Source organism: Propioniferax innocua (assembly GCF_006716235.1).
Lineage (GTDB): Bacteria > Actinomycetota > Actinomycetes > Propionibacteriales > Propionibacteriaceae > Propioniferax > Propioniferax innocua.
Genome location: NZ_VFOR01000004.1, coordinates 57672 through 115342, shown reverse-complemented (window position 1 = coordinate 115342; position 57671 = coordinate 57672). Strand labels below are relative to the sequence as shown.

The window sequence follows — 57671 nt, the reverse complement described above, 5'->3', positions numbered from 1 at the left end:
CGACCGCCGCGGCGTCGATGCTCGTCGCCAACCCTAGGAGCAGGAGCCGCCGGAAACCGATGCTGCGCGGAGCGGCCTCGGCGTCGTCACCGCCACTCACCGAATCCCAGATCATCTTGCCGCCGATGAGGGCGAGCAGGGCGAAGGCGATCCAATGATCCACAGGAGCGAGCAACGACGTGAAGCGCGCGGTGAACGCCCACCCCAACAGCGGCATCAGCATCTGGAAACCCGCGAACACGAGCGCGATGATGGCGGCGTGCCGGTAGTCGAGCCTGCACATCGTGACACCACGGGTCAGGGCTGCGGCGAAGGCGTCGGCGGACACACCGATCCCGATGAGGGAGATCGAGAAGGTGGTCATGGAGGCCTTTCGCGCAGCGGATGGCGTCGACAAGTGGCCGACGCGAAACAACTGTCGGGGTCGCGAACCCGGTGTGTCCACGGTTAACTGGAAGTTAGATAAGGCTCACTTCAGGCTGGGGCTGGACACAGCGATCACCAGTGGTGAAGCTGAACCTTGGACAACGACGCTGGGTGCTGCCCGGAGAAGGAAGACGACGTGACCGCTCGCGAGACCTCTCGTGTCGCCGAGGACTACGTGACCCTGATCTGGAAAGCCGGCGAATGGCCCGATGATGGCCGGAAGGCCACCACCAGCGACCTCGCGGCATCCCTCGGGGTCACCCTCTCCACGGTGTCGGCGAACCTCAAGAAACTCGCCCGCGAGGAACTCATCCACTACGAGCCCTACGGGACCATCTCACTCAGCGAGGAAGGCGAGCGCATGGCCGTCGACGTGGTCCGGCGGCACCGCCTCATCGAGACCTTCCTCGTCGAACACCTGGGTTACCGCTGGGACGAGGTCCATGATGAGGCCGACCGGCTCGAACATGCCGCCTCGGACCTCCTCATCGAACGCATCGACGCCGCCCTCGGACACCCGGAGGTGGATCCCCACGGGGATCCCATCCCACAGGCCGGTGCGATGGGCAGGGCGGACGGGCCGGTGACCGCGCGGATCCTGACGCGCTGCGAGACAGGGCAGACGGTGCAGGTGGTCCGCGTCTCCGACACCAACCCCGATGTGCTGCGCTTCCTGGCCGATCGTGGGATCCGAGTCGGGTCGACACTGCAAATCGTGACACCCATGACCGCGACGGGGTTGATGACCGTGCAGTCCGAGGATCAGGCGATCGAGATGAGCCTGCCCATCGCGGGCGCGGTGCACGTGGATCAGGTCTCGGGCTGACCTGCGGGCTCGGGGGTTCGTTCATCACGGACGACGTCGACGATGAATCCCGCCACGGCGGCCATCAGCGTCGGCACGACCCAACCCAGTTCCTGGGCATGCCCGGGGGACCACGTGATCATCGGGTCGATGACGGCCGAGCCCCACCCGAGTGAGGTGAGTGTCATCAGAGCCGACCAGACCAGGGACACCGCCAGGGCGAAGACGAAGGTCAGGTTCAGGCGTCGGCGCAGCATCGGTTCGATCAGCGTCAACGCGATGAGCGTGATGGCCGTGGGGTAGAGGAAACCGATGACCGGCGCGGCGATGGCGATGACGAGATCAAGCCCCAGCGTCGACACCAGGAAGGAGATGACGCTGAACCCGATCGCCCAACGGCGGTAGGAGACGGCAGGAACGAGGCGTGCGAAGAACGCCGATGTCGCACCGAGCAGACCCACCGAGGTGGTGAGGCACGCGAAGAGCACGATGAGCGCGAAAACCACGATCCCCGCGAAGCCCATTGTGTGGTGGGCTGCGGCCGAGAGAAGCGATGCGCCATCGGAGTGGCTCTGCGCGTCGGGGAGGCGTCGCCCGATCGCTGCCAGACCCACATAGACCGCGGCGAGCATCAATCCGGCGATGGAGCCTGCCGCCATCACGCCGCGCACCAGCGGCCGACCGGCAGGAACCCCAGCGTGCTTCAGCGAGGCGATGACGATGATGCCGAGAGCGAGCGCAGCGAGGGAGTCCATGGTCAAGTAGCCCTGGAGGAAGCCGCTGATGAAGGGGCCCTCGGCGTATTCGGGGGTCGGCGGCGTCGGCTGGGGGCGCATGAGCAGCACGCTGAGCACGACCAGGAGCACCATCAACGCCACCAAGGCGGGGGTCAGATAGCGGCCGATCTTGTCGACGATGCCGTGCGGATCGAACGCGAGCAGGTAGGTGACGCCGAAGAACACGGCGGAGAAGAGGGCCTTCGCCAGCCACGAGTCCCAACCTGTGAGCGGCGGGACACTTGCCGAGAAACTGACGGCGGCCGTGCGGGGGAGCGCATAGAACGCTCCGATGGAGAGATAGACGAGGACCGGGAACAGCACGCCGAAGATGCGGCCGCCTCGTGCGGTGAGGTCACGGATGTCATGCCCGGTGATGGCGACGGCCATCACCGCCACGACCGGCAGCGCCACTGCCGAGGCGAGGAAGCCCATGATCGCTGGCGGGAAACTCTCACCGGACAGCGCTCCCAACATGGGCGGGAAGACCAGGTTCCCGGCACCGAAGAACATGGCGAACAGCGACGCGGAGGTCACAGCCAGAAGGGCTGGCGTGTTGCGTTTTTGCTGGGGGTGGTCCATCGCTCGCTCCTTTTTCGCTGAGGGGCGAGCCTAGCGTCAATCGCCGCCTCCGCCATCGCCGCCGCCGTCACCACCACCGTCGCCATCACCGCCGGCGTCGTCCATGCCTGAGGTGAGATCGCTGGCGAGGTCGCCGATGCCATCGGCGAGGTCTCCGATCGAATCGCCGAGATCGGCCAATGCGCTGAAGTCGGCTCCGCTGAAATCGGCGAACCAGGCGAGGTCGCCGGACCAGGTCGTCGCGACCGAGGCAGGGGCATCCTCCGCGGCTTCGCGGAAGGCATGCACCCACTGATGGGTCACTCCGTATGCCACGGCCCAGGGGAGGTGGCGGCTGAACATCCCGGCGCCGGCCTCGAAGCGGAACCGATCGCCGTCGGCCGTGGCGAGGAACTCACGGAACCCGGCCGACTGGTAGCGCAATGCGGCTCCGAGGGCACTTCGCTTTCGATAGCCGGCGCCGAACATGGCGCCGAACGTCAGTGAGCCCTCCTCATGCCCGGGATACCAGGCGTCGTTCGCGGGATCGCCGGCGAGCGTCTCGCGCATCTCCTTCATGGCTAGCTTGAGGGCCGGCCTGAGTTGATGGAGCGTCGCCGGCCTGCTGAACCAGGCGAACGCGCGCAGGAGCCGATGTTGGAGGGCGCTGACCTCCTGCGGATGCGGTTGGCGAAGGACAGTGACCAGCCAGTCCCGCGTCAGGCGGCGTCGAAGGCCGTGAATTCTTACCTCAGGGGTCAGTCGGATGATGCCGCGCACGGTGAGGTCGAGCACGGCGGCGGCGATGTCGGAGGCCTGGACCTTCCCGTCGACCAGCATCCCCACCTGCTCCGGACGCACACCCTGTGGCGGCTCGAAACGCACGGCGAGCGGTGCTTTCACATCGGCGCTGGTCGCCTTGCGTATGGGGGCGTTGGGATCGCCCGGGATGACGCCCGGTGGCAGGTGGGCGAAGACGGAGTCGTGGCGGCTGATGGGCGTCGATCCCGTCCGGTGGGAGCGCCATTGGAAGACGTACAGAAGAAGGAGCGCGCCCACGCAGACCACCGTCACCATGTTCCACATGGTGTGGATGCTAACGCCGTGAGGCGCAGGGCACATGGCGACGATGGGCGCCGGGTTCCGGTGCTCGGCCGGGCGGTGTGGCGCCCGCCCGAGACCGGAGCCGGAGCGTCACTCGAAGTGGCGCCGAGGGTTGGTCACGAGGAACGTCTCGATGTGGCTCTGGTCGAGTCCACCGTCGAGGAGTGCGGGGATGACGTCCTCGCTGATGTGCCGGTAGTGCCAGTTCGGTGCGGCGTGCGCCTTCTCCGCATCGCTGAAGTAGTCGATGAAGCAGTTGGCGTCGTGGGTCAGGGTGATGCTGTCCGCGTAGCCGCGGCGGACCAGTTCGAGGATCGTTTCGACACGCTGAGCCGTGGGCAGGAAGATGTCGAGTCCGAAACGGTCCATGCCCAACATCGAGCCCTGATCGGCGACGCGGCACAGATAGTCGAGGTCGGTCGTGTCGCCGCAGTGCCCGATGATGACCTTGTCGAGGTCGACACCTTCCTCCTTGAGCACTCGCTGGGCCGTCAATCCTGATTCATTGTGCGGGCTGGTGTGCACGGTGATCGGTGCGCCGGTCTCCACATGGGCCTGGCCCACGGCCCGCATGGCCCGTTCGACACCCGGGGTGAGCCCCGGCTGCTCGATCGCGCACTTGAGGAAGGCTGCTCGGACCCCGGTGTCGGCGATTCCCTCGGTGATGTCGGAGATGAACATCTCGGTGAGCGGCTCGGGGATGTCGACGAGGCGCCCGGGGCCCCGATACTCGAACTGCATGGGAAGGTCGTTGAACGTGTACAGGCCGGTGGCCACGAGGATGTTGATGTTGGCCTGTTCGGCGATGCGCTTGATCCGGGGGATGTAGCGTCCGAGCCCCAGCACGGTGGGGTCCATGATCGAGGTGATCCCGAGCTGACTGAGCTCGTTGAGTTTCTCCACGGCGTCGGAGATGCGTGCTTCTTCGTCCCAATCCGGTTGATAGTTCTGGTTGTACTCGGTGTTCATGATGACCACGTGCTCGTGCACGAGCGTGGGGCCGAAATCATCGAGGTCAATGGGTCCGGTGACGGTCTGGATGGAAGGCATCGTTGCTCTCTGCCAGAGTTGAAGTGGCATTCATGTTTGATGATGGGCCACTCCTCCCCGAAGGTCAATGCTCGGAGATGCGCAGGGGGCTCGAGAGTGCGGGCGTGATGGAGTGGTGCGGTTTCTTCCCACTCGATTCGTGGCGGTGGTCAGTTGTGGATGCGGTCTGCGTCGAGGTTGTCTCCGCAGCCGCACTATTCGGTCCCGGTGGCGGGTTCGTCCCAGACGTCGGGAACAGTGATCCGATCAGGCGTGGTCATGGGAACTCCTTCGTGGTGTCGGTGAGCGGTATTGCTCACATCCATAAGCGTGGTGCCTCCACCGCGGTTTGTGCCTCTTCTTTCTTGGGGTGCGCACAGGGGGAGTGACCATTTCCTCCCACTGGATTCCGCAGGGCCACGTGGGCATGGGCTCAACGGGCGAGCCCGAGAATCGGCTGGTAGGAAACGGTCATCTTCGCCGGAAGGCTTTGCAGTCACGTTGTGCGCCAGCAGTTGGCGGCTCAGGCCAAAAACTCAATGAGTTCAGCCACCGTCGACTTCGAGGTCCGGGCTGCGCCGATGATCGTGGCGGAGGCGAAGCCGGTCCAGTCGCCGTAGCCGAGCAGGTGCAACCCGGGGTGATCGACCGATCGAGTGCCCTCGGTGGCGGGGTGGCCATCGGTCCATGTGAGATCGAGGCCATCCAGATGAGACAGGGCCGGTCGGAATCCGGTGCACCAGATCACCGCATCGCAGGTCCATTCCGAACCGTCGGCCCATCGGACTCCTCGTGCCGTGAAGCCCTCGAACATGGGTCGGCGCTTGAGCACGCCACGTGAGCGGGCATCCTTCACCGCTGGAACCATCACGATGTCGCCAAGCCCTTCAACCCCCTCATGCTCCAGACCCTCACGTCGAGCGGCTTCACGGGCGGTCGCCACATCGAAAAGAACGCGTCCATCGACGTCATCGGGCATGAATCGGGGTGGCCGTTGGGTCACCCAGAGCGTTTCGGCAACCTGCGACACGTCGGCCAGCACCTGCGGCCCGGAGTTGCCGCCCCCGACCACGACCACTCGTTTCCCGGCGAATGGCTCGGGGCTCTTGTAGTCGACGGTGTGCAGCTGGTCGCCACAGAACAGTTGCTGGTCGGGGTACTCCGGCAGGACCGGGTTCTCCCACGTGCCGGTGGCGCTGATGACCGCCCGAGCCGAGAGGTCGCCGTGGTCTGTTTCCAGAAGGAAGCGTTTTTCGGCACGTCGCACGTTCACCACACGCACGCCACGCTGCACCTGCAGGTCGTACCGATCCTCGTAGCGGGTGAAGTACTCGACGACGTGGTTGGCGGTCGGGAAGTCCTCGCCCGGTTGTGGCGGCATGCGCCATCCGGGCAAGGGGCTGTGGGCGGCGGGGGAGAACATCCGCATCGAATCCCAGAAATGCTGCCAGGCCCCACCCGGATGGGTGTTGGCATCGAGGATGACACTTTTCACCCCTCGGCGCCGTAGGTGGAAACCGGCTGCCAGCCCGGCCTGTCCACCGCCGATCACCGCTACATCGGTCGAGATCATGATCCTCCTGAGGTCGGAACGGGCAGTCGTTGTGGTGCGGTTTTCCGTTGAGGGAGCGTGTGGCGATGGCCGGGTCGTTCGTCGACCAGCGCGCCACTTGACCGAAGTGTCCACAACCGACCACTGGATTCTGACAGGGCCATCGCCGGTGCCTGGCGGAATCCCCGCGGATGGGTGCCGTTGCCTGTCGTGGTGGGCTTTTGCAGGGGCGACATCGCGTGTAGCTGTGATGCGACATCACCCCGGGTGGAAACGGCTGGCCGGTTGTGGACATCACCGACCATGTGCTTGCATCAGTCGGCCAGCCATCGCACGACTTCTGCCGCCGGGCCCGTCGGTGCCTGGCGGTATCCGGTCCCGGCCCAGAGATGCAGCCGGTCCGTGTCGCCGACGGCCCCGGCGGCCCTGCGGAGTTCCCGGGTCAGATGATGTACCGCCGGGTAGGCGGTGGGTGCCTCACGGTGGCGTTCGACGAACCCGTTGACGAGGGCTCGAGCCGGGCGACCGGTGAACGCTCGTGTCAAGGCTGTTCGATCGAATCGTGGATCGGCGAGTGCGGTGCGATGAGTCGCCGACGTACCGGCCTCGTCAGTCCGCAGCAGAAGGGTTCCGATCACCACTGCCCTAGCGCCGACAGCGAGCAATTCGTCAACGGCCGCCGGCCCATCGACACCTCCGGCGGCAACCACCGGCAGATCCACCTGGCGACGGACCCGGGCCACCGCTTCGCTGGTGGGGATGTCTTCAGGGTCACGGTGCGGGTTCAGTGTCGCGCTGTGTCCGCCGGCCGAAGCGCCCTGCACGATCAAACCATCGACCCCCGCTTCTTGGGCCACCCGTGCCTCCTCGGCCGTGGTGATCGTGGCCAGAACACGGCTTCCCACAGACTGCAGGGAGGCCACCACCTCAGGGCCCGGCAGTGCGAACGTGAAGGAGACCACCGCGACCGGGTCTGCGTGCAACAGCCTGAGTTTGGCTTCCCAGTGATCGTCATCGATCACGGGCTCGGGGTCCAGTGATACCCCGTGGGCTTCTGCCTCGGGGCCCAGTTCCTGGGCGTAAGCGGCGAAGGCATCGGTCTCCACCTCCATGACGCCGGGGGCGAACAGATTCACCCCGAATGGACGCCCTCGGGCGCGCAACCCGGCCATCTCATCGGCGAGCGCCGTGGGTTCCTTGTATCCGCCGGCCAGAAAAGCGAAACCCCCCGCCTCGCTCACGGCTGATGCCAGCTCCACCGTGCTCGGTCCACCGGCCATGGGTGCGGCGACGATGGGCGCCTGTGTGTCGAACATGCTGAGCCTCCCTCCGGGATGCCCACGCTATGTGCTCACCACCGGTGTCGGAAGACCCCCAGACGTGACGAGCAAGACGTGACGAGCAAGACGTGACGAGCAAGACGTGACGAGCAAGACGTGACGAGCAGGACGTGACGAGCAGGACATGACGAGAGGGTCCGGTGCATGCACCGGACCCTCTCGTGAAACGTTCAGCAGACGCCGTCAGCAGATCAGAGATCGGCCTCGGTCGCCGGCGGGTTGGACGGGTTGTCGTACTGCACGCCGGCGGGGTCGGAATCCATGATGCACATGATCAGGGGAATGATGCCGAGGCCGAAGGGAACCAGAAGCGCGAGCCAACCACTCTTGTTGGTGTCGTGGAGTCGGCGGATCATCGAGGAGTAGGTGGGAACCGTCATGGCGAGGCCGTAGAGACCCAGGAGGACGTAACCGATGACGGCGATGGCGGCCCCGCCACCGCCACCGGAGCCGGTGTAGGGGTCGTACGAGGCTCCGGCGACCACAGCGCCGATCAACACGGGGATCATCAGCACGAATACGACGATCATGTTGAACAGGTAGGGGTACCAGAACTCACCGCGGTTGGCGCGGCCATCGAACTTGGCGTAGTTCTTGAAGAACAACTTCACTGCGGGCATGAAGCTCACGGGAGGACGCGGTGCCCCGACGGGGGCGCCGTAACCGGCCTGACCGTATGCAGCCTGTCCGTAATCCTGCTGGCCGTAGCCACTCTGTGCCTGACCGTAGCCCTGCTGCTGGTAGGCGCCCTGACCGTAGCCCTGCTGCTGGTAGGCGCCCTGGTCGTAACCACCCTGACCGTAACCACCCTGACCGCTCTGGCCGTAGCCGCTTTGGCCGCCGTACTGGTTACTGTCGTAATTGTTGTAGCTCACGCGTACTCCCCTTGATTGTGAAGCGGCTCTGTGTGCCGTCGGCCACGCTCCAAAGCGGTGGTCCGGCGGAAATTTAGCAGCATCAGGCGCATTGTCCGAATGATGAGTGCATTGGAAATGAATCTGTAACCTGTTGTTTTCTTCGGGCGTACCATCGTTGCCATGTTCTGGTCGCAGCGTGAGTACGTGGACTATGCGCTGCAGCGTCGCAATACACTGCGGGCGCTGCGGCGCCCTGTGCGTACCCTTTCGTCACATGACGTGTGTGACGCGGAGCCGCTGCTGATTCGCGCGGCTCTGCATCACGGTCAGGACCATGACGAACCGTGCCCGGTGTGTGCATCGGGACAGATGCGTCTGCTGTACTACGTGTTCGGTGAGCAGCTCGGTCAATATTCCGGCCGGATCAAGCAGCCCCCCGAACTTGAGGAGATGCAGACCGAGTACGGGGAGTTCAAGGTGTGCATCGTCGAGGTCTGTACCGAGTGTGGTTGGAACCATATGATCGCCTCTTATCTTCTGGGTGACGGCAAGCGTCGCCGCCCTCCACGTCGTCAGAGAACCGTTGAGGACATCTATGGCTAAGGCCTCCAAACCGTCTGCATCCAAGAAGTCGCCGAAGACGGCCCGTTCGAAGGGTGGGTCGCGCAAGAAGGTGAGTCCGTTCCGGAAGTGGTCGGTGCGGATCCTTCAGGGCACCACGATCGTGGTGCTGTTGGCGATGATCTTGGGCGTCGCTGGTCTCGCGGTCGGGTACAGCCGCACCGAGATCCCCGACCCCAATGAGGAGTTCCAGGCCAACACGTCGTTCGTGAATTGGCGGGATGGGCAGAAACTCGGCTCGTTCGCGTCGCAGAACCGGCAGACGATCCCGTATGAGGAGATGCCCGATTCGCTGAAGAACGCTGCGGTGGCCGCCGAGAACCGGACGTTCTGGACCGATGGTGGTATTTCACCGTCCGGTATGTTGCGGGCGTTGTGGGTGATCGCCCGTGGTGGCGAGGTGCAGGGCGGATCGACGATCACGCAGCAGTACATCAAGGTCCTGTATCTCTCGCAGGAGCGCACCGTGAAACGCAAGCTCAAGGAGCTGTTCATCGCGGTCAAACTGGGGCGTGAGGTGCCGAAGGAGGAGATCCTCGGCGGCTACCTGAACACGATCTACTTCGGACGCGGGGCGTACGGCGCGCAGGCGGCGGCGAGGTCTTTCTTCGACGTGGATGCGAAGGATCTCACCGTCCCGCAGGCGGCTTTTCTCGCTGCCGCCATCAACAACCCCACGTCCTACGACCCGAATGATCCCGCCAACATCGACCGCATCACCGAGCGCTACCACTATGTGCTCGACGGTATGGTCGAGATGGGGACGCTGACGCCGCAGCAGCGTGTCGAGTACAACAAACTGCCGGAGTTCCCGGAGATCCCGATCAATGAGCGCTATGCCGGCACCAAGGGTCATCTGATGGTGATGGTGGAGGCGGAGCTGAAGGCGGCCGGTCTCACCGAGGAGCAGATCAACGGTGGTGGGTTGACGATCACCACCACGTTCGATCCACGAATCCAGGAGCATGCCGAGCGCACCGCTCAGGGCTATCAGAATGAGATCGCCACTGCTGCCGGCCAAGATCCCAGCCAGCTGCATCCGACGATCGCGTCAGTGGACAACGCCTCTGGCGAGGTGCTCGGTATCTACGGTGGGCCCGACTACATCAGCGATCAGCGCAACTGGGCGACGACGCCGCGGCAGTCGGCGTCGACGTTCAAGGCCTTCGCTCTGGCTGCTGGCCTGCGTGATGGTTTCGGGCTCTACGACACCTTTCAGGGCAACACATTCATCCCTGAAGGTGAAACCGTCGAGGCGCGTAACGAGTTCCACCATGAGTACGGCATGGTCGACATGATCCAGGCGATGTCGGAGTCGATCAACACCGCCTTCGTGGACATGACCACGCAGATGGACGACGGACCCGCCAAGATTTTGAAAGCGGCGGAGGACGCCGGGGCGCCCCCGGCCGCCGGATGGAATGCGGACACCTCGCGAGCCGCCTTGGGTATCGCCGAGGTGAGCCCGTTGCACATGGCCGCGGCCTACGGCACCTTCGCCAATGGTGGACGCCACGTGGCGCCCCATGTGGTCCAGAAGGTCACCGACGCCGACGGCAAGGTGCTGTACGAGGCCGACACCCAGGGAGAACAGGCTTTCCCTCAGGACCTCAGTGCGGATGTCACCTATTCACTGCGGCAGGTCGCCGAGGCGGGTACCGGTTCACGCGTGACCGAGCTGGGCCGCCCGGTGGCGGGCAAGACGGGCACAGCAGGGCTCGACGAGAGCATCATCTCGGCGTGGTTCGTCGGCTACACCAAGCAGATCTCGACCGCAGTGATGTTCGTCGAGGGGCCCGAGGGCACCGGAGACCTGGCCCCCTACAAACGGCCCGGTGACGGCACGTTCTTCGGCGGCACCTATCCGGCGATGATGTGGCTCGACTTCATGACACAGGCCACCGAGGGGCAGCCCGTCGAGGATTTCGACGAGCCGGCCTTCATCAACGGCAACCGCACGGCTGGACGTCAGCCCACTGGTGGCACCGGTGAGGCCCCCTCGAATCCGGGGGATGGCCCACAGCAGCCGCAGCCCTCCACCGAGGCGCCGCCGTCGGAGCAGCCGAGTGAGGCCCCGACCGAACCGTCCCAGGCGCCCGAGCCCACGCAGGCTCCTCCTGCGAAATCCCAGCAGCCGACCTCGGGGCAGACCCGATCGAACGGCGACGGTTCCGGTGGCTCGGGTGGTTCCGGTGGGAACGGTGGCTCGGGTGGCTCCGGTGGGAACGGCGGTTCTGGCAGTTCCGGTGGTTCGGGTGGTTCCGGCGGTAGCGGCGGTTCGGTGTCGGGCAAGAGCTGGTCGAGCGGTTCGGGCGGAAGCGGCCGTTCCGGCGGCTCGGAATCATCCGGAGGTTGATTCGGGTCCACATGTCCCCGGAGACGATCATTCCCCTAGGCTGACGCGGGGCCGCGTCCGTGGCCCGTTCTGCGGAACCGCCGTAGGGAGAGTGGAGGAGCGCACGTGCGGACCATCGACCCGTTCGTTCGAGTCATCGGTCGTGCCGTCGGTGCGGTTCCGGGGAGGCATGAGCGTCGCCCGGAGTCCTTGGCGAACGTCGCAGGCGTCGCGGTGTTGGCGGCCACCATCATGTGGCTGTACACGATGTGGCGTCAGCTCCCGTGCATGCTCACCCCGGGTGCCGAGGCTCCTGACGCGTTCGGCGCGCGTTGCTACACCGACGTCACCGTGCTCTACGGGGGCCGTGGCCTTCTGGATGGCAACACCCCCTATCTGGACGCCGGTGACTATCCGGCGTTCGAGTACCCCGTCCTGACCGGCTGGTTCGTCGAACTGTTGCGGATCATCACCGTGGCGGTGGGCGCCCCGGTCGGGCCGGGCCTGGATGGCAATGACTACGCAACGGCCACCAACACCTTCGCCGCAGTCAGTTTCACCGTCACCTTCGCGTTGTTGCTGGCGATCGTCGTCGCCCATGTGGTGTTGACGCCGAACCGCCCGTGGGACGGTCTGATGATCGCCGTCGCTCCCGCAGTGGTCCTGACCGGTGCGATCAACTGGGACTTCCTGCCCGTCGCCCTCACGAGCCTCGGCATCCTCGCCTGGGCCCGACGTTCCCCCCTGCTGGCCGGCGCGTTGTTGGGGTTGGGTATGGCGGCCAAGCTCTATCCGCTGTTCATCCTCGGCCCGTTGCTGATCCTGTGCCTGCGCTCGCGTCGGATCGAGGACTTCTTGCGAACACTCGCGACGTTCGTGGCCGCCTGGCTCGTGTGCAACCTGCCTGCGATGTTGCTGGCGCCCGATGCGTGGCGAAACTTCTGGGAGTTCAACTCCGAACGCGAAGGCGACTTCGGTTCCCTCTGGTACGTCTTCAAGCTCGCCGGTTTCCCGGTGCACGACCTCAACACGGTGTGGACGCTGCTGTTCGTGATCGGTTGTGCGATCGTCGCCGGTCTCGCGTTCTTCGCGCCGACGCGTCCCCGCTTCGCCCAACTCGCCTTTCTGGTGGTTTCGGCCTTCCTGCTGGTCAACAAGGTCTACTCGCCGCAGTACGTGCTCTGGCTCCTGCCGCTGTTGGTGCTGGCCCGCCCCAAGTGGCGTGAATGGGCGCTCTACATGGTGGCCGAGGCGCTGTACGTCTACGCGATCTGGGCCCACCTCGGTGGCAAGATCTCACCCCCCGGCGATGGCGCCGATCGCCTCTACTGGCTCGCGACGCTGCTGCGGCTGGCGGTGCAGCTCGCGCTCTCCGTGCTGGTCGCGCGCGACATCCTGCGACCCGCCCACGACCCCATCCGGGCCGGACGCACGAATCTGGACGAGTGGACCGACGACCCACACGGCGGAACCCTCGACGGCGCCCAGGACGCCGCGTGGGCCACCGCCGTCCGGCGGCGCGTCAATGACGCCATCAGTGGTGCCGAACCGCTCATCGCCGGCGTCCATGAAGTGCGATGGTTGATCGGGACGTTCGTGGTGACGCGCGGAATGATCGTGCTCGCACTGGTCCTGGCGGTCGCCGGGGCCGAATCGGACCGCGGATTCATGGCCGAGATGGTCACCTCCTTGTCCCACTGGGACGTCGAACATTTCGTCGGCATCGCCCAGAACGGGTATCTGGCCGACTCCAAGACCATGGCCTTCTTCCCCGGACTGTCCATGGTGTTGAAGGTCTTCATGGTCGTCGGTGTCCCGCCGGTGGTGACGGGTATCGCCGTGGCGACGGTGTCGGCCGTGCTGGCCGCGTGGGCGCTGTATCGCATGGGCGGTGTGTGGGCCGCGGGGTTGTGGCTCATCGTTCCGACCGCGGTGTTCACCACCGTTCCCTACACCGAAGCGCCGTTCTGCGCGTTCGCGTTCTGGGCTTGGCAACGGGCCCGTGCCGGCAGATGGTGGCAGGCCGGTCTTCTAGCTGCAGGTGCCAGTGCCTTCCGCGTCTCGGGTTTGTTCCTCATCGCGGGTCTCGGCATCCTCGCGCTCACCCACGAGGTGGCCGGACGCAGCATCGCCGAGCGTCTCGCGTGCATGGTGCGACGCGCCGTGTGGCTGTTGTTGCCGGCGGCTGTGATCGCGGCCTACCTCATTTATCTCCACGGCCTGACCGGCTCGTGGACCGCATGGTTCGAGGCACAGCAGGAGGGCTGGGTGCGAGGCTGGCACTGGCCCTGGCAGTCGGTGATGAACACACTGCCTCCTGCGGAGTTCGGCGGCATGTACCACGACCAGCCCGGCTGGGGCTGGATGTTCCGTTTCGAGCTCGTCTCCACCGCCGTCGGTCTGGTCCTCACCGGATTTCTTGCGGCGCGCAGGCGTTGGGCCGAGGCCACGTTCGTCGGGTTGCAGGTCATCGCATTCATGACGTCGTACTGGTTGTTCTCGGTGAACCGCGCGACCCTGCTGTGGTTTCCGCTCTGGCTCGTGGCCGCCGAGTTCGTGCGTCACCGTCCGAGGAGTGACGCGGCTCTGGCCGGGCATCGGGTCGCCATCGGGACATGGATCGTTCTCAGCCTGATCCTCATGTCGTGGTGGGCCGACATGTTCTTCCGGGGGCAGTGGGCGAGCTGATCCTCATCGTGGGTTTCTCCTCGTCGCTGCAGTGTTGGTGTGAACCGCGAGTGTGTGAACAAATGGGCGGCAGGATCCGCTGCGATGACGTCACGATCGATTAGGCCAGCCTCGTGGTGACGGGTACGGTTTCTCAGTATTCGGGAACGGTTATCTCGTGGGGGTGTAGTGGTGCGTGAACCGGCGCGAGGCCTCGGCTTCAGCGACAGTGATTCACTCGGCACGCCCCGACGCGCGGCTGCGGAAACACCGGTCGACGCGATGGAGGGCGAGGCACCCGGGCGTCGAGCGCAGGGCTGGAGCGACGCCACCGAGAGCGCGCCCGGGCGTCGAGCAGCCGCCGGGCCAGCGCCCGAACATGCTCATGACGAGCCTGCTGACGAGTCGACGCAGACGGCTCCCGGCCGCCGCTTCGCCGATGACCCCGCCGACTCGTTCGACGACGCCCCCGCAGCCGGTGCGACGGGGCTCGCCGAGTCCGATGTCGAGGGCCCGGGGCGCGAGGCTCTGGAGGACACCGCGATCAACCCCATCGTCGTCGACGAAGCGATTCACAGCGCTGGAGATGAGGGTGCTGAAGGCGACGAGCCGGAGGGCGGCGATTCAGAAGATGCGCCCGAGCAGGACGATGGTCCAGAAGATGCGTCCGACCCGGACGACGAGGATGAACTCGCCCCGCGTCGTCGTGCCGAGGGGCCACCTCCGCCCTATGTGCCCGCACGGCGCAACCTGCGTCTGGTGGTGGGGCTGATTGCGCTGGTCGCGGCGGTGACGCTGCCGCTCGTGATCGCCGGACAGAGCTCGAACGACCACATCAGCGCCAATGCCGCTGCACCGCCCGTGCCGCAGCACGCGGCCGAGGTCGCGGATCTTCCTGCTCCCGAGCCGGTGCCCGCACAGCAGCTGGATCCCGTGCCGGGGCCCGTTCCCGGTATCGCCCAGCCCTGCCCGATGGAATTCGAGTGGCGCGAGGACGCCGCACTCGCCGACAACGTCGGCCGCATGCAGCAGCACTGGGGTATCAGCCTGGTCGGACCCGAATGGACCGATGCCGCCCACACCGACGCCGTCCGGCTCTTCGCCACGACCCTCGATGCCGTCGACTGCACCTCCTATCTCGACAAGGTGAAGAACGGCAACGGTGGTTCGTTGACCGTCTCCTCGTCCCCGCCGCGCACCAGCTGGGCCTGGGGTGACTACGGCCTGACGCGTCCGCACACGGTGACGCTCGACATGGCCAAGTTCCAGGCCGGCTACGCCGAGGGGCAGCGCGGACGCCTCGTGCGGCTGATCATCCACGAGTTCGCGCACGTGATGAACACCGACCGCTTCGAAAATCCGCCTTATTGGCAGCGCGCCAACGACCTGTTCAACCGGCTGGGCCCCATCAGTGAGTACGGGTCGACGCCCGACGAGACGTTCGCCGACGCCGTGGGTTATTACGTGGCCCGCTGCGCAGCCGACAATCCATACGATGACCCGGCCAAGCAGGCCTACTACGACTTCGTGCGGGATGACGTGTTCGGCGGCACCGAATTCGGCACCGGCGTCGGTGAGAAACAGGTGTGCAGCGGCGAAGAGGGCTGATCAGGCGGGCCGCACGAGGGCCGTCAACAAGGCCTTGAGGTCTCCGGCCACCTCGGAGGGATCAGGTTCGTCGGTCAGCAGTTGAGCCTGGAGTGTGGCGCTCTCCTGGGCCGCCTCCATCAGGGCCAGGGCCTGCTCGATGGGCACCGGCAGGCTGAGCCCGCGTTGCGTCAGAGCCGGCGCGAAGATGCGCCCCACTTCGGTGTGGATCTCCTGACGCAGGGCCAGATAGATGGGGCGAAACTCGGCGGAGCGTGCCGCGTGCAGCCGCAGTTCGGCCGAGACGATGGGCCATCTGGGATCGCTTCGCTGCAGGGCCATGAATCGCTCGACGGCGGTGTCGACGATATTGGGCAGCGTTCCTTCCACCGAGAGGGGAAGGTCTGCGGCGGTGTGACGCGTTGCGGCGATGATGTCGTCGCACTTCTCGCGCATGATCGCGGCGCAGAGTTGATCTTTGGAATCGAAATTGGAGTAGAACGCTCCGCGGGTGAAGTTCGCTTCCTCGCAGATCTGCTCGACGCTCGCTCCAAGTACGCCGCGCTCGGCGATCACGGTGAGGCCGGCGTCGACGAGCCGGTTACGGGTCTCCAGACGCCGTGGGCTGACCTGCGTGCTGTGTGTCGGCATGCTCACCGGGCTCCTGTCGCCGCGAACGGGACTTGGCGTTCCGTATCTGTTTGGGCGCCCTCAGCCTATCGGATACAGTCATGTATTGGATACAGGATTGTATCGAGTGGATTCGCGCATCCGGACGGGTCGATACCCGGATGAGCAGGAGAGTTGGTGCGAGGCCTCGCCGCGCCGGCGAAGGAGGGGCAGACGTGTCGACGATGCTGTACGCGCTCGGGCGCTGGTGTTTCCGGATGCGCCGACGAGTCGTCCTGGTGTGGTTCGGCATCCTGGTGCTGCTCGGCGGCCTCGCAGGTCTGCTCCACACCGGTTTCAACGAGGAGTTCGAGATCCCCGGAACCCCCTCGCAGGTGGCGCTCGACCAGCTCTACATGACATTCCCGGAGGTCGCCGGAACCCGGGCGACGATGGTCATCGTGCCGCCGGAGGGCACCACGGTCGATTCCCCCGGATTCCGTGCCCTCGTCGAGAACGAACTCGACCGGCTCGACGACCTCGAGGTCGTCGACACCGTCGCGTCGCCCTATGACGACCTCATCGACGGACTCATCAACGATGACCGCTCCGCAGCCCTGGTGAACCTGACCCTCACCGTCGATCCGGTCGAGGTGACCGACGAAGAACTCCAGCCACTGCTGGATATCGCTGACAAGATCGAAGCCGACCTGCCCGCCGGGAGTCAGGTGGCGATGGGTGGAGATGCATTCGCTGTCGAGATCCCGGGGCTGTCGATCACCGAGGTGTTCGGCGTCATCGTGGCGCTCATCGTGCTGTTGGTGACGCTCGGCTCGGCCATCGCCGCCGGTATGCCGATCGTGACGGCGTTGTGGGGCGTCGGCGCGTCCTCGCTGTTGATGCTGGCGGCGACCGGCGTCATGACGATCTCCTCGACCACACCGATCCTGTCGGTGATGCTCGGCCTGGCCGTCGGTATCGACTACGCGTTGTTCATCCTCACCAGGCACCGCGAACAACTCGGCGAGGGGCTCGACGCGGAGGAATCGGCGGCACGCTCACTTGCGACGGCGGGCTCGGCCATCGTGTTCGCCGGCATCACCTGCATCATCGCGCTCGTGGGTCTGGCCGTGGCCCGCATCCCGTTCCTGACGGTGATGGGTGTGTTCGCGGCGATCGGTGTGGGCCTCGCCGTGCTGATCGCCATGACCATCCTGCCCGCATTCATGGGGTTCGCCGGTGAACGTCTGCGACCCCGGGCCAGGAAGACTCGGGCCCAGAAGAGTCGGGGACGCCGGGCCGAGGACGAGCCGTCGGAGATGCCGCAGCGGGCCGAACCGAAGCGAGCGGGCCGTGGCTTTCTCGGCACGTGGGTGCATTGGGCCATCACCTGGCCCTGGCTCACCGTGATCGTGATCGTCGTGGCCCTCGGTGCCCTCAGCGTGCCCGGCAAGGATCTGCAGCTGTCACTGCCCAACCCCGGGCAGAACTCGATCGGTTCCCCTGAACGGGAGACCTACGACCTGACCGCCGAGAAATTCGGTCCCGGCTACAACGGGCCACTCATCGTCACCGCCGAGATCATCCAGTCCACCGATCCGCTCGGGCTCATGGATGACCTCAAGCGTGAGGTGGAATCGGTGCCCGGCGTCAAACTCGTCGCGCTCGCGACCCCCAACCCGAACGCCGACACCGGCTTCATCCAAGTGATCCCCGAGACCGCACCCGATGATCCGGCCACCACCGAACTCGTCGAACACATCCGTGAACTGCAACCCCGATGGGAGGAGCAGTACGGCGTCCCCACGGCCGTCACCGGCATGACCGCGGTGCAGATCGACATCTCCACCAGGCTCGCCCAGGCCCTGCTGCCGTTCGGCATCTTCGTCGTCGGACTCTCCCTGGTACTGCTGACGATGGTGTTCCGATCGATCGCGATCCCGATCAAAACGGCACTTGGATATCTGCTCTCGGTCGGCTCGGCCTTCGGCGCCACCGTCATCGTGTTCCACCACGGCATCGGCATGCAGGTGATCAATCTGGAACAGCCGCAGGCGGTCGTCAGTTTCTACCCGATCCTGCTCATGGGGATCCTCTTCGGGCTCGCCATGGATTACGAGGTGTTCCTCGTGGCCCGTATGCGCGAGGAGTACATGCACGGCGCCGACGCGGAATCGGCCATTCGGCTGGGGTTCGTGGGGTCGGGCAAGGTCGTCATCGCCACCGCGTCGATCATGGTGGCGGTCTTCGCGTTCTTCGTGCCCGAGGGCATGGGCGCGATCAAGGCCATCGCCTTCGGCCTGGCCATCGGCGTCACCGTGGATGCGTTCATCGTGCGCATGACGCTCGTGCCTGCGGTCATGAAACTCCTCGGCGACAAGGCCTGGTGGATCCCCAAGTGGCTCGATGAGCGTCTGCCGACCTTCGACGTCGAGGGCGACGCCATGACCCGGATGGTGAATCTGCAGGACTGGGGGAGTGGCCGGGCGGTGCGCGTCGAGGGATTCGCGCCACACACCCCGGCGTCGGGCAACCTGTGTGCACCGATCGACCTCGACGTGCCTCACGGGGACGTGCTGGTCGTGCAATCGGACCGGCGTCGACGCCTGCCCCTGCTCTATGCCCTCGCCGGACGCCTACGCGGCACCGTCGGAACCGCCAAGGTGCTCGGGAGGCTGCTGCCCGAGCAATCCGCGCAGGTGCGCCGTCAGGTCGCGTTGATCGACGGATCGACCGCAGAAGACCTGCGGGCCGACCTCGAGCGCGCGCTGAGGCGTCACACACCGATGATCGTGATCGATGCCGCCGACGCCCTCCCCACGGCCGATGACCGCGATGCCCTCGCCGACCTGTTGGCCGGGCGGCTCGGGGACGACGAGCAGCCGACGGTCGTGCTCGGCGTCGCCGATCTCGACGTCGTCGAACCCCTCATCACCACCACGTACCACACCATCGAGCTGCTCTCGGACCATCACCGGGCAGCCGAACTCGTCACCGCTGGAGGCCAGTGATGTTCAACCTGGAGCGCGCGAACTCGGGCAAGCCGGTGCGGCTGTTGTCGCTCATCGGAATCCTGTTGGTGCCGATCATCGTCGCCGCCGGATTCCTCGGAGCCCTGTGGAAGTCCGAATCACGCATGTCCCATGTGCAGGCCGCGGTGGTGAACCACGACCAGATGGTCGAGATCGACGGCCAGCCGGTGCCGCTGGGACGCCAGCTCGCCGCCGGGCTCACCGAGCGTCGCGACGACAACTTCACGTGGGTGCTCGCCGACGACAAGGACGCCGAACAGGGGCTCGCCACGGGACGTTACGCAGCCGTCATCACCATCCCCGAGGACTTCTCGGCCCGTGCCACATCCTTCGGTGGTCCCGCCGAGGACGCGCGTCAGGCCGTGATCGACATCGAGACCTCCACCACGGCGGGCGTCGCCGATGGCACGATCGCACGAATCATCGCCGAGACCGCTCGAGGGACGCTGAACACCGAACTCACCAAGCAGTATCTCGATGGCATCTATCTCGGCTTCAACGAGATGGGAGAACAGTTCCAGACCGTTGCCGACGCTGCCGGTGACCTCTCCGATGGCACCCGGAAACTCAGCGACGGAATCGGAGAGACGAGCGAGGGCACCGACGAGCTCGCCACCGGAACCGAACAGTACGCCGCAGGTGTTGGGGAGGCCGCGACCGGTGCGCACGAACTCGCCGACGGCATGGACCAGCTCGCCACCGGTGGGAGCCGACTCAAGGCCGGGGGCGCTGAACTGGCCAACGGAGGCTCTCAGCTTGCGTCGGGGGCATCGGAGCTCTCATCGGGTGCCGGACAGCTCGCCGATGGGACCGGACAGCTGGCTTCGCAGACCAAGGACCTCCCGGCACAGACGAACCAGCTGGCCGAGGGCATCTCCGATGCCGCCGACGGTGCGGACGCCCTGGCCGGGGGACTCGGTGAGGCCGAGCAGCAGATGCCTCGGCTCACCGATGGCACCCGGCAGCTCGCCGATGGAGCCGGGGAACTCTCCACTGGCCTCGACGAATATGTGGGAGGCGTCAATCAACTGGTGGACGGCCTCGAGCCGGCCACGTCCGCTCTCAGCAACCTCAGTGAAGAAGACGTCCAGACTCTCCAGGCCGCACTGTTGATGATGGGTGAAGCCAGGGAAGGAGCGCAGGAGGCGGCATCACAGATCGCCGAATTCACCCGGTCCGAGTGCCCCACGCTGACCGACGTGGAGGTGACCCCCGAGCAGCAGGAAGCCTTTTGCGCACAGTGGCACGCGGCCCAACAGCAACTCGAACAACCGGTGGGGGACACCGGTCTGACATCGGTGGAATGGGCCCAGCAGATCGCTGACAGTCCAGAGCTCGCCGACGCGGCCGACACCGCCGAGGCCCTCGCCCCGCAGCTCCCCGAACTGGTTGAGCAGTCCGGGCGGCTCGGCGAACTCAAGACCGGCGGTGACCGGCTCGCCAGCGGCGCTCGGGATCTGGCCGCGGGCACCGATGAACTCGACAACAACGTGGGGACGCTGGCCGATGGCGTGACCCAGGCAGCCGACGGAAGCCGTTCCCTCGCCGACGGGTTGGGCACAGCTGCCGACGGCACGCGCCAACTCGCCGACGGCATGGTCCCGCTGGCGAACGGCATCCAGGATTTGGACTCGGGCGCAGGGCAACTCGCCGACGGGACTGCCCAGCTCTCCGGTGGCGTCACGCAGTACACCGATGGGGTGGCCCAATACACCGACGGCGTCGGCCAATACACCGACGGGGTCTCGGCCGCCGCAGAGGGCACCGGCGAATTCGCCACCGGCATGGATCAGCTCGCGGCCGGGGCCAACGGTCTGGCCGATGGCACACGTCAACTCGCCGATGGCGTCGTTGAGCTCGATCGTGGCGGCGAGCGATTGGCCAACGGGTCTGAACAGCTCGCGACCGGTCTCGACGAGGGCGCCGAGAAGGTGCCCTCGTACAGCAAGAAGGACCGCGAGATGTTGTCCGAGGCGGCGGCGCAGCCGGTGGCCGGCGAAGAGGCGGCGGGCTTCATCCCACTGGCGACCGCGACCGCCCTGCTGATGGTGCTCGCCCTGTGGCTCGGCGCCCTGGCGACCTACCTGGTCGTTCAGGCCGTCGCACGTCGGACGCTGACCTCCACCCGGCCCACGTGGCAACTGGTGGGGCATGCGCTGGCTCCGGGAGTCACCATCGGGGTGGTGCAGGCTGTGGCATTGACGATCATCGGGCAGATCGTGCTCGACCTCTCGGCCGCGAAGGTCATCCAGGTGTTCGTGCTCCTGGTGTTGGGGGCCGGAGTCTTCGGTTCGATCAACCACGCGCTCGCGGCATGGTTCGGCGGTGCCGGACGAGTGGTCTCGGTGGCGTTGGTGACGCTCACCGCGGCCAGCGGGATCATGTCCGCGATACCTCGATTCTTCGAGACCCTGGCCGGATTCTCGCCGTTGACGCCCATCCTGACGGCATTGAAGGTGGTGCTGACCGACGGAGCGGGACTCACCGGTGCAGTGGGGATGTCCATCGGCTGGCTCATGGTCGGCACCGCGGCATCGGTGGCGGCGGTGATGCGCGCGCGTCAGGCCACCCCCGATCAGCTGCGGCGACTTGTGATGGCAGCCACGTAGACCTTGCCGGGCGCTGCGGGATCGTCGTCAGACCCGCTGCGCCACCTGGATGCCCGCTTCGTCGTGGATCACACGCCATTCGGCGTCGGGGTGGATCTGGGGTGCGTAGTCGGCGAGCCTGATCTCCATGTTCCAGCCGCCGCGGTTCTGGTCGATGATGATGAAATCCGGGACGGGGTTCTCCTCGCTGCCCACGTAGTACAGCTCGTTGCCGGCCACGAGATGGTTCATCAGGCCCACATCGGATTCCACGACATTCCCTCGTCCGACCAGCTCCACGGCGGTGCGCGCCGAGGCGGTGCGTTCGGGGTCCGAATCCCAGAACGGGGGACCGATCAGGTTGGACATGGGGAGGTTCGGGGCCAGCGTCACCGCCACGGCCAGCACGACGGCGGGGGCGACATCGCCGCAGCGTCGCCAGAATGTCGAAGCAGAGCCGCGCAGACGGGCGGCACTGTCGATGACTGCCCCGAACATGATCGGCATCAACACGAGGCTGTAATGCCACGTGGCGCCCCAGTACCCCTCGTTCGTGGAGACGAAGCGCCACGCGAGCGTCGGAATCACCGCCAAGCCGATGGGTGAACGGAGCACCAGGAACGCCGATGCCACCAGTACCAGCCAGATGGTGCCCATTTTCGCGTCATTGGTGAGGATCTCGGCGATCACGGCGAACGGATCGGCGGCGAGGGCGGCGAGGTCGATCTTGTCGGAGTGGTCGTAGCCGTTCTCGTGGTTCAGGGCCGGGAGAAGCACCTTCATGATCAGCAGGAACCAGAGGCCACCCCAGGCGGAGACGGCGACCCCCAGGACCCAGCGTCCGGATAGCCAGGCGATGACCACGCCGAGAGTCACGACGGTGAGCGGGAGATCCTCCTTCACGAACACGAGCAGTCCGGTGGTGATCGAGGCGGCGATCCATCGCTCGGTGCTGAGGAACCACACGGCGATCGCCAGGACGAGCGCGCTCATCGCCACCTCGTGGAATTGCACCGCATGTGCCTCCTGCACACCCCAACTGAAGGTGTAGGCCAGCCCCACCAGCCAGCCGGCGGCACGGCCCAACCGGTGATCGGCGGCAGAGGCGATGAAGAACCCGGAAGCCGACAACAGCAACGCCTGAAGGATCAGCAGCGTGAACGCCGATGGGGCGAGCGCATAGAACGGAGCCAGCAGGATCAGGAGGGGATGGAAGTGATCGCCGAGGATGTTGTAGCCGACACCCTTGACCGTCACGATCGGAGCATCGAAGCCCGCGTACTGCTGGAGCGTCTGAGTGAAGATCGTCAGGTCGTAGGACGGTGACTGGAACTGCCGCCACTGACCCCACGAGAACAGGACGTACACGAAGGTTCCGAGGAAGAAGACCGTCCAGGCGGAGACCGGCCGCATCTCACGGGGAATGCGACGGATGTGGTCGATCATGCGTTGCATCACACGGGGCTGCTGGGTCACAGGGGCGAACCTATCGCCTTAAAGTGAAGGTGTGACTGGACTTCGACTGAGCATTCAACGCGACCGCTGGCAGCAACACCTCCGCGACATGATGGAACTACCGGGACTGGTGCCGGTGGTGAAGGGCAACGGCTACGGCTTCGGCGTACATCGGTTGGCCGGTGGCGCCGGTCGACTCGGGGCTGATGTGATCGCCGTGGGCAGCGTGGCCGAGGCCAAGGTGGCGCTGCGTGAGTTCGACGGTGATGTCGTGGTGATGATGCCGTTCTTCAACGCCGATGCCGCAGCGGTCGAGATCATGGAGGATTCCCGGGTCATCGTGACCGTCGCACACCTGCCGGAGCTGGCGCGGTTGGCTGAAGGGCCCGCGCATCCGCGGGTACTCGTGGAGGTGCGCACCTCGATGCAGCGTCATGGCATCACCCTCGACGACCTGCCGAAGGTGGCCGGGTTCCTTGACCGTGTCGATTTCGCCGGATGGACCATTCACCTGCCGATGCCTGCCGGCGACTCCAACCTCGAAGAGGCCACCCACATCGGAACGGCGGCACGGATGGCAGCCAAGGCACCCCTGTGGTTCTCGCACGTGAGCGTGGATGACCACAACCGACTACGGGAAATCTTCGGGCCGGATGTGCGGCTCCGTCGCGGCACCGACCTGTGGCTCGGTGATCCGGGCGCATTGACCGTCACTGCAACGGTTCTGGACGTGCACAAGGTGGTTCGGGGGCAGCGCGTGGGGTACCACCGCAAATCAGTGCCCGCGAACGGCTGGGTGGTTGTGGTCAGCGGCGGCACGGCCAACGGCATCGGGCTCGAGGCGCCCTCGACCAATCGCTCGATGCGTGACCGCGCCAAGACCATGGCGCTGGGAATGCTCGATGCGGCGGGCCGAGCCCTTTCGCCGTTCGAGGTCGCCGGGGAGAAACGCGCCTTCGTCGAACCTCCCCACATGCAGTCGTCGTTGGTGTTCCTGCCGGCGAACGCGATTCCGCCTGCGATCGGTGATGAAGTGCCCGTGACGGTACGGAACACCATCGCGACATTCGACGAGATCGTTTACATCTGAGCCGTTCCGTTGTACGGGCTGGGGCACTTGTCCGAGCCCGCCACTTCCGTAGGGTTGGGGCACCCAGACAAAGGAGTGCCCCATGACCAGCCCGGAGATCGGCAAGAGCGTCCAGACCGGTGACATCACGACGAACTACCACGATCTCGGTGAGGGCGAGCCGCTGCTGCTCATCCATGGTTCGGGGCCGGGGGTCAGTTCGTATGCGAACTGGCGGCTCCAGATGCCGGTGCTCTCGGAGCAGTTCCGGGTGCTGGCACTCGACATGGCCGGTTTCGGCTACACCGAGGTGCCCGAGGACATCGAGTACTCGCGCCAGGTGTGGCTGAAGCAGATCGTGGATTTCCTCGACGCGATCAAGGTGCAGAAGGTCAGCGTCGTCGGTAACTCCTTCGGTGGGTCCATGGCTCTGGGGCTGGCCGTGCATCACCCCGAGCGGGTGCACAAGGTCATTCTCATGGGCAGCGTGGGTGTTCGGTTCGAGATCACCGAGGGCCTCGACCGGGTGTGGGGCTACGAGCCCTCGGAGGAGCTCATGGGCGATCTCATGCGCACCACCTTCGCCTACGACGGTTCGCGGGTGACCGATGACATGGTGCGCGGTCGTTACGAGGCGAGCCGCCGCGCGGGTGTGGCCGAGGCGTTCTCCAGCATGTTCCCGGCGCCGCGTCAACGCTGGGTTGATGCCATGGCCTACAGCGATGACGAGCTCGGCCGGATCGCCAATGACACGCTCCTGGTCCATGGCCGGGACGACAAGGTGATCCCGCTCGAGACCTCACTCAAGATGATGCAGGTGATTCCGAACAGTCAGCTGCACGTGTTCGGCAAGTGTGGCCACTGGACGCAGATCGAACACGCCGATGCGTTCTGCCGCCTGGTGACTGACTTCCTGCAGCACTGAGTCCGCAGGACCCAGCCGCTGCGGCTCGGAGCTGGCGACCATCTAGTCTGGCCGCGTGATGTGGCTCGAATTCGAATCATTGGTCAATGCGCGTGATGTCGGTGGGATTCAGACACCGTCCGGGGCTGTGCAGCCGAAGCGGCTCATCCGGTCCGACAACCTCCAGGAACTGACCGAAGCCGACCTTCGCCAGTTGGAGAACCTCGGAGTCACGGACGTGGTCGACCTCCGGTCGCACTACGAGGTGCACCATGAGGGGCCCGGGCCGTTGCAGCGCAACGAGAAGATCCGGTTCCACAACCACTCGTTCCTGCCCGAGCAGCATGACGATGACGCGCCGGAGGCACACAACGAGACGATTATCAGTGATGACGCCGAGCGTCGGGGCACCAGCGATGACGCTGAGCGTCCGGGTCAGCGACTGCCATGGATGGACAAGAAGGACGCCATCAAACTGCAGAACCCGTTCGCCTCGCACTACCTCGGCTACATCATGGACCGGCCCGCATCGGTGGTCGCGGCTCTGCGCGGCATCGCCCATGCCGACGGCGCAGCCCTCGTTCACTGTGCGGCGGGCAAGGACCGCACCGGCACGACCGTGGCACTCGCCTTGAGCCTTGTGGATGCCGACCGCGACCAGATCGTCGCCGACTACGCCGCCAGTTCCGAACGCATGCAGAAGATCGTCGACCGGTTGCTGGCGCGCGAGACCTACCGTGCAGGGCTCGAAGGACGCTCCCTCGACTCGCACATGACCCGTCCGGAATCGATGTTCGCCGTGCTGGAATACATCGACACCGAGTGGGGCGGCGTCCCCCGGCTCATGGAACAGCTGGGCTGGAACGCCAAGGACCAAGCAGCCCTGCAGACCAAGTTGCTGGGCTGAGGGCTGCTGGGGCCTTCGTGCCTCGCCGTCGTGTCGGGCCGCTTCTTCGGCAAGGCCTGGCCCGCCGACGATTCAGCCCGTGACCGCCTCGGCGATGGGGGTCGCGCCGTCGTTGAACTCGATGGTTCTGCCGATGGTGGTGTCGTCGGCGATCACTGCCGCGATGACCTGGGCCACGTTCGCGCGTGAGACTTGGGACCGTTCGGTGTCCACCTCGATCTTGCCCGAGGGATCCTCCAGGGTGAGTCCGCTCGGGCCCAGAATCGTCCAGTTCAGATCGGTGCCGCGCAGGTGGGCATCGGCTGCCGCCTTCGCCTCGGCGTAGTGCCAGAAACTGTTCTCCGGATCGATCCCGTGATCGGGGCGGGCGCCGTGGTACGAGACCATCACGTATCGCTTGGCGCCTGCTTCGGCTGCTGCGTCCATCGAACGCACCGCGGCCTCGTGGTCCACGGCTTTCGTCCGAGCGGGGTTGCCGCCGCCTGCACCGGCGGACCAGATCACCACGTCCTGTCCGTTGAGAAGGTCTGTGAGGCGCTCGGTGCTGAGCTGCTCGACATCGGCCACCTTCGGACTGGCGCCGGTGGCGGCCACGTCTGTCTCGTGCTCCGGGTTGCGAATGACCGATGTCACGGCGTGCCCAGCCTGCACGAGGAGCGGTGCAGTGAGCAGGGCGATCTTTCCGTGTCCGCCGATGATCGTGATGTTCGCCATGGGATCTCCTTGGGGGACTCGTGCGAGAACATGCTCGTTCAGAGCATCGTGCGGAGAGGAGAACACGTCGTACCGCTGAGATGTTCCCGAGCGGGGGCGCCTCCAGCGCAGTCGAGACACTTCCCGATCAACCAGGGGGATCCCAGTACGATCTGCCTGGTCTGTTCCTTTGATGGTGTGGGCCGATCCATCCTGACGTGATTCGGAGTTGCCCAGGCAGGCCGAGCCGGTCAGGGACATGGGCATGTACCCATGGGCCGGGGCTTCGTGTGATCGTCCGTACATCGGGTCAAGACGTGGGCGCTTCATCCAAGGCGCGGCGTATCAGCCCGATGACCCAGGCGGGCCGTTCGGTGATCATCCGCCATGTCAGCCGGATCACCCGCCAACCGTTGAGAACCAGCAGGTTCTGTCGCTCTCGGTCTGTCTCGAAGATCTCTCGATCGCTGTGGAATCGGTAGCCATCGACCTCCACGATGAGGCGGCACGCTCGGAAGGCCACATCGGGGTGCAGCGTGCGCCCGTCTTCGCGGATGGGGAAGTTCGCCGACCATCCGGTGATCCCGGCGGCGTCCAGAAGATCGTGCAGCTCACGTTCGGCTTCGGACCAGGCATTGGCTCGACTTCGCTCGAGGAGCAATCGCCGTGCCCGGTTTCCCACGCGACCGGGGGTCAGCGCGAGGGCTCTGTTCAGGAGCTTGAGCTGGGTGCCGGTGCGGTCCTTGCGCAGCAGGTCATCCACCAGTGCGCCGCCCAGTTCGGGAATGAGATCGATGGCAGTCATCGTTCGGGTGAGGAAGCGCAGGCCGCGGTGCTCATGCCACACCTCGTCATTGAGGGTTCCGTGTCGGAGCCGAATTCCGGGTGCGCGGAGGCTCCTCCCACGGTGGATCGCAGTGACTTCGCGAGGGACCACATCCGACCAGCCGTTGAGCCAGGCCGCCGCGCGGCCGGTGAAGATCGCATCCGGATAGGCGCTGGCCACCGCTCGGATCAGGGTCTCGGTGTGCCTTTCGGCTCCGGCCGCCACGTAGACACCGCGCAGGACCCGTACGAGCAGACCGCGTTGGGCCCACCGGGCCAAGCGACGGAGGAGGGGGCGGTGGTCACGGGCAACGATGATGCCGTTCTCGGCAGCCAGCAGCGTTTCGAGGTTCATGACCTTCGTTATGGAAGGGCGGCCCGGGAACCGAACCGGGTCCCGGGTGCCCTGTGGATGGAGCTTCTTGTCCACAACCGACCAGGCGTTCGCGGCGGCTTGGCGGAGAGCCCGATGTGCTGGGCTTTGCTTAGCTCACGTTCAATCTGCTGGTGGGTTGTGGCTTCGAGGGCCGTGAGCCGTGTCCGAAGCACTCCGCTCCAGACAATTTCTGGCGGCAATGAAGGAGTTAATTTGTCGGACATGTGAGATTCACCAACTGTTGACCCAAAAAGAGGCGTGTCAATATGACTTTGCCCATATCGTCACTTCTGCCATCACCGGATCATGAGTGAAAGGGACGATGGTGTCGGCCGAAGAAGTTCTTCAGAAGAGCCCGAGCCCAGATCGACGAACCCATCACCGCAAGCCATCGACCGTCCAGGACGCCCCAGTCCCCGGAGCAGCACCGTTACGCCCCCGGAGGCAGCCGAAGTGGATCGTGGGCGGCGCTCTCTCCATGCTGCTGGGGGCGTTGGGAGCTGCATGGTTGTGGCATCAGGCGACCGGGACCCATCAGGTCGTCTATGTGGCCCAACCACTCGAAGTGGGCCAGGAGATCACCGCAGGAGATCTGACCACGGTGTCGGTCGGCAGGATTCCGCATGTGCAGACGGTTTCGGGTGATGAGTTGAACGCACTCATCGGGCAGGAGGCCACGGTCGCTCTCCCGGAGGGAACGCTCTTACCGGCCGGAGTCATCGGTGATGTCCCTCTCGACGAAGGGGAGTCCCAGCTAGGACTGCGCCTCGCATCGGGCCGGATCCCGACCACCGGTCTCCACCCCGGTTCACCGGTGCTGGCGGTCACCCTTCCGGATCCGGCTTTGGTGCAGCCGCAGGAAGAGAGCCTCACCACCGAGGCGGTCATCGTCGCAGACGACGAATGGGCCGACCTGACCGTCACCGAGGCGCGGGTTATCACTGCGCCGGTGCGTGATGAGGACGGTATCTCCTGGATCGTTGATGTGGCAGTGCCCGATGGTGCAGCCGCCGATCTGGCCCGTTTGGCCGCCACCGATCGTGTGGCTCTGGTCCTGGATGGTGAGTGACGTGGCCGTCATCGTCATCGCCAGTGCTGGTTGCGCTCCCGGTGCGACGACGACGGCCCTTGCGCTGGCTCTGCACTGGCCTCGAGAAACGGTTCTCGTCGATGCGGACCCCAACCCCACCCAGGCTGTGCTTGCTGGGTATCTCGGCGGAGCGGTGACCGACCCGGGAGGACTGACGGCGATCGCTGCTCGGCATCGAGCTCGAGCAGAACTCGACGTGCTTTCGGCTGCGCTCCGATTGCCAACGAACGAGGGTCCAGATCAACTGCGCTGGTTCCTTCCCGGGGTGTCACATCCGGGGGCGGCTGCGGTTTTTCCGCCGGTCTGGACTTCTCTGGCGCCAGCCTTGAACGCTCTTCACCAACGGCAGATCGACGCGGTCATCGACGTCGGTCGTCTTGGCGGTGGCGTGCCCCCTGCGCTTTTGGCGGTTGCTCAAGTTGTGCTCGTGGTCACACGCACGAGCCTGCGTGATCTGGCAGCCATGCGTGTGCATCTCCCGTCCCTGCAGCAGCACCACGAACAGCTCGACGCCACTGCCCACGTGGCGGTGGTCGTCATCGGAGAGGGCCAGCCCTACACCGGTCATGAGATCGAACGTGTCTTCGGCCTGCCGGTCTGGGGCCGGTTGGCGGACGACCCCGACACCGCCGCCGTCTACAGCGACGGCGAGCCCCCGGCCAAGCGTCATCATCGGTCCCCTCTGGTGACTTCGGTGGCGCACATGGTCGAGCATCTGCGGGGACGTATTCGCCCAGTCACCGTGGGGGTGTCGCGATGAGCCTCGAATCCATCGATGTCACGCTGTTCAACCAACCCCTTGCCCCGTTGACCGAAACCGTTCCCCAGAACATCGCCGGGGTGGACTCGGTGCTCCCGGCCGATGCCGAATGGGATCCGCAGCGGCGACGGGTGGAGCGCATCGATTGGGATCTCGTCGTCGAACTCCGTGGGCGTGCATCGAGTGAGATCGCTGACCGGTGTTCCGAGCACGAGCGAATCACCGGGAAGCGACTCGACGCTGACGATCGTCGCATGCTGGGCCGTTCAGTCATCCAGACGCTCGTCACCGACCATGCCGATGCGGCCCACCGTGACGGGCACGAGGCGTGGCCTCTCGAACGTGAGCAGGCTTATGCGGTGGCGGTCTGGAACGCGATCTTCGGGTACGGGCGCCTGCAACCGGTGTTCGAGATCCCCGACGCCGAGAACATCGAGATCATCGGATGTGAGCCGGTTCGTGTGCAGCATCCCGACGGGACGAGGTCGACGCTGCCACCCATCGCGGATTCGGATGCAGAACTCATCGACGCGGTGCGGTTTCTCGGGCAGAGCGCTGAACCTTCACGTCCATTCGATGATGCTCACCCCACCATGACTCTGGCGCTCGGAGCTCGGTTCCGTTTGCATGCGATCGGTTTTGGGCTCAGCCACCGTCCCTCGGTGGTGATTCGTCAGCACACGATGACCGACGTCACTTTGCATGAACTGGCCGAGGGCGGGCTCATGCCTCACGAGTTGGCTGACTTCCTCGGGGCAGCTGTGCTGGATCGACGGTCCATCGTGATTTCTGGTGACCAGGGCGCAGGAAAAACGACCCTGTTGAGGGCTCTCATTGCGGCCATCCCGATGCATGAGCGGTTCGCGACGATCGAGACCGACTACGAGCTTCTGACCCATCTTCTTCCGGGACGGGACAACATCTTGGCCCTGCAGGCCCGGTTGGGTGCGGGCGAAGTGCACAACGGGCAACGGATCGGCGAGGTGACCGTTGCCGATCTCATCCCCGAAGCGCTGCGTCAGAACCTGACGCGCTTGATCGTCGGTGAGGTGCGTGGGGTGGAGGCTCGTGCGATGGTCGAGGCGATGCAGGCCGGCGCGGGCGCACTTTCCTCGGTGCATGCCCATTCGGCTGCTGCGACGCTCGATCGGCTCGTCGCCCGGATGGCCCGGGGTGGCGAGATCACGGTCGATGAGGCCTACGGGCAGATCGCTTCGAACCTCGATCTTGTCGTTCACGTCGGGCTCCACGACGACACGTGGCGTCGGGGTAAACGTCATCGCCGGGTCAACGAAGTGCGCCATGTGACCGGTGGTCTGGAAAACGGCCGCCCGATCACACACGTGGTCTACCGCGCCGAGCATGGGCCAGAGGGCCCGGCAGGTTTCACCCCTCCGGTGGATCTCGTGCATCGCTTCGCCCGCTACGAGGGGTGGATCAGATGATGGCGGCAGTGGTGGCGGCGATGCTCATCGGGGGCCTGTGGGCTCTGCGATATGGCATGGAGCCACCGGGAGAGCCACGGGTCCAGCGGCGTCGACGCCGCTTGGGGAGTGCTCGTTGGCCGCTTGTGATCGGGGCGAGTGGTGGTCTGTTGGTCTTTGCCGTGACGGGGTGGCCGATCACGTTGGTGGCGGGGCCGGCGATCGCAGTGACATTGCCGTGGCTGTTGGCGGCGCCGGGGAGTCGGCAGGTGGACTTGTTGGCTGCGTTGGATCGTTGGGTGCATCAGATCACCGCGACGGTCGGGACGGGGCGTTCCATCAGCGACGCCCTGAGGCGCTCACGTCGTGGAGCCCCTTCGATGTTGGCCGAGCCCATCGGGAATCTGGTGGCGAGGCTGGATGATCGATGGACCACCACAGCGGCTCTACGGGCCATGGCTGACGAGATCGACAGCCCGGACGGTGATGCTGTGATCGCTGCATTGATCGTGGCTTCGGAACGCGGTGGCACCGGTGCGAGCACTGTGTTGTCGACACTTGCCGAATCCAATCAGCGGCGGTTGCGGGCGCTGCGTGAGATCGAGACCGAACGGGAGAAGCCAAGGGTGGTGGTGCGGCAGGTCACTGGAATCACCGGGCTGGTTCTGGCGGCGGCCTTCGTGGTGGGGCACGGTTACTTCGAGCCGTACGGGACGCCGTTGGGCCAAGTGGTGCTGGCTTTCCTCGTGGCCGCCTATCTGGGGTCTTTGGTGCTGCTGCGCGCGATCGCGACGCCTCCTGCCCAGGCGCGGATCCTGAGGAGGATGACGTGACACCGCTGATGTGGCTGATCATTCTCGGGACCGGGGCCTGTGTGGTGGGCGGATCGGTGGCTCTTGTGGCTGGACTGCAACGTACTGCGCCAGCACTCGGCGATGCCATGGCGTTCTTGGCGGGGGAAGAGCCGGGGGCCTCGGAGGACTTCGGCAGTACCGGTACCAGGACCGAACGGATCGGTGCGTGGCTTGCTCGGCACAGTCCCGTTCCGTTGCTTCCGGGGCAGCGTCGCGCGTTGGCGTTGCAGCGTCGGAGTGTTGCGGAGTTCCACGCGGATAAGTTCGTGTGGATGCTGTTGGGTGTGGTCCTGCCGACGCTGGTGGCCACCTGTGTGGCGATCATCGCCGGCCCGGGGCCGCGTCCGACGGTCGCGTTGGTGGCGCTGTGCGGTCTGGGGGCGTGGTTCATTCCGGATCTGTTGTTGCACCGGAGTCGACGTCATGACCAGGTGGATGCCACCGATGCGCTGTTCACCTTCCTCGATCTGGTGATCCTCGAGCGGTTGGCGAACCGGTCGGTGCCGCAGGCCCTCGAGTCGGCGGCGGGACAGAGTGACCAGCCACTGTTCGTGCACATCCGGCAGGCCTTGGCCCGAGCGGAGTTGCAGCAGCAACCACCGCATCGGGACCTCACTGAGCTCGCCGATGAGCTTGATCTGCCTGCGCTGGCTGACGTGGCCGAGACCTTGCGGCTCGATGAGACCGGTGCGGCCCTGACCGGCGCGCTACGTGCGCGCGTCCTCGACCTGCGTGATGCGCATCTGGCGGAACAGCGCGTCCACGCCCATTCGATTTCCGAACGCATGACATTGGCGATGACCGCGCCGGTGCTTGTGTTCGCCGCCATCCTGCTCGCCGCGCCGCTGTTGCGCCTGACCCAGTTCTGACCGTTTCGATCCTTCATCGGTGATTGTTCTCGAAAGGCCATCTGTATGCGCATCGTCAATGTCGCTCTTGCCCTCCTCTCCTGGTTCGTCGCACCTCCACAGCGGCCTCGTCGTGATGAACGAGGGCTGTCGCAGTCCACGGAGAACGCGATCCTTCTCGCAGGTGCCGTGGCGGTAGCCACGGTGGTTATCACCATGGTGACCGCCTATGTGCGTCGCAATCTGCCGCAGTGAATGTGCGCTGCGGGATGATCGCGGGATGACCACCTCGGTCCAGTGGGCGGTGTTGTTGCCCCTGCTGGTCGGGGTTCTCGTGGCTGCGTGCGATGTGGCGACCTTCCTCCATGCGCGGGGTGTGGTTCAGCAGGCGGCATCGGCGGCCGCGTGGGCCGAGGGCCGCGTGGACCGGCGGCCCGGGGCGGCTCATCGTGAGGTTCATGGTCTGATGCGACCCACCGCGATCGAGTGGTTCGACGTGTCTGCCGAGCAGGACGCGACGCATGTGGCGGTCACGGTCGAGGCGCGTGTGCGGCTGATCAGTGGTGGACGCTCGGTCGCGGTCTCCGCGTCGGCGCCGAGGGAGCGGGCCCTGTGAGGGACGAACGTGGGGTGCCTGTGAGGGACGAACGTGGTTCGGCGGCGTTGGAGACGGTGATCCTGGTGCCGGGGTTCATGTTGTTCATCGCGCTCATGGTGGCCGGTGCCCGGTTGCATCTGGCGCGGGGTGAGGTGGTGGACGCAGCGGCCGGGGGTGCTCGGGCGGCGAGTCTCGAGGTCTCTGCGGCAGCGGCTTCGCGGGCGGCTCGTGAACACGTGGTGCGGGAACTCCACGGCACGTGTTCTCCGGTGGTGGCAACGGACACCGTCCAGTTCGCACGTCCGGTCGGCACTGCGGCGCGGGTGTCGGTGCAGGTGCGTTGTGAGGTCGGGTTCACCGATGTGGTGCTGCCGGGGTTGCCGGGGCGCATCGTCGTGACCGGCGAAGCCGATCAGATCCTCGATTCATATCGCAGGAGGCGATGATGCGCGTGCTTCGCGGTATGGCGTCACTTGCGGTGCTCGTTCTGGGCCTCGTCGGTGGGCCGATCGTGTTGATGACGACCGCCCAGATGGTGGCGCCACGACGGTTGCTGCAGCCCGAGGTCTGGCTGCGTCCCGATGACGGAACGGTGTTGTTGACCGTGCTCTGGGTCGCCGGTTGGTTGATGTGGGCGATGTTCGCGGCTTTGGTGGTGACCGAGGCGTTGGGCATCGGCACGTCGCGACGCGGGTGGCTGCGGGGTCCGCGGATGCTCGTGGCGTCACTGCTGATGTCGGTGCTGGCGTTGGCGCCGCACCAGCAGGCGCAGGCGGCCCCACCACCCCAACACGGGATCTCCGATGCGGTGCCGCGGCGCGAGGCACCGCCGGAGCGTGAGGTCTTCGTGATGCACACCGTGGAGCGTGGGGAGAGCCTGTGGACGATCGCCGAACAGCATTACGGCGATGGTGGCCAGTGGCGACGTATAGCCGAAGCCAATCCACTGCTCGCGGATCCCGACGGTCTCGAGATCGGTCAGGAGCTCCGCATCCCCGGAATACACCGGCTCGATGAGGCGCCGGTCGCCGTGGCGTCCACACCGGGCCCGACGCCTCCCACTCCCGATCCGGATCTGCCGCAGGCAGATGCCGCCGAGGTCCCCGGCACGCCGGAGGATCTGACGAGTCGGAACCCCATCACCGTCGCACCGTCCGATGTGGGTCTGGACGTGATCGACCCGGTCGAGCTTGAAGCGGCCCGCAACGCGTCGGACCCGGACGCCACCGGTGTCGGAGACGGGCCGGTCCAGCAGGCTGCGCTCCTGTTGGCCGGTGCCCATGTCGGACTGTTGGCGAGCACGGGGCTGGCCGCGCTGTGGCGGCGTCGGCGTGAGGTGCAGTTGGCCACTCGCCCATTGGGCCGACGTATCACCCACCCGCCCGAGGAGGCCGATGACCTGGTGGCGGTGAGGGACCCGGAGTCGGTGGCCGCGTTGGATCTGGTGTTGCGCGCTGTTGGGGCGTGGTGTGGCGTTGAGGTCCCGGGCCTGCGTCACGTGGTGGCCACTGCCGAGGCGATCCGGTTGACCTTCGCCGGCGGCGCCCCGCCCCCGCCGGACTGGGCCACGCGTGACGGTGCGGCGTGGGTGATCGCCTCCGAGACGGCCGTCCCCGATGCGGCGGCGCACAATCCATGGCCTGCGTTGGTGAGCGTCGGACGCGGTCTCGGTGGGGAATTGTTCATCGATCTCGAAGCCGATACCCAGGTCCTCTCCGGTGCGGAGCCCGTCGTGGCGGAGTTCCTCGACGGGTGGATCCTTGACACGATCACCAGCCCCTGGGCCGATGATCTCGATGTCCTCGTCGTGGGGGAGCACCGTGGCGTCGACGCCGCCGAGGTGGCGCATGTGCGGTGCATCTCCGCCGATGAGTTACGAGCCGCCAGCGCGGACGCCGACACAGAACCGGGGCGGGCGGACGCGATGGCGCCCGCCGAACGTCGACGCCGCCGCGCGGCCGGTGAGGACGCCGATCGGGCGAAGGTGTTGATCTGCCCGGACCCGGCCGACCACGCGCGACTCGCACCCATGGCGCAACGGATGGGGATGTCGGTGGTGGGATCCTCCACCGGTCCGGTCCGGTTGAGGGTGGAACCGCCCCCGGACTTCTCCCTGCTGCCCGACGGTACGGCGTTCGTGGCGCGGACCGTCCCCGCAGAGGTGGGCACCGTGCTCGCCGATGCGTTCGATGCGGTGAACGCCACCGCCACCGACCCCGCCCCGTGGTGGTTTCCGACCCCCGACGCCGACCACACGACGCTGCCTCGGGCACCCCAGCGTCCAGAACCCGAACTTCCCTCGAATGTCGTCCGTATCCATCCCGACCGCACGATGCCCCGTCCGCACCCGCCGACCGTCCTGGAGTCAGTAGATGTGAACACCGATGAGCGAATCCCGAGTCACCCCGTCGTGCAGCTGTTGGGTCCGGTGGACCTTCTGGGGGCCCGTGGGGAAGTGCCGCAGCGCGCCAGGAGGTCGTGCGTCGAGATGGCCGCATGGCTCGTGGAGCATTCTGGGGCGACGGCGCGGCAGATGAGCAGGGATCTGTTCGTGGTCGAGTCGACCCGACGCTCCAACCTCTCCCGGCTCCGGAAATGGTTGGGACGCGACGATGAGGGCAAGGCCTATCTGCCGGAGGCCCACACCGGACGGGTGACGTTGAGCACAGAGGTGATGTCGGATTGGCATCAGGTGCAGCTGTACACGTTCACCGGCGTCAACCGCAGTTCGACACCGAGCCTGATCTCCGCCCTCGAACTGGTTCGGGGCGCTCCCCTGGCCGACGCGGCCCCGACGCAGTGGCAGTGGGCCGAGGTCATGCGCACCGATGCACTCTCGTGCATCCGCGACATCGGTGTGGAGCTGACCGCACGGGCTCTGGCCGACGGTGACATCGACCTCGCCCGCTGGGCGGCGGGCCGGGCGCTCGTGGCCGTCGGTGATGACGAGCAGTTGCTCTGCGCGCGGATCCGTACCGAGATGCGGGCGGGGAACCATCGCGAGGTGCCGCGGCTCGCGATGCGTCTGACACGTCAGGCCCGTTCGCTCAACGTGGATCTGCACGATGACACGATCACCCTGGTGCAGGAGGCCATGGAAGGAGTGGCACGGGGGAGCGTGGGCTGAGTCGGGCCCGTTCCCGCAGCACCTCGGCGCCTGGGCCCGGCAGGGATCACCGTGGCGTCGGCATCCGCCATTCGGTGCGCTTGGCCCACGCCTCGGCCCGTTCGGCCGCGCGTTCGAAGTACGGCTCCTTCTCCTTGGCGTACTCGGTGGCGGTGAGGCCCCTGCCCACGAGCTGACGCTTCAGCGCGCGGTACTCCAGGTGTGCTTCGGCGTCGGTGGTGAACCAGGCGCGGAACAGCAGGGCCAGACGCCAGGCCGGCGAATCGATCTCCCGCACATGCATGTGCACGATCCGCCCGGGGTCGGCGCTGCCGTGGAAGTGCTTGCGTGCGCGGACGGTGCCGCCGTCGCCGCGGACGAGGTCCCACCATTCTCCCTCGGCCCGGGGGAATCCGCCGTCGGAGATGCGTTCACGCCATTCGGGTTGGTCGAGTACCGACAGGTCGCGGACGCCCACCTGCACGTCGATCACATCCTTGGCCGGCATCCCCGGCACTGCGGTGCTGCCGATGTGCTCCACCGCCAGGGCTTCGGGGCCGAAGATGCGGCGGAGACGTGCGGTCAGTCGCGCGCCCTGGGCGGGCCAGTCGGGGTTCGGCGGCACCACGGTCAGCAGTTCGGGGCGCCGAACCCGCTCGCCGGTACGGACGTTGTGCTCGAACGGCACCAACCGGTCGTTCCACAGTTTGTCGATCTCGCGTCGCAACTGTGCCGGCGCGGCGTTGTTCTCCAGCCACACGTCGGCCGATGCGCGCCGCTGCTTGTCAGTGGCTTGGGCGTTGATGCGTTGCCTGGCGGCCTTCTCGGTCATCCCTCGATCACGGACCATCCGGGCCAGACGCTCCTCGGCGCTCGCATGCACCACGATCGTCAGATGGTGGTCGGGGCCGAGGTTCTTCTCCACCAGCAGGGGCACATCGTGGATGATGATGGCGTCATCGGGTGCGGCATCCACCATGGCCTCGGTGCGGGTGCGGATCAGCGGATGCGTGATGCGTTCCAGATCGGCGCGGGCGTCGGGGTCGGTGAACACCAGCTGCCCCAGCCGGTCGCGGTTGAGGTGCCCCGCATCGGTCAGGATCTCGGGGCCGAAACGCTCGACGACCTGTTCCAGCCCGGGCGTGCCGGGCAGCACCACTTCGCGGGCGATGCGGTCGGCGTCCACCACGATCGCACCGAGCTCGGTGAGCCGACGCGATGCCAGAGACTTACCGGCTGCGATCCCGCCGGTGAGGCCCACCCGCAGCACGTCAGAGGCCGTCCGGGTGGTGATGTGCGACCCATGCGGCGCCGATGACGCCGGCGTCGTTCAGATGTTGCGCCGGAACGATGCGGGTGCGCAGATTCATGTGGGGCAGGAATTTGTCGGAGTCGCGGCTGATACCGCCGCCCACCACGATCAGGTCGGGCCAGAGGAGTTGTTCGACGGTCTGGAAATACTGCTCGATCAGAGGGAGCCATTCCTCGTAGCTGAGCCCCAACACATCCTTGCGACCCGACGACGCCTGCTGTTCGGCGTCACCGCCGTTCATCTCGATGTGCCCGAACTCGGTGTTGGGGACGAGTCGACCGCCACTGATCAGCGCCGAACCGATCCCGGTGCCGAGCGTCGACATGAGCACCACGCCCTCCTGACCAACCGCGGCACCGTATTTTGCCTCGCACATGCCTGCGGCGTCGGCGTCGTTGACCAAGATCGAAGCTCGTCCAAGACGGTCGGTCAGGAGCTGCTGGGCATCGAGGTCGATCCATGCGGGATCGATGTTCGCGGCACTGCGGGTCGTGCCATGCTGCACCACTGCGGGGATGGCGACGCCCACCGGGCCATCACCGATCTCATCGGCGAACGAATCCACCATCTGCGCCATGACGTCGGCGACGCGAGCAGGGGTGGCCGGGTTCGGCGTCACGATGCGGGCACGCTCGGACGCGAGGCGTCCCTCCGCGACGTCCACGAGGGCTCCCTTGATCGAGGAACCGCCGAAGTCGATGCCCAGTACTGGCTTCATGTTCGGAACATTACCCAAACAGCTGCCGTTGTCAGCGGGGGGCGTGATTCCGGGCCGTTCGAGCCCGATCGAGCTGGGAGAGTGCGAGTTCGCGGGCCCACTGCGGGTCCTGATGTTTGATCGCCACGTTCACCGGGCCATCCACGTTGTCCACGAACACCGACGCCAGCCCCAGCGCGCGTTGCAGGGGGCCGCGTCGGATGCGCACCGATTGGGTCTTGGCGTGCGGGACGATCAGCCGGACGTGGTGCAGCCACCCCTGTTCGGTGACGACCACGTCGGGGCTCACACCGTGTTTCAGCGTCCAGAAGTCGAAGGGCCGCAACCAGCGGCAGCGTCGGGGAGCGGGACGCAGGTCCGGTGTCAGATCGGTGTCGGGAAGGATCACATCGAGGATGGTGGCGACCTGCGCGGCGGTCCCGATCGGCAGCAGCACATTGCCGTGCGAGTCTGTGTCTGCCTCCTCGTTGCGGGTCCCGATGACATCCACATCGATGCGGAACAGCCCGAGGGGACGCCACAGCAGACTCTGGTGGATCTTCAGCCCCTGCACCCGGTCGAACGGGATCGTGCGGCTCGTGAGGCTCGTGAGTCCTGCAGTGATACGAACGCCGCCGCGTCCGTGACGCATGGCCGGCGTCGCGCCGCTGCCGTGGCCGGTGCGGACCATCGTGTAGTTCACCTGACGCAACACGTATTTGCTTGCGAGATTTCCGATCGCCACCACGAGGGGGATGAGGAGCGGAAGGCCGGCGAGCAGGACCCCGAGGCTGCTCATCCAGGCGCCGATACCCAGACCGATCAGGCTGATCACGAGTATCGCAGCTGTCCAGATGAATTCACCCGAGGTGAGGAAGCCGACGATCAGTGCGGTGGGGGTCAACCGGATCAGGACATCGTCGCTCGCGCTGACGCCGGTCAGCACGTTCTCTTTGGTTCGGCGCGTCAGCGCATCGCTGGATTCGCCCATGGCACGGGTCAGCAGGTGATCACGGAGTTGATTGGCGCGCTGGCGACTCAGGTAGCGAAGCCGCAACTGGGAATCCGAGCCACCGGCCTGGATCTCGAGCTCAGCGAGGCCGAACAACCTTCCGACGAACGGCTGGACCACATCGATGCTCTGCACCCGTTCGAACGGCACCTTCCTGGACGACTTGTTCAGCCACCCGGTCTCGATACGTACCTCCCGGTCATCGATCACGAACCGGGTGAACCGCCAGGTGACGAACGATGCGATACCGCCGATCAATGCCGTGGCCAGTAACCCTGCCCCCAGGACCCACCACGGAACAGAGGTTCCTTCACCGTTCTCGTCGCCGCGGAAGGAACCGAGTTCCTGCACCAGTGAGAACAGCAACGCGGCGAAGATCACCCATCCCCGCACCAACGGTGTCAACGGGTGGGGGCGCTCCGAACGTCCGGTGGGGACCCATGCGGTGGCCATCTGCGGCCTCAGAGCCCCGAGCCGCGCGGATCGCCGAGCTCGGTCAGACGGTCGCGCAGCTCGGCGGCCTGTTCGGGAGGGATACCGGGGATGCTGGCGCCGGTCTCGGAGCTCGCGGTCACCAGACGCACCGTGGCGATCCCGAACCATCGCTCGAAGAGGTCCCGCTCCACCTCGACCACCTGCATGCGCCCGTAGGGGACGACAGTGAGCGACTGGAACCAGATGCCCTTGGTGACGTACAGCTCCTCGTCCATTTCTGCATAGCCGCGGGCGCGGCACAACGCTGCGACGCGGATGACGCGCCACACCAGCACGATCAGTCCGACAGCGCCCACCGACACCGCGAACGGCCACGGGGCGAACGCCGTCAGGGCACCGACCGGGATCCCGAACACGATCAGCCATGTGATGAAGGTGGCGATGCGGCGCGCTGCGATGTATCCGCTGGCCGGACGCCGCCATTCGCCGTGTGGGGGAGCGAAGAGGGGGTCGGACATGGCTGCAGCCTACCGAGCGTGTCTGCGCAGCTCGGTGACCACAACCGACCAGTCGTTCATCCGCAGTGTGGCCAGACCCCGTGAACAAAGGCTTCGTGCTCGCCTCGGGGAATCCAGTGGTCGGTTGTGGACACCGGTTGCTTGTCCGACCGTGGAGAGTGGAGGTCCGAAAGGAGCCGGTGGATGCAGACATGGGGATTGCTGGCGATGGCCATCGCCTTCGAGGTGGCCGGGACGCTGGCGCTGCGCGCGGCTGCGGATCACTGGGGCTGGATCATCGCGGTTGTCGTGGGCTACACGGCCGCATTGGGGCTTTTGGGCGTCGTGCTCCGCCGTGGAGTGCCGATCGGGGTCACCTACAGCATCTGGAGTGGTGCAGGGGTTGCGCTCACTGCAGTGTTCGGCTGGGTTCTCTTCGACGAGGCCCTGACACTGCTCGATGCCGCTGGGCTGCTGTGCATCGTGGGCGGAGTGGCGCTGGTGCAGAGCACTCCGAAGCGGGAGTACGCGACATGTACCTGAACCTGATGATGGCCGTGGCCTGCGAAGTGGCGGCGACGCTGAGCATGCGTCAGTCGCAGGGTTTCCAGCGGCGTGGATGGCTGGTGCCGATGGGGATCGGCTATCTGGCGGCGTTCTGGTTCCTTGGCCGCTCCCTTGCCGCAGGGATGCCCGTGGGGCTCGCCTACGGCATCTGGGCCGCTGCAGGTGTGGCCTCGGTGGCGATCCTCAGCCGCATCCTGTGGGGCGACGCCCTCACCAGACGCATGGTCGCCGGGATCGTGTTGATCATCACCGGCGTCATGCTGGTCGAACTGGGCTGACGCCGCGACGCTGATGGTCGGGGAAACGCGCACCCGTGAGGACATGGGAACATGGCGTGGGGCCGACCCTCCCCCCGAGCGTGTCGGCCCCACGCCATGCCGGTGGAACTCAGACCAGGATCTGCCACTGGGCAGAGTCGCCGAGCGAGCTCTCGTAGGACAACCACCCGGGGCGTTCGCCGTCGGTGAAGAACAGCAGGTTCCCCTCGGCGCATTCGCCATCGGCGAGGTAGCGCTCGGACGGGTCGGCCGGCGGAGGGGCCTCCGGCGGCAGGTTCCCGTGGGGGTAGGTCGGCCCGTAGATCATGTCGTGGTCATCGCTGGGTTTTATGGTGTCGGTCTTGGTGGTGAGGGACCACGCGTCCCATGAGACCCGCACCCGTTCACCGGGGGCCACGTTCTTGGCACAGACGGTGACATCGGCGGACATCCATCCCGTGCCGGACGGCCCCTCCCCCGGCGGGTAGTCGTTCCCGTGGAAGGTCACGTCGAAGTTCTCCATCTCGACGTGTTCGGGGTAGGGCTCATCGGCATGGGCCGGGGTGGTGGCGAGGCCGCCGGCCACGATGGCTCCGGCGGCGGTGATTGCGGCGATCTTTCGGAACATGGTTCCCCCTGATCTGGAATTACTGGAATATCTCTTGGGTGAGTCGCCACGGAAATAGATTTTCCGTGGCGACTTTTGGTTCTGGGTGCCCGAGTGGCTGAACCACATATCCCTGAAGAGATAATTTGGATATTGATGTTGCGGGTTTTTCATCCCGCGGTTGGTCAGCGCCGTTGAGAGGGGCTTCAGCTGTCGAGGCGCCAGATGGCCCGCTCGCCGAAAGCGTTCTCATAGAAGACGGCGGTGGGTTCGGCGCCATCTGTGTGGAACAGCAGAGTCCCTTCGGCGCACTCCCCGTCGACGAGGTAGCGCTCGCCGTAGGAGTCCGGCGGAATCTGCTGGGCGTCCACGTACGCCCACGGGTAGGTGGGTCCGCTGGGGCCCTCGGTGCTGCTGGGCGAGAAGATCGCCTCGTCCGAGGACACGTTCCACGGATCCCACGAAACCCGCATCTTTTCGCCGGGCGGCACGTCGTTGGCGCACACCAGCACCTCGATGAAGGTTCCGTTGTACTCGCTGGGTCGGACGTCGAGGAGAGTCACATCGAACTTCTCCATCTCGACCTTGGGCGAGCTCATGTCGGTGTGGATGGTGTCGGCGTGGGCCGGGGTGGTGGTCAGTCCGGCGGCGAGGAGCCCTCCGGCGGCAGCGGTGATTGCGGCGATCTTGCGGATCATCATTCCCCCTGAGTTTTGTTCGGTGGATCCGTATGGTCGTTCAATCGGTTTCTTTTCGGGCCATTGCGATATCGGCTTGTCATCGACGATAAACAGCCGAAATGTCGGACCCCATACCCCCGGGGGGATTTTCGGAGGTTCTGATATGGAGCCGTGATGGGGTGATATCGGGCCGTGATTCGGTCGACCGATTAACGCCTGTTCCATCAACGGTTGGTTCTGGGCGCCCCGCCTGCCTCAGGCCAGATCGCGACGTTGCACCCACCAGGTCCCGACGCCGATCAGCACCACAGTGAGGACGCTCTCGACGCCGAGCCAACTGATCGTTTCGGCCGACACATTGCCGACGGCGCCGAACGGCCCCAACTCGAGGACCCGTTCGGGGAGATCCAGCATCGGGCCGAGGAACGCGAAGGTGGCACTGATGCCGAACACGACCCAGGCGGGCCAGGGGACGTCCACGCCAGCCGATCCGCGCGGTGGCCACGGCCACGACCAGAACAGACGCGCTCGGGCACCGGGAGCATGCCGATCTGGTGGTAGTAACGGATCGTCCGCACCGTGGTTCCGGTGAGCTCGGCACAGTCTGAGATTCGCATGACCTCAGCAGAGCATGTGACGTTACGTAACAGTCAACCCTCGAGCTCTGGAGGCACGCGCATCCGGAGACAGATCGAGCCCCGAGACCGGGGTCTCGGGGCTCGAAGCGTGAAGATCTGGAGCGGGCGGCAAGGATCGAACTCACGTCTCCACCACGGAGTGGTGGCGTTCTGCCACTGAACTACGCCCGCGCAGATCTACGAGTTTATCAGGAATGCATGGTTCCTTCGTCGAGGAAACGCTGGTGCCATCCCAGTGCCTTGGAAAGATCGTGCGGCGTGTGCTGGGCCTTCGAGACCTTCTGTGCCCACTCGAAGTATTCGTGCAGGGCCGGACGGAAGTCCGGATGCGCGCACGTGTCGATGATCTTCTTGGCCCGTTTCTTGGGGGAGAGGCCGCGCAGGTCGGCCAGGCCCCACTCGGTGGCGATCGCCGAGACGTCGTGCTCGGTGTGGTCCACGTGGCTGGCCATCGGCACGATCACCGAGATGTCCCCGCCCTTGGCGGTCGATGGCGACACAAAGCAGCTGATCAACGAGTTCCGGGCGAAGTCGCCGGAGCCTCCGATGCCGTTCATGATGCGGGTGCCCATCACGTGCGTCGAGTTCACATTGCCGTAGATGTCGGCCTCCACCATGCCGTTGCAGGCGATGACGCCCAGGCGTCGGATGACCTCGGGGTGGTTCGAGATCTCCTGGGGGCGCAGGATGATCTTCTCCCGGTACTCGGCGGCCCGCTCGTTCATGCGCTCGGCGGCCGGCGGCGACAGCGAGAACGCCGTGGCGGACGCCTTGGCCACCGTGCCCGAATCGAGGAGATCGACCATGCCGTCCTGGATCACCTCGGTGTAGGCGTAGATGTTGCGGAACGGGCCGCTGTCGAGGCCGGCGAGCACTGCGTTCGCAATGTTGCCGACGCCCGACTGCAGTGGCAGCAGGTTCTTGGGGATGCGCCCCACCTTCACCTGGTGCTCGAGGAACTCGAGGAAGTGCCCGGCGATCTGCTTGGAGATGTCGTCCACGGGCTTCAGCGTCGAGTTGCGGTCGGGGGCGTTGGTGCGCACCACGGCCACGACCTTCTCCGGATCCACGCGCAGCGTCGTCTGGCCGATGCGGTCGGCGGGGTGCGTCATGGGGATGGGCACGCGGTTCGGAGGAAGCTCGGTGCCGTAGTAGATGTCGTGCATGCCGAGCAGTTCAAGGGAGTGCCACTCGTTGACCTCGAGGATCACTTGGTCGGCGATGTCGAGCCACGTCTTGTTGTTGCCGACGCTGGAGGCCGGGATCAGGTCGCCATGTTCGTCGATGCCCGCGACCTCGACCACCGCCGTGTCGAGCCGCCCGAAGAAGCCCTGCCAGACCGTCGGCGCCACGTGCGACAGGTGGATGTCGCAGTAGTTCATGCTGCCTTCGTTGATGCGTTTTCGCGTCTCGGGGTCGGACTGGTACGGCATGCGCAGGTCGACGCCATCGACCAAGGCGAGTTCGCCGTCGAGCTCTGGGGCGGTCGACGCGCCGGTCCACACGCCGATCCGGAAATCCTGACCTGCCGCGTGCGCGGCGCCGATCTGCTTGGCCAGAGCGACCGGAACGGCCTTCGGGTAGGCGGCGCCGGTGAAGCCACTCATGCCGACGTTGTGGCCCGGGCGGATGAGCGCTGCCGCGTCTTCGGCCGACATCTCCTTCGCTCGTAGGCCGGGGTGTGCAATCCGATCCATGAGACCTCCTCGATGTTGGAAGTGAGCCTATCGAGCGCCCTCAGCGCGCGACGCGCGGGAGGGGGCTGTTGCTGACGGTTCGTGCCGCACAGCGGAACGGGTGTTTGACCTCGCTGTTGTTGAGTGAGTATTCAAGTGCTCGCTTGAGCGATCGCTCAAGAGTTCAGTGTTGAACGTAGGACTCGGGGGCCGCTGATTGGCGCCCGTGCCGTGACTCTCGCCGGAGACGAAATGAGCAATGAAGCCCTGATCGCCCCCAAGACAATCAATCCTCATGAACGCCGACGCGCCGTCGTCGCCAGCTTCCTCGGAAGCACTGTCGAGTACTACGACTTCCTGCTCTACGCCGCCGCGGCAGGGCTCGTGTTTCCCGAACTCTTCTTCGGCAACCTCCCGCCGAGTCTCGGTCTCACCCTTTCCTTCCTCATCCTGCTCATCGGTTACATCTCCCGTCCCATCGGCAGCGTCGCCTTCGGTCACTTCGGAGACCGCTACGGGCGCAAGAACGTGCTCGTCATCACCCTGCTGACCATGGGGCTGGTCTCCGTGGGCATCGGGCTGATGCCCTCCGCCGAGAAGGTGGGCGTCGCCGCACCCATCGCGTTGGTGGTGCTGCGCATGATCCAGGGCATTGCCGTCGGCGGTGAGTGGGCCGGCGCGACGCTCATGGCCATGGAGCACTCCACACCCGAGAGCAAGGGCTTCGGCGCATCGCTGGCCGTTGCCGGTGGTCCGGTGGGAGCCGTGCTCTCGACCTTCGTCCTCGCGCTCTTCTCCCGCATCTCCGGGGATTCCTTCGCCAACGCGTCCGGCACCTACTTCGTGGACGACTGGGGCTGGCGCGTCCCATTCCTGCTCTCGGCCGCCATCGTGGTGATCGGGCTCTATCTGCGATCCAACGTGACCGAATCGCCCGAGTTCGAACTGGCTCGTCAACGTGGTGAGGTCCGGACCGGCGTCCCGGTGGTGAAGATGCTCAAGCACTCGCCCAAGGAGTTGCTCCTCGGAACGTTGGCGGGCGCGGCTGGTCTGTTCGTCCAGGGACTGGGTGCCACGTTCATGGTGCCGTTCATCGTCAGTTCCACTGAAGGGAGCGCATCGCCGATACCTCGGGACAGTGCGCTGATGATGGTCACCATCGGCTCGATCATCGCCACGTTCTCCATTCCGTTCATGGCGTGGCTGTCCGACCGGTGGGGCCGACGCCCGGTCATGTTGGGAGGTGGCGTGGTCGCGGTGATGGGGCTGTGGGCCTGCTTCCATTTCATCCAGACCGGGAACCCTGTGTTCGTCTGGCCGGCGCTCATCGTGATGGTCGGTATCGTGCAGCCTGCCCAGTACGGTCCGATCGGTGCATTCCTGAGCGAGAAGTTCGACGCTGCCCATCGCTACACCGGTGCGGGGATGACGTTCCAGATGGCCTCGATCCTCGGTGCGGGCACCGCGCCACTGATCGCCAACAAGCTGGTGACTCCCGAGAGTGGCCTGACGCCACTCGCCATCTATGCCACGGCCTTGTTCGCGGTGAGCAGCCTTGCAGTGTTCTGGTCGAAGGAAACCGCTCACCGCATGAGCCATCAGGAGCGGTTCCAGACCGAGGCCGTTTTCGAGGCTTGATGCGGCCTGGGTGTGTGTCGAGGGCGGGCGTGTGTGCTCGGGGTGCTGGCGCAAGGTTGCCCCGCTTGATGCAAATGAGAACGGGTTAACCCCTGTGTAACTTTCAGGATGCTCACCGGTAACGGAACCTTCCTAGCGTCACCGGACGTGGCAAGACAGGAACGGCGATACAGCCGAGCAGAAGTGGCCCTGGCGGTAGCACTGCTGTTACCCAACCTCGTTCTGCTGGGGATTTTCACGTATCGGCCCCTCTTGGACAACATTCGGCTGTCCTTCTTCTCGTGGAACATCTCCTCGCCGCAGGCCACCTTCGTCGGGTTGCAAAACTACGTCGAATGGGTCCAGCGAGACGACACGGTGCAGATCTTGATGAACACGGCGGTGTTCATGGGAGTTGCTGTTTTCGGGTCCATGGCTCTGGGCTTGGGCTTGGCCCTGCTGCTTGATCAAAAGCTCTTCGGGCGTGGCGTCGTGAGATCGTTGGTTTTCGCGCCCTATGTGATCTCCGGCGCGGCGATCGGCATCGCGTTCCAGTTCGTCTTCGACCCGACCTTCGGCGTCGTCCAGGATCTGTTGGCGCGGGTGGGCGTGGCGGCCCCCAACTTCTACAAGCATTCGGGTTGGGCGATGTTCATGATCACCGCCACGTACGTGTGGAAGAACGTCGGCTACGTCTTCGTCATCTATCTGGCTGCCTTGCAGGCGCGGCGTGTGGATCTCGACGAGGCGGCCGAGATCGACGGGACCGGTCAGCTGCGCAAGTTCTGGCGAGTGACGCTCCCGCAGCTGCGCCCGACGACCTTCTTCCTCTCGGTGACGGTCATGCTCAATTCGCTTCAGGTCTTCGACATCATCAACGTGATGACGCGTGGTGGCCCCTACGGCACAGGCACCACCACGATGGTGTTTCAGGTGTACCAGGAGACGTTCGTGAACCAGCGGGCCGGTTATGGCGCGACCGTGGCGACGATCATGTTCCTCATCCTGCTGGTCATCACGATGGTTCAAGTCGCTCTCCAGGAGCGAGGGAGGCGAGCATGAACAACGATGCAGGAACCCACCGCCACGGAGGCGACCGCCGCAGGCTCCGTGGGGCGATCGCATATCTCGCCATGCTCGTGGTGGTTGCGACGGTGGTCATACCGCTGTACTTCGTGCTCATCACTTCGCTGAAGCCACGACCGGATATCTACACCCAGCCAGTCATGTGGTTTCCCGATGAGATCATCCCCGACAGCTACACCACGGTCTTCACGGCGGTCCCTTTCTGGGAGTATCTGCGGAACTCTGTGTTCATCACCGCAGTACTGACCGTCGTCCAGGTCGTCCTCGGTGTGCTGTCGGCCTATGCCTTGGTCTTCCTGAGGTTTCCGGGGCGTCACGCGGCGTTCCTGTTCATCCTGGCGTCGCTGATGGTGCCGAAAGAGATCACGGTGATCTCGAACTTCGCGCTAGTGGCCCAATTGGGGTGGACCAACAGCTTCGCCGGCATCATCGTGCCGCTCGCGGGTGTGGCGTTCGGTGCCTACCTGCTCCGTAATCACTTCATGTCGCTTCCCGGCGAGGTGATCGAAGCTGCGCGAATGGATGGCACTCCGCCGATGAAGATGCTGTGGCGTGTGGTGCTTCCGATGTCGTGGCCGACGGTGGCCGCGTTCACGATCATCACGATCGTCACGGAATGGAATCAGTATCTGTGGCCCTTCCTCATCGCCAGCAACGAGAAGGTGGCCCCGCTTCCGGTCGGCCTGACCCTTCTGCAGCAAGCCGAAGGGTTGACGAACTGGGGGCCGGTCATGGCGGGGACGGTCGTGACGATGCTGCCGATCCTCGTGGCATTCCTGCTCCTGCAGAAACAGATGATCAAGGGCCTCACCGCAGGTGCGGTGAAGGGCTGAGGCGTGTCCCGACCAACCGAGTACATCCATCAACTCCATCACAGATGAGAAAGGCCGAACCGTGCACATCACCCGACGAGCACTGCTCACCACAGTGGGTGGCATAGCAGCCGCAGCCACCCTGACCTCCTGCGCCGGAACCGGCGGATCATCCGCTGGAGGCGGTGACCCGAAGAACATCCGTTTCATGTCCAACCATCCCGGCAAGTCGCAGGACCTGGAGCAAAAGATCATCGACGCCTTCGTCGCAGAGAACCCCGAATACTCGGTGGAGCTCATCGACGGCGGCTCGGACTACGAAGAGCTCGCCCAGAAGTTCAATGCCCAGTTGGCCGGTGGAGACGTCCCCGACATCGTCGTGGCCTCCGACGTGACGTGGTTTCCGCTTGCTCTCAATGAGGCGATCACACCCATGGACGAGCTGTGGTCCTCGGGCAAGGTCGACTCCGACGATTACGTCGACACGTTGCGTGAAGACTACGTCTTCGAGGGCAAGCATTACGGATTGCCGTATTCCCGCTCGACGCCCCTGTTCTACTTCAACAGTGAGCTGTGGGAGAAGGCCGGCTTGGATGGCGCACCGACCACGTGGGACGAGTTCGATGAGATGGCTGCCAAGCTTCTCAAGGACAATCCCGATGTCGCGCCATTGGTTGTGCCGGACGGCTCGAACTACTTGGATTGGTATTTCCAGGGAATGATCTGGACCTTCGGAGGAAGCTACTCCAAGGAATGGGACATGGCGTTCACTGACGACAAGTCTCTCGAGGCCGGAAGGTTCTTGGCCGAGCAGGTGAACAAGGGGCATATCAAGATCACCGCGGACCCGACCAACGAGTTCGGTACAGGACTGGCCGGCGCACTCCTGGAGTCGACCGGTTCGTTGGGCGGGCTCAAGGAGCAGGCGGCCATCGAGTTCGACACCGCCTACCTTCCCGGGCCCAAGCCGGGCTGTCCCACTGGTGGGGCCGGGTTGGCCATCACGAACAAGATCGATGACGAGCGCAAGGCCTCGGCCATGAAGTTCGTGGAGTTCGCCACGAATCAGGACAACACCGTGACCTTCTCGCAGGCGACCGGATACATGCCTGTCCGCAAGTCGGCCTTGGAGCATCCCGATGAGCAGGCCTACCTGAAGGATGAGCCGCGGGCCCAGACTGCTATCGACCAGCTGGCTGAGAACACCCAGAGCCAAGATTACGCCCGTTGCTTCCTGCCCGGTGGTGGCGACCGCATCGGTGAGGGGCTGGACCGCATCACCACCGGTGGCGAGGATGTGGAGAAGATCTTCGAGGAACTGCAGAAGCAGTCCCAAGAAGTCTACGAACGGGACATCGAGCCCAAGCTCTGATCACGAGGAAGCGAAGGAAGACCATGGCAACAGTCGAGTATCTCGGCGCGACGCGACGGTTCGACCCAGAGGCGGCCCCGGCCGTGGATTCGATGGACCTGCGTATCGACGATGGGGAGTTTCTCGTCCTGGTTGGCCCTTCGGGCTGCGGGAAGTCCACGAGCCTGCGCATGGTTGCAGGTTTGGAGCCCGTGGACGAGGGAGAGATCCGGATCGCAGGGGCTGACGTCGTCGGCAAGCGTCCGCGAGAACGAGATGTCGCCATGGTCTTCCAGAGCTATGCCCTGTACCCGAACATGACAGCGCGGCAAAACATGGCCTTCGCGTTGGAGAATGCGAGAGTGCCCAAAGCGGACATAACGCGGCGGGTTGCTGAGGCGAGCAGGATCCTGCAACTGGACGACCTGCTGGACCGTCGCCCGGCGAACATGTCGGGGGGGCAACGGCAGCGCGTGGCCATGGGGCGAGCCATCGTGCGAGAGCCCAGCGTGTTCTGCATGGATGAGCCCCTGTCGAACCTCGACGCCAAGCTCCGGGTCTCGACCCGAACCGAGATCGCCGCGTTGCAGCGGCGCTTGGGGGTCACGACGATATACGTCACGCATGACCAGACCGAAGCCATGACGATGGGGGATCGCGTCTGTGTCCTCGACAAGGGGCGGGTCCAGCAGGTCGCTTCTCCGCAGGAGCTCTACGAGCGTCCGGTCAACACGTTCGTCGCCGCGTTCATGGGGTCGCCGCCGGTCACGTTGATCGATGACGTTCCCGTGGAATCCGGCCATGCCGTGATCGGTGAGGACAGGGTGCCGCTGCCGATCAAGGTGGAAGCCCCAACGGTCATCGCCGGGCTTCGTCCAGATGGATGGGAGTTGTCGTCGCCGGAGGATCCTCGGGCCTTGGAGTTCGAGGTGCTGCTCACTGAATGGCTCGGTTCGGAACACTTCGCCTACGCAAAGCCCTGTGGAGATCTTCGTGGGGCTTCGATCCGTGGTGAACGGGTCATCGTCCGTATCGGAAAGAAGGAAACCTTGTCTCCGGGGGCGAAGCTATATGCACGGGCGATCTCTGGGGAGGTTCAGTTCTTCGACGCAGTCACCGAACGTAATCTCTGTGCCTGAGTTCTACCGGTGCGGCCGAAGGTCGCAGGGCCAAAGCTCTGAACTTTTGGTGCCGACCGAAGAGGGCTATACTCAGGGCCTGCTCGTCGTCGTAGGCGAGCACGCGAGTGTAGTTCAATGGTAGAACATCAGCTTCCCAAGCTGAGAACGCGGGTTCGATTCCCGTCACTCGCTCTCAGAGCCTCATTTGTTCGGGCCATCGTTCGCCCAGGACCATCGTTCAATTCAGTGCCGTCGTTCAGTTCGAGGCATTGACCGTCCGCTCGCTGAATCATTCATGGCGAAGGGGGCTGGCCGATCGGTCAGCCCCCCTTCGCCTTTGCTTGCGAGATCCGGGTTCAGTGCCAGAGGCGCCATTCGGCGAAGTCGCCGAGCGAGGATTCATACTGCACGGTGGTCGGGTCGATGTCCTGAGCGGGCTTGAAGGCGATGCGGCCGGTGGCGCATTCACCGTCGGCCAACTGACGCTCATCGGAGTGGCCCTCGTCGGCAGAGGGGGCTTCGGCGTTGCCGTAGGGGTAGTCGGCCTTGGTGCTGCCGCCATTGACGATGCCGGATGGGATTCAACTTCTCCGTGGCCGCTGACCTACGGGGTCACCGGACAGGCGACGGGGCAACTCCTCCGGCGCCACATCGCCGCCTATGTCAGCCTTTCCTTGGGATCAACGTTTCAGGACGGCCCTCAGTGCGGCCAGTACGAGCTCTGCGCTGTCCTCACTGGCATTCGGGCCCATGAGGCCGATACGCCAGACGGACTTGGCGAATTTTCCTGCGCCCGCGCCGATCTCGATGTTGAACCGCTCCAGCAGTTCACCCCGGACGGCCCCGGCGTCGACGCCCTCGGGGACCTTGACCGTGGTCAGGTCAGGCAGGCGCGATCCCTCTTGGGCAAACAGTTCCAGGCCCATCTCCTGCAGACCTTCCTGAAGGAGACGCCCGGCCTTCGCGTGGCGAGCGATCACGGCGTCCAGGCCCTCGGCGAGGATCCGCTCGAGGCCGGCGTGAAGGGCCGCGACCATGGCCGTTGGAGCAGTGTGATGATAGGTGCGGCCACCGCCGGTCCCATCGGAATCGAGGTAGCCGCCGAGCAGACCGAGATCGAGGTACCACGACTGCGGTTTCTGCACGCGTCGTTCCCAAGCGCGCTCGCTGATGGTGAATGGCGCCAGGCCCGGGGGTACGCCGAGACACTTCTGGGTGCCCGCGTAGCCCACGTCGATGCCCCAGTCATCGGCCTTGAGCTCGATACCGCCGATCGCGGTCACGGCATCCACCAGCAGCAGGGCGTCGTCCTTGAGTTCGCCGAGGGCCTTGATGTCCGAGCGCACACCGGTACTGGTCTCGGCGTGCACCGCGGCGATCACCTTGGGGTTCGGATGGGCATCGGCAAGACGCTGTGGGTCGACCGGCGTGCCCCAGTCGAACTCCACCGGGATCACCTCGGCGCCACAACGAGCGGCCACATCACACATGCGCTGCCCGAAGAGACCGTTCACGCCGACGACCACCACGTCGCCGGGCTCCACGGTGTTGACGAAACCGGCCTCCATACCGGCCGAGCCGGTGGCCGACAGGGGGAGGGTTCGGCGATTCTGCGTCCCCCACACCTGGCGGAGGTGATCGCAGGTCTCGTCCATGAGCGCGAGAAAAGCAGGGTCGAGGTGTCCCAGCAGTGGGTGTCCGAGGGCGGCGGTGGCCTCGGGGTAAGGGTTTCCGGGCCCGGGGCCGAAGAGGTGCCGGGCGACCAAGGGCTGAGAGAACGTCATGGCAGCAGGGTAACCAGAGCGCACCTGCGTTGAGGAGGGGCCGGTGAATCTTGGCAGACCCTGCCGAGGAGTGACCGCGTGGGGCTGGGGTGGTCTTGTGGCAATGTGCCGAACACCGGGTGACCACAAGTTCCCAGTCGTTTCATCGGGCCGTCGTGGGAATGGGGTGCGGGCCACTTGGAGAGAATCCGCTGGGAGGTTGTGGCCACCCTTGGGGTCATGGCTTGGGGCGTGATTGCTGGTGTCGATGCCGTGTTTGGGGTTGACCCGAACATGTCCACAAGTGACCACTCGGTTCGCATGGTGTACGTGGGTGAAGGGTTTCTCCACCATCGGCGGAATCGAGTGGTCGGTTGTGGTCACCGTGCCGTGTCGCCCGACTGACGGCGCTGCCGAAACGGGGCGCGGCCTCAGATCACACGCTTGGCCATTGGACGAACCGCACGCAGTCCCGTCCTCGTAACTCGGGCACCACGTCCACGTACGGTGACGCCACCTGTCCGATGCAGAACTGGTCGGGGTCCACGGGTCGCACGGTGGTCATCAGATGCACTTCACCGGCGTAGCGCTTCCACGCCGGGCCATCCATCTGCAGCGCCCCCACGCGACGCTGCGGCCCATGGGGAAGATGGTCGTCCAGAGCGCGGCCGCGGGTGCCCTCCAGCCGCTGGGAGATGTCACTCTGCTCTGCTCGAAGGCACCACGGCTGGTCAAGGAGATAGCGGGCTCCGGGGGCGAGCTCCGAAAGCGGAAGCGTCAGTTCTCCGGTGTCCTGGAAGCGTTCGATCCACTCCAGATGCTCGTCGCGGACGGTCCCCTCTGCACACACCACGTCGATGCCCGGGGCCAGCCGCTGCAACCGCATCCAGTTCACCCAAGCATTCACATGACGCTGGGCTTCGAGGGTGGGCAATCCGCGGTGAAGTGGAGCCCGCTGCGTGACCTCCCCGGGGATGAACGCCAGAACCGGAAGACCACGTTCACGGAACAACGAGGTCTGGTTCAGGAAGTGCTCCACCGACAGCCCCGTCTCGGGCCGCGGGTAGTAGTTGTGCCAACCGGTCACGTCGAATTCGGCGCACCGGTCGAGCTCCTCGGCGGTGACGGTACTTGCATTGAGCGCGATCGAAAGGCCAGTGGCGGCTATTCGCGCGATGTCCGAAGTGTCGAAACCGTAGTCGATCCGCAGTCCCATGACTCCCTTAGCGGCGAGGTCGTCAAGGTCGTCGACACCCAGACCAAATCGTTCCAGGGTCGCTGGTGAGACGTCTGCCCAGAACGTCGCGCCGATGTCTCGGTGCAACGACGCCAACTCGTCGAGGAACTCTTCGAGCGCATCGGCCTCGGGGATGTGCAGCGAGGTGAACAGTGTCGGTTCGGACGCCAACCGTCGGGCTTGGTCGACCACTGCTGCACGAACATCGGGTGGGTCGGTGGGGTAGATGGAGAACAGCATGGGAGCTCCTCTGCGTCACATGATCCGGTCGGCCATCTTCTCCTTGAACCCGAACATGTAGGTCAGTACGAATCCCATCACCACGGAGATCAGCCAGCCGCCCAGGTACCACATCCACCCGCCGGCGCTGAGCACCGGAACCATGAGGACTCCCGACAGACCGAGTGCCTGGGCCCCGAAGTCGCCGCCCTGCTGTATGCCGAAAGCAACAAAGGCGCCGCCGAAACCGGCGCCGAGGCAGGCAGTGATGAACGGGTAGACCAGGGGCAGTGAGACGCCGTAGATGAGCGGTTCGCCGATGCCCAGGACACCGACGGGGAAGGCGCCGCGGATGACTTTGCGGAGCTTGTCGTTCCTGGTGCGCAGATAGACGCCGATCGCCATGCCGACCTGACCCGCTCCGGCCATCGCGAGGATGGGGAGGAGCATGGTGAACCCATGCTGGGTGATGAGTTCGGCATGGACTGGGGTGAGACCCTGATGGACGCCGAGCATCACCATGGGCAGGAAGAGGCTGGCCATGAGGAAGCCGCCGATGATGCCTCCCTGCTGCAGTGCGAAGTCGACCAGAAGCCAGGTGAGCCCCTTCATCACGAGCGCCGATATCGGCATGATCACGAACACGCAGAGCAGGGAACCGGCGAGAACGGTGACGATCGGCACCACGAACAGATCCAGTACCGCAGGCACGAACGTGCGCAGTTTCTTCTCGATGACCGTGAAGATCCATGCGGTGACGATGACGCCGATGACGCCGCCCAGACCCGGGCTCAGGGTTCCGAAGAGAGGGACGCTGAGTTGTTGGATCGGAATCTCCGAGCCATCGGGAGCGGTTTCGACGACCCCCGCCATCTGTTCGAGGAACGGCACACCGCCTGCGATGAAACCGAGCACCGGCGTTCCGCCGAACTCTTTGGCGGTGTTCATGCCGACCAGAAAGTTGAGTCCACCCACGACGATGCCGCCGATGCCGGCGAACGCGAGATACCAGGCGTTCTCGGCGATGGCCGGATCTGCCAGCTTCCAGATGTTCGCGATGGCGAGGACGAGCCCGCAGGCGATGAAGCCCGGGATGATGGGGACGAAGATGTTGCCGATGTGCCGGAACATCGCGTGGATGCCGGTGGTCTGGTGCGATTTCACGGCGGCCTTGGTCTCGGCGGCCACGTCGCGATCCGCCGCATCGGTGTCGTCGTCGACCTCCGGATCCGGCTCGATGCCGCTGACCTTCGCGAAGGCCTGACGCAGCCTTTCGGCGTGGCCGGGGCCGACGACGATCTGTGTCTGGGAGCCGGGCACCACGCCCATCACCCCGTCGAGTTCCTTGAGGCGTTCGACGTCGACCTTGTCGGTGTCGTGGACGCTCACGCGGAGTCGAGTCATGCAGTTGGTGAATGAGGAGATGTTGTCGGCCCCGCCCACGGCATCGTGGATCTGCCGGCCGACCTCGTCGTACTTCATGATTGCGTCCCTTCTGGTCCGTCGGGGTTCATTGGAGTGGCCGCGGCCTGGCCGACGAAGCCGTCGGCTGCGGCGAGGCGTTGTCGGGCGGTGTCTGCATCGACGTTGCACAACAACATGACGATCGCTGTCTTCGCGTGGTTGTCGGAGGCTTCGAGTGCTGCGCGAGCGTCGGCGTCGGAGCACTGCGTGGCTTCAGTGACGATGCGCACGGCCCTTTCCCGAAGCTTGGCGTTGGTGGGAACCACGTCGACCATGAGGTTTCCGTAGACCTTGCCCAGTCGGACCATCGCTGCGGTGGAGAGCATGTTGAGGATGATCTTCTGGCTTGTCCCGGCTTTCATGCGTGTCGAGCCGGTCAGTACTTCGGGGCCGTTGTCGACCTCGATCGCGATCTGTGCGAGTCGTCCGATGGCCGAGTCGGGATTGCAGGACACCGCGACGGTCGACGCTCCGACGGATCGGGCATGCTCCAACGCGCCGAGAACATAGGGGGTTCGGCCGGATGCGGCGATGCCGACGACGGTGTCGCGTTGGTCGACATCGATGTCTGCGAGGTCCTGAGCCCCCTGAGTGGGACTGTCCTCCGCGCCTTCGATGGCTCGGAACATGGCTTCGGGGCCGCCGGCGATCAGCCCGACCACCTGCTCCGGTGACGTTCCGAAGGTGGGGACGCATTCGGCGGCGTCGAGTACGCCCAGGCGTCCGCTGGTGCCGGCGCCGGTGTAGATCAGTCGGCCGCCGGTCCGGAGGGAATCCACGATCAGTTCGGTGGCATCGGCTATGGCGGGGAGTGCGGCGGCGACGGCGTTCGGGACGCGGTGGTCCTCGTCATTCATCGTGCGCAGCAGTGCTGGTAGCGGCAGCCTGTCGAGGTTCTGTGTGGCCGGGTTCCGCCGTTCGGTGGTGCCGACCGCTGATGCACTCGTCATGCGGACTCCTCTGACCGGATGATGTACTACTACATCCAGTATGCATTACGTGAAGAAAAGTTTCACCACAGGGTGGCAGACTGTGTTTCACAGAGGGGAGGCCGAAATGTCGGAGGGCATCCTTCAACGCGTCGGCTCGATCGCCGCCAATGGCAGCACTGCTGAAGGACGAGTGGCTCGCGTTGTCGTGGACGATCCGCACGAGGTTCTGGGCGCCACGGTCGCCGATCTGGCGAAAGCGGCCGGGGTCTCGCAGGCGAGCGTGATCAGGTTCGCCCGTTCGGTCGGTTGTGACGGATGGCCGCCGTTGCGGTTGGCATTGGCGCAAGAGCTCTCCCGCCGCGCTGTGGAACTCGAGCGATCCGACATCGCCGAGGGCACCATCAACGATGACGACTGTCTGCATGACGTGGTGCAGAAGATCGCGTTCCACGAGGCCCGGTCCATCGAGCAGACTGCCAGGTTGATCAATGAGGACACCCTGGAGTTCGTCGCTCGGACGGTCGCAGAAGGACCTCGCACGCTCGTGTTCGGTGTGGGTGCCAGCGCCCTGGCCGCGATGGATCTTGAGCAGAAGCTGGAGCGCATTGGTCTGCCGTGTCGTTTCAGCCCCGATACCCATCAGCAGCTGATGCATGCCTCGCTCGCGCCGCGTGGTGCCCTGGCGCTGGGTATCTCGTTCTCGGGCCGCACCGCAGAAGTGGAGAACGCCCTGCGGCTGGCCGCCGAGCGCGGTGCGGTGACGGTGGCGCTCACCGGTGTCGAGGGATCCCCGGTCGGTGAGGCCGCCGACCATGTGCTGCTCTGTCACGCGAGAGAGGCCGAGTTCCGGGCAGGAGCCCTGGCCAGCCGACTCGTGCAGTTGGCCGTCGTGG

General features: G+C 65.4%; 51 protein-coding genes, 2 tRNA genes and 1 pseudogene (2 of these 54 cut by a window edge). 28 read left to right on the top strand and 26 right to left on the bottom strand.

Annotated features, from left to right (window positions below; genetic code table 11):
* Positions 1–364, bottom strand: partial view of a manganese efflux pump MntP gene (locus FB460_RS12530; RefSeq protein WP_142094543.1) — the 5' portion only. 206 nt of this gene lie to the left of the window's left edge; only the first 364 of its 570 coding nucleotides appear in the window; its start codon is at positions 362–364; the stop codon falls past the left edge of the window.
* Between the two features lie 198 nt (positions 365–562).
* Between FB460_RS12530 and FB460_RS12525 the strand changes: the two genes are divergently transcribed.
* A complete protein-coding gene (locus FB460_RS12525; RefSeq protein WP_142094542.1) occupies positions 563–1252 on the top strand; it encodes a metal-dependent transcriptional regulator in 690 nt (229 codons plus the stop codon).
* Here FB460_RS12525 and brnQ read toward each other — a convergent pair.
* The 6 genes from brnQ to FB460_RS12495 all read right to left on the bottom strand — a co-directional run bounded on the left by brnQ (position 1237) and on the right by FB460_RS12495 (position 8468).
* Complete coding sequence (brnQ, locus tag FB460_RS12520; protein ID WP_142094541.1) at positions 1237–2589, bottom strand: branched-chain amino acid transport system II carrier protein; 1353 nt, start codon at positions 2587–2589, stop codon at positions 1237–1239. The two genes, FB460_RS12525 and brnQ, sit on opposite strands and share 16 nt — an antisense overlap.
* A 36-nt stretch (positions 2590–2625) precedes the next feature.
* Positions 2626–3654, bottom strand: coding sequence for a DUF2207 domain-containing protein (locus FB460_RS12515; RefSeq protein ID WP_170210102.1), 1029 nt, complete (start codon positions 3652–3654; stop codon positions 2626–2628).
* 108 nt (positions 3655–3762) lie between these two features.
* Positions 3763–4722: a phosphotriesterase family protein gene (locus FB460_RS12510; RefSeq protein WP_142094539.1), complete on the bottom strand. Its 960-nt coding sequence runs from the start codon at positions 4720–4722 to the stop codon at positions 3763–3765.
* A gap of 502 nt (positions 4723–5224) precedes the next feature.
* On the bottom strand, positions 5225–6274 hold the full coding sequence (locus FB460_RS12505) for an ArsO family NAD(P)H-dependent flavin-containing monooxygenase (RefSeq protein ID WP_142094538.1): 1050 nt from the start codon (positions 6272–6274) through the stop codon (positions 5225–5227).
* 293 nt (positions 6275–6567) lie between these two features.
* Positions 6568–7569 carry a nitronate monooxygenase gene (locus tag FB460_RS12500; protein WP_142094537.1) on the bottom strand — a complete coding sequence of 334 codons (1002 nt, stop codon included), beginning with the start codon at positions 7567–7569 and terminating at the stop codon, positions 6568–6570.
* A 215-nt stretch (positions 7570–7784) separates the two neighbouring features.
* Positions 7785–8468, bottom strand: coding sequence for a DUF805 domain-containing protein (locus FB460_RS12495; protein WP_142094536.1), 684 nt, complete (start codon positions 8466–8468; stop codon positions 7785–7787).
* A 162-nt stretch (positions 8469–8630) separates the two neighbouring features.
* Between FB460_RS12495 and FB460_RS12490 the strand changes: the two genes are divergently transcribed.
* From FB460_RS12490 to FB460_RS12475, 4 genes are all read left to right on the top strand, one after another.
* Positions 8631–9053 carry a DUF5318 family protein gene (locus tag FB460_RS12490; protein WP_142094535.1) on the top strand — a complete coding sequence of 141 codons (423 nt, stop codon included), beginning with the start codon at positions 8631–8633 and terminating at the stop codon, positions 9051–9053.
* Entirely contained in the window at positions 9046–11427 is a 2382-nt protein-coding gene (locus tag FB460_RS12485; RefSeq protein ID WP_170210101.1) for a transglycosylase domain-containing protein, read from the top strand. Before FB460_RS12490 ends, FB460_RS12485 begins: the two co-directional genes overlap by 8 nt.
* Positions 11428–11532: 105 nt before the next feature.
* Complete coding sequence (locus tag FB460_RS12480) at positions 11533–14094, top strand: glycosyltransferase 87 family protein (protein ID WP_142094534.1); 2562 nt, start codon at positions 11533–11535, stop codon at positions 14092–14094.
* A 171-nt stretch (positions 14095–14265) separates the two neighbouring features.
* The gene (locus FB460_RS12475; RefSeq protein ID WP_142094533.1) at positions 14266–15681 is read left to right on the top strand and encodes an ICP22 family protein; all 1416 of its coding nucleotides are present in this window, start codon (positions 14266–14268) and stop codon (positions 15679–15681) included.
* On the opposite strand, the gene FB460_RS12470 is transcribed toward FB460_RS12475, so the two are convergent.
* The gene (locus tag FB460_RS12470; protein WP_170210100.1) at positions 15682–16311 is read right to left on the bottom strand and encodes a TetR/AcrR family transcriptional regulator; all 630 of its coding nucleotides are present in this window, start codon (positions 16309–16311) and stop codon (positions 15682–15684) included.
* Between the two features lie 203 nt (positions 16312–16514).
* Between FB460_RS12470 and FB460_RS12465 the strand changes: the two genes are divergently transcribed.
* Both FB460_RS12465 and FB460_RS12460 read left to right on the top strand, forming a co-directional pair.
* A complete protein-coding gene (locus FB460_RS12465; RefSeq protein ID WP_246044415.1) occupies positions 16515–19280 on the top strand; it encodes an MMPL family transporter in 2766 nt (921 codons plus the stop codon).
* Positions 19280–21910 carry a YhgE/Pip domain-containing protein gene (locus FB460_RS12460; RefSeq protein ID WP_142094530.1) on the top strand — a complete coding sequence of 877 codons (2631 nt, stop codon included), beginning with the start codon at positions 19280–19282 and terminating at the stop codon, positions 21908–21910. The genes FB460_RS12465 and FB460_RS12460 overlap by 1 nt, the downstream gene beginning before the upstream one ends.
* 27 nt (positions 21911–21937) lie before the next feature.
* On the opposite strand, the gene FB460_RS12455 is transcribed toward FB460_RS12460, so the two are convergent.
* On the bottom strand, positions 21938–23365 hold the full coding sequence (locus tag FB460_RS12455) for a DUF2079 domain-containing protein (RefSeq protein WP_142094529.1): 1428 nt from the start codon (positions 23363–23365) through the stop codon (positions 21938–21940).
* A 31-nt stretch (positions 23366–23396) separates the two neighbouring features.
* Here FB460_RS12455 and FB460_RS12450 point away from each other — a divergent pair, with 31 nt between their 5' ends.
* From FB460_RS12450 to FB460_RS12440, 3 genes are all read left to right on the top strand, one after another.
* The gene (locus tag FB460_RS12450) at positions 23397–24434 is read left to right on the top strand and encodes an alanine racemase (RefSeq protein WP_246044414.1); all 1038 of its coding nucleotides are present in this window, start codon (positions 23397–23399) and stop codon (positions 24432–24434) included.
* An 82-nt stretch (positions 24435–24516) separates the two neighbouring features.
* Complete coding sequence (locus tag FB460_RS12445; protein ID WP_142094528.1) at positions 24517–25338, top strand: alpha/beta fold hydrolase; 822 nt, start codon at positions 24517–24519, stop codon at positions 25336–25338.
* A 58-nt stretch (positions 25339–25396) separates the two neighbouring features.
* Positions 25397–26224, top strand: coding sequence for a tyrosine-protein phosphatase (locus FB460_RS12440; protein WP_142094551.1), 828 nt, complete (start codon positions 25397–25399; stop codon positions 26222–26224).
* Positions 26225–26296: 72 nt separating this feature from the next.
* Here the strand turns inward: FB460_RS12440 and FB460_RS12435 are convergent, their stop codons facing one another.
* The gene (locus FB460_RS12435; RefSeq protein WP_142094527.1) at positions 26297–26938 is read right to left on the bottom strand and encodes an SDR family oxidoreductase; all 642 of its coding nucleotides are present in this window, start codon (positions 26936–26938) and stop codon (positions 26297–26299) included.
* A 289-nt stretch (positions 26939–27227) separates the two neighbouring features.
* Entirely contained in the window at positions 27228–28097 is an 870-nt protein-coding gene (locus FB460_RS12430) for a DUF559 domain-containing protein (protein WP_142094526.1), read from the bottom strand.
* A 481-nt stretch (positions 28098–28578) separates the two neighbouring features.
* Between FB460_RS12430 and FB460_RS12425 the strand changes: the two genes are divergently transcribed.
* From FB460_RS12425 to FB460_RS12385, 9 genes are read left to right on the top strand one after another with little or no spacing between them, the layout of a single operon-like run.
* Entirely contained in the window at positions 28579–29187 is a 609-nt protein-coding gene (locus FB460_RS12425; RefSeq protein WP_170210099.1) for an SAF domain-containing protein, read from the top strand.
* Between the two features lies 1 nt (position 29188).
* A complete protein-coding gene (locus FB460_RS12420; protein WP_142094524.1) occupies positions 29189–29968 on the top strand; it encodes a hypothetical protein in 780 nt (259 codons plus the stop codon).
* Positions 29965–31413 (top strand): TadA family conjugal transfer-associated ATPase, encoded by a 1449-nt coding sequence (locus tag FB460_RS12415; RefSeq protein ID WP_142094523.1) that lies wholly within the window; start codon positions 29965–29967, stop codon positions 31411–31413. The genes FB460_RS12420 and FB460_RS12415 overlap by 4 nt, the downstream gene beginning before the upstream one ends.
* Positions 31413–32225, top strand: a complete 813-nt coding sequence (locus FB460_RS12410; RefSeq protein WP_211345998.1) for a type II secretion system F family protein — start codon at positions 31413–31415, stop codon at positions 32223–32225. The genes FB460_RS12415 and FB460_RS12410 overlap by 1 nt, the downstream gene beginning before the upstream one ends.
* Positions 32222–33115, top strand: a complete 894-nt coding sequence (locus FB460_RS12405) for a type II secretion system F family protein (protein WP_142094521.1) — start codon at positions 32222–32224, stop codon at positions 33113–33115. The genes FB460_RS12410 and FB460_RS12405 overlap by 4 nt, the downstream gene beginning before the upstream one ends.
* Positions 33116–33160: 45 nt before the next feature.
* Positions 33161–33349, top strand: coding sequence for a hypothetical protein (locus FB460_RS12400; RefSeq protein WP_142094520.1), 189 nt, complete (start codon positions 33161–33163; stop codon positions 33347–33349).
* 25 nt (positions 33350–33374) lie between these two features.
* Positions 33375–33710 carry a TadE/TadG family type IV pilus assembly protein gene (locus FB460_RS12395; RefSeq protein ID WP_170210098.1) on the top strand — a complete coding sequence of 112 codons (336 nt, stop codon included), beginning with the start codon at positions 33375–33377 and terminating at the stop codon, positions 33708–33710.
* Positions 33711–33730: 20 nt separating this feature from the next.
* On the top strand, positions 33731–34138 hold the full coding sequence (locus FB460_RS12390) for a TadE/TadG family type IV pilus assembly protein (protein ID WP_142094518.1): 408 nt from the start codon (positions 33731–33733) through the stop codon (positions 34136–34138).
* The gene (locus FB460_RS12385) at positions 34138–36819 is read left to right on the top strand and encodes a LysM peptidoglycan-binding domain-containing protein (RefSeq protein ID WP_170210097.1); all 2682 of its coding nucleotides are present in this window, start codon (positions 34138–34140) and stop codon (positions 36817–36819) included. The genes FB460_RS12390 and FB460_RS12385 overlap by 1 nt, the downstream gene beginning before the upstream one ends.
* A 46-nt stretch (positions 36820–36865) precedes the next feature.
* On the opposite strand, the gene coaE is transcribed toward FB460_RS12385, so the two are convergent.
* The 4 genes from coaE to FB460_RS12365 are packed head-to-tail and all read right to left on the bottom strand — an operon-like array spanning position 36866 to position 40772.
* The gene (gene coaE / locus FB460_RS12380) at positions 36866–38068 is read right to left on the bottom strand and encodes a dephospho-CoA kinase (protein ID WP_142094516.1); all 1203 of its coding nucleotides are present in this window, start codon (positions 38066–38068) and stop codon (positions 36866–36868) included.
* Between the two features lies 1 nt (position 38069).
* Positions 38070–38828, bottom strand: coding sequence for a polyphosphate--glucose phosphotransferase (gene ppgK, locus FB460_RS12375; protein ID WP_142094515.1), 759 nt, complete (start codon positions 38826–38828; stop codon positions 38070–38072).
* 31 nt (positions 38829–38859) lie between these two features.
* Positions 38860–40272, bottom strand: coding sequence for a PH domain-containing protein (locus tag FB460_RS12370; RefSeq protein WP_170210096.1), 1413 nt, complete (start codon positions 40270–40272; stop codon positions 38860–38862).
* Positions 40273–40280: 8 nt separating this feature from the next.
* Positions 40281–40772, bottom strand: a complete 492-nt coding sequence (locus FB460_RS12365) for a PH domain-containing protein (RefSeq protein ID WP_142094513.1) — start codon at positions 40770–40772, stop codon at positions 40281–40283.
* A gap of 183 nt (positions 40773–40955) precedes the next feature.
* Here FB460_RS12365 and FB460_RS12360 point away from each other — a divergent pair, with 183 nt between their 5' ends.
* Positions 40956–41294: a DMT family transporter gene (locus tag FB460_RS12360; protein ID WP_142094512.1), complete on the top strand. Its 339-nt coding sequence runs from the start codon at positions 40956–40958 to the stop codon at positions 41292–41294.
* Positions 41285–41596, top strand: a complete 312-nt coding sequence (locus tag FB460_RS12355) for a DMT family transporter (protein ID WP_142094511.1) — start codon at positions 41285–41287, stop codon at positions 41594–41596. Before FB460_RS12360 ends, FB460_RS12355 begins: the two co-directional genes overlap by 10 nt.
* 109 nt (positions 41597–41705) lie before the next feature.
* Here FB460_RS12355 and FB460_RS12350 read toward each other — a convergent pair whose 3' ends face one another.
* The 6 genes and pseudogenes from FB460_RS12350 to scpC form a co-directional block, all read right to left on the bottom strand.
* Positions 41706–42203 carry a hypothetical protein gene (locus FB460_RS12350; RefSeq protein WP_142094510.1) on the bottom strand — a complete coding sequence of 166 codons (498 nt, stop codon included), beginning with the start codon at positions 42201–42203 and terminating at the stop codon, positions 41706–41708.
* A gap of 185 nt (positions 42204–42388) precedes the next feature.
* Positions 42389–42883, bottom strand: a complete 495-nt coding sequence (locus tag FB460_RS12345) for a hypothetical protein (protein ID WP_142094509.1) — start codon at positions 42881–42883, stop codon at positions 42389–42391.
* Positions 42884–43117: 234 nt separating this feature from the next.
* Positions 43118–43342 (bottom strand): hypothetical protein, encoded by a 225-nt coding sequence (locus tag FB460_RS13375; protein WP_246044413.1) that lies wholly within the window; start codon positions 43340–43342, stop codon positions 43118–43120.
* A 35-nt stretch (positions 43343–43377) separates the two neighbouring features.
* Positions 43378–43479 (bottom strand): annotated as a pseudogene (locus tag FB460_RS13470) (MerR family DNA-binding transcriptional regulator); the annotation flags it as partial.
* Positions 43480–43597: 118 nt separating this feature from the next.
* A tRNA-Gly gene (locus FB460_RS12335) sits at positions 43598–43671 on the bottom strand.
* Between the two features lie 17 nt (positions 43672–43688).
* Entirely contained in the window at positions 43689–45197 is a 1509-nt protein-coding gene (gene scpC / locus FB460_RS12330) for a succinyl-CoA:acetate CoA-transferase ScpC (RefSeq protein WP_142094507.1), read from the bottom strand.
* Positions 45198–45428: 231 nt separating this feature from the next.
* Between scpC and FB460_RS12325 the strand changes: the two genes are divergently transcribed.
* From FB460_RS12325 to FB460_RS12300, 6 genes are all read left to right on the top strand, one after another.
* Entirely contained in the window at positions 45429–46814 is a 1386-nt protein-coding gene (locus FB460_RS12325) for an MFS transporter (RefSeq protein ID WP_142094506.1), read from the top strand.
* A gap of 147 nt (positions 46815–46961) precedes the next feature.
* A complete protein-coding gene (locus tag FB460_RS12320) occupies positions 46962–47855 on the top strand; it encodes a carbohydrate ABC transporter permease (protein ID WP_211345997.1) in 894 nt (297 codons plus the stop codon).
* Positions 47852–48712 carry a carbohydrate ABC transporter permease gene (locus FB460_RS12315; RefSeq protein ID WP_142094504.1) on the top strand — a complete coding sequence of 287 codons (861 nt, stop codon included), beginning with the start codon at positions 47852–47854 and terminating at the stop codon, positions 48710–48712. The genes FB460_RS12320 and FB460_RS12315 overlap by 4 nt, the downstream gene beginning before the upstream one ends.
* Positions 48713–48773: 61 nt before the next feature.
* Complete coding sequence (locus FB460_RS12310; RefSeq protein WP_142094503.1) at positions 48774–50063, top strand: ABC transporter substrate-binding protein; 1290 nt, start codon at positions 48774–48776, stop codon at positions 50061–50063.
* Positions 50064–50086: 23 nt separating this feature from the next.
* Positions 50087–51181 carry an ABC transporter ATP-binding protein gene (locus FB460_RS12305; protein WP_142094502.1) on the top strand — a complete coding sequence of 365 codons (1095 nt, stop codon included), beginning with the start codon at positions 50087–50089 and terminating at the stop codon, positions 51179–51181.
* A 103-nt stretch (positions 51182–51284) separates the two neighbouring features.
* Positions 51285–51355 (top strand) — tRNA-Gly (locus tag FB460_RS12300).
* Between the two features lie 164 nt (positions 51356–51519).
* Here FB460_RS12300 and FB460_RS13450 read toward each other — a convergent pair.
* From FB460_RS13450 to murQ, 5 genes are all read right to left on the bottom strand, one after another.
* Positions 51520–51642: a hypothetical protein gene (locus FB460_RS13450; protein WP_281281852.1), complete on the bottom strand. Its 123-nt coding sequence runs from the start codon at positions 51640–51642 to the stop codon at positions 51520–51522.
* Between the two features lie 201 nt (positions 51643–51843).
* Positions 51844–52947 (bottom strand): pyridoxal-phosphate-dependent aminotransferase family protein, encoded by a 1104-nt coding sequence (locus FB460_RS12295; protein ID WP_142094501.1) that lies wholly within the window; start codon positions 52945–52947, stop codon positions 51844–51846.
* Positions 52948–53362: 415 nt separating this feature from the next.
* Positions 53363–54403 (bottom strand): MupG family TIM beta-alpha barrel fold protein, encoded by a 1041-nt coding sequence (locus FB460_RS12290; protein WP_142094500.1) that lies wholly within the window; start codon positions 54401–54403, stop codon positions 53363–53365.
* Positions 54404–54418: 15 nt separating this feature from the next.
* On the bottom strand, positions 54419–55864 hold the full coding sequence (locus FB460_RS12285; protein ID WP_142094499.1) for a PTS transporter subunit EIIC: 1446 nt from the start codon (positions 55862–55864) through the stop codon (positions 54419–54421).
* A complete protein-coding gene (murQ, locus tag FB460_RS12280; protein WP_142094498.1) occupies positions 55861–56796 on the bottom strand; it encodes an N-acetylmuramic acid 6-phosphate etherase in 936 nt (311 codons plus the stop codon). The genes FB460_RS12285 and murQ overlap by 4 nt, the downstream gene beginning before the upstream one ends.
* Before the next feature lie 82 nt (positions 56797–56878).
* Between murQ and FB460_RS12275 the strand changes: the two genes are divergently transcribed.
* Positions 56879–57671: the 5' portion of a MurR/RpiR family transcriptional regulator gene (locus FB460_RS12275; RefSeq protein WP_425466998.1), read on the top strand. It continues 134 nt past the right edge of the window; 793 of the gene's 927 nt are visible here — the first part of the coding sequence; the start codon lies at positions 56879–56881; its stop codon lies beyond the right edge, outside the window.

What these genes read in the sequence shown, in the direction of transcription:
- FB460_RS12460 (WP_142094530.1), top strand. Translation starts at nt 19,280, where the DNA reads ATGTTCAACCTGGAGCGCGCGAACTCGGGCAAGCCGGTGCGGCTGTTG.
- FB460_RS12355 (WP_142094511.1), top strand. Translation starts at nt 41,285, where the DNA reads ATGTACCTGAACCTGATGATGGCCGTGGCCTGCGAAGTGGCGGCGACG.
- FB460_RS12295 (WP_142094501.1), bottom strand. Translation starts at nt 52,947, where the DNA reads ATGACGTTCTCTCAGCCCTTGGTCGCCCGGCACCTCTTCGGCCCCGGG.
- FB460_RS12465 (WP_246044415.1), top strand. Translation starts at nt 16,515, where the DNA reads ATGCTGTACGCGCTCGGGCGCTGGTGTTTCCGGATGCGCCGACGAGTC.
- FB460_RS12440 (WP_142094551.1), top strand. Translation starts at nt 25,397, where the DNA reads ATGTGGCTCGAATTCGAATCATTGGTCAATGCGCGTGATGTCGGTGGG.
- FB460_RS12285 (WP_142094499.1), bottom strand. Translation starts at nt 55,864, where the DNA reads ATGAAGTACGACGAGGTCGGCCGGCAGATCCACGATGCCGTGGGCGGG.
- FB460_RS12315 (WP_142094504.1), top strand. Translation starts at nt 47,852, where the DNA reads ATGAACAACGATGCAGGAACCCACCGCCACGGAGGCGACCGCCGCAGG.
- FB460_RS12485 (WP_170210101.1), top strand. Translation starts at nt 9,046, where the DNA reads ATGGCTAAGGCCTCCAAACCGTCTGCATCCAAGAAGTCGCCGAAGACG.
- FB460_RS12430 (WP_142094526.1), bottom strand. Translation starts at nt 28,097, where the DNA reads ATGAACCTCGAAACGCTGCTGGCTGCCGAGAACGGCATCATCGTTGCC.
- scpC (WP_142094507.1), bottom strand. Translation starts at nt 45,197, where the DNA reads ATGGATCGGATTGCACACCCCGGCCTACGAGCGAAGGAGATGTCGGCC.
- FB460_RS12410 (WP_211345998.1), top strand. Translation starts at nt 31,413, where the DNA reads ATGGCGGCAGTGGTGGCGGCGATGCTCATCGGGGGCCTGTGGGCTCTG.
- FB460_RS12345 (WP_142094509.1), bottom strand. Translation starts at nt 42,883, where the DNA reads ATGATGATCCGCAAGATCGCCGCAATCACCGCTGCCGCCGGAGGGCTC.
- FB460_RS12435 (WP_142094527.1), bottom strand. Translation starts at nt 26,938, where the DNA reads ATGGCGAACATCACGATCATCGGCGGACACGGAAAGATCGCCCTGCTC.
- ppgK (WP_142094515.1), bottom strand. Translation starts at nt 38,828, where the DNA reads ATGAAGCCAGTACTGGGCATCGACTTCGGCGGTTCCTCGATCAAGGGA.
- FB460_RS12385 (WP_170210097.1), top strand. Translation starts at nt 34,138, where the DNA reads ATGCGCGTGCTTCGCGGTATGGCGTCACTTGCGGTGCTCGTTCTGGGC.
- FB460_RS12290 (WP_142094500.1), bottom strand. Translation starts at nt 54,403, where the DNA reads ATGCTGTTCTCCATCTACCCCACCGACCCACCCGATGTTCGTGCAGCA.
- FB460_RS12400 (WP_142094520.1), top strand. Translation starts at nt 33,161, where the DNA reads ATGCGCATCGTCAATGTCGCTCTTGCCCTCCTCTCCTGGTTCGTCGCA.
- brnQ (WP_142094541.1), bottom strand. Translation starts at nt 2,589, where the DNA reads ATGGACCACCCCCAGCAAAAACGCAACACGCCAGCCCTTCTGGCTGTG.
- FB460_RS12500 (WP_142094537.1), bottom strand. Translation starts at nt 7,569, where the DNA reads ATGTTCGACACACAGGCGCCCATCGTCGCCGCACCCATGGCCGGTGGA.
- FB460_RS12415 (WP_142094523.1), top strand. Translation starts at nt 29,965, where the DNA reads ATGAGCCTCGAATCCATCGATGTCACGCTGTTCAACCAACCCCTTGCC.
- murQ (WP_142094498.1), bottom strand. Translation starts at nt 56,796, where the DNA reads ATGACGAGTGCATCAGCGGTCGGCACCACCGAACGGCGGAACCCGGCC.
- FB460_RS12360 (WP_142094512.1), top strand. Translation starts at nt 40,956, where the DNA reads ATGCAGACATGGGGATTGCTGGCGATGGCCATCGCCTTCGAGGTGGCC.
- FB460_RS12325 (WP_142094506.1), top strand. Translation starts at nt 45,429, where the DNA reads ATGAGCAATGAAGCCCTGATCGCCCCCAAGACAATCAATCCTCATGAA.
- FB460_RS12490 (WP_142094535.1), top strand. Translation starts at nt 8,631, where the DNA reads ATGTTCTGGTCGCAGCGTGAGTACGTGGACTATGCGCTGCAGCGTCGC.
- FB460_RS12305 (WP_142094502.1), top strand. Translation starts at nt 50,087, where the DNA reads ATGGCAACAGTCGAGTATCTCGGCGCGACGCGACGGTTCGACCCAGAG.
- FB460_RS12515 (WP_170210102.1), bottom strand. Translation starts at nt 3,654, where the DNA reads ATGTGGAACATGGTGACGGTGGTCTGCGTGGGCGCGCTCCTTCTTCTG.
- FB460_RS12505 (WP_142094538.1), bottom strand. Translation starts at nt 6,274, where the DNA reads ATGATCTCGACCGATGTAGCGGTGATCGGCGGTGGACAGGCCGGGCTG.
- FB460_RS12350 (WP_142094510.1), bottom strand. Translation starts at nt 42,203, where the DNA reads ATGTTCCGAAAGATCGCCGCAATCACCGCCGCCGGAGCCATCGTGGCC.
- FB460_RS12510 (WP_142094539.1), bottom strand. Translation starts at nt 4,722, where the DNA reads ATGCCTTCCATCCAGACCGTCACCGGACCCATTGACCTCGATGATTTC.
- FB460_RS12395 (WP_170210098.1), top strand. Translation starts at nt 33,375, where the DNA reads ATGACCACCTCGGTCCAGTGGGCGGTGTTGTTGCCCCTGCTGGTCGGG.
- FB460_RS12365 (WP_142094513.1), bottom strand. Translation starts at nt 40,772, where the DNA reads ATGTCCGACCCCCTCTTCGCTCCCCCACACGGCGAATGGCGGCGTCCG.
- FB460_RS12370 (WP_170210096.1), bottom strand. Translation starts at nt 40,272, where the DNA reads ATGGCCACCGCATGGGTCCCCACCGGACGTTCGGAGCGCCCCCACCCG.
- FB460_RS12470 (WP_170210100.1), bottom strand. Translation starts at nt 16,311, where the DNA reads ATGCCGACACACAGCACGCAGGTCAGCCCACGGCGTCTGGAGACCCGT.
- FB460_RS12445 (WP_142094528.1), top strand. Translation starts at nt 24,517, where the DNA reads ATGACCAGCCCGGAGATCGGCAAGAGCGTCCAGACCGGTGACATCACG.